A 57,671-nucleotide genomic window follows, 5' to 3' on the forward strand; every position below is an offset into this window, starting at 1 on the left:
CCAACCAGTGTACCGATCATTCCCATCGCAGGCGCAACATCACCAAAAGCCGTAAACACAGCTCTTCCTTGTTCATGGCGCTCATCGGTGAGCGAAATGTCTTTTTGAAGGGTCGCCCGGACAACATCTGCATCATGCCCATCAACGAGTAAATCGATGCCTTTTTGCATAAAGGAGCTGGTAATTTCCATTTCTTCTAACGCAAGAAAACCACCTTTACGAGCTGCATCCGCCATTTCAACAACCTTAGCGATCAAATCTTCAGGTTCGTCCGCTTTAAACATGAAGGCTTTACCTGCAATTTTGGCCGCGCCAAAAAACTGCCCCATGGTAAATTTCATTAATACAACGAAGGTTGAGCCACCGACTACGATCAAGATAGAAGTGGTATCGATAAAAATACCGATGCCTCCCCCCAACACCATCGCCATGATGACGAATGCAAAACCGCCAATTAATCCAATTAACGTTGCTAAATCCACAAAGCACCCCTCATGCTAAAAATTCTACTGTGCGCTTAACACCAACTATCGGCAGAATCTGAGTATTATTTAGGACTTTTCCCGATACCAAGCGCAAATTTTCCTTTAACTTTAACAGAGTATAACCGAGTTACCTACGCTCGCTGTCCATTCACATTGTAGGCAATCTCTCGTTTTGTGTTGTGATCACGTCTGAATTGGGCAAAAAAGAATCTCCATCATAATTTGAGACTATTTGTTAATAACGAATAGAGGATAAAAACTGATATACTGCACTTTTGTTAAATTTTCTCTTGCGTGAGTTTGACCAGCAGCAGTCGCTGGGGTAACTTGCGTGCAACGTTTTAATAGCAGAAACCGTATGGCAAGCAAAAAACCAGAAAACATGACTTTTGAAGAGTCTCTAACAGAATTGGATTCTATTGTTGAGCAATTAGAAAGCGGCGATCTCGCATTAGAAGACGCTTTGAAAAAATTTGAACGTGGAATCCTCCTTGCTCGATCAGGTCAAGGTAAATTATCTGAAGCTGAACAACGTGTTGCCATTCTGACTCAAGATGACGATCAGGCTGAACTTTCGCCATTTGAATCAAATTCTGAAGATTAATTTATGTCCGCTTCTTTAACGCCTTATCAAAACCGCAGTAACACGCAGTTGAATGCATGGCTTGATACCCTTCCTTATCAAGAGTTACCTCTAATTCAGGCTATGCGCCACGGATTAACTCTGGGTGGCAAGCGTGCGCGCCCTTATCTCGTTTACATTACCGGTGAAATGCTGGGATGTACGCTAGAAGATTTGGATACACCAGCCTGCGCAGTCGAGTGCATTCATGCCTATTCTTTGATTCATGATGACTTACCCGCAATGGACGATGACGAGCTTCGTCGCGGTGAGCCAACTTGTCATATCAAATTTGATGAAGCTACCGCCATATTGACGGGGGATGCACTACAGACTTTGGCATTTACTATTCTTGCTGAAGGTAATTTGAGTTCCGACGGTGAGCTTAACCGTATAAAAATGGTTCAAGGTCTTGCTAATGCCTCTGGCGTAAGCGGGATGTGTATGGGGCAAGCGCTCGATCTCGCCGCGGAAAACCGCAGCGTGTCACTCGAAGAACTTGAAACCATCCACCTGAATAAAACAGCAGCACTGATAAAAAGTGCCATTAAGATGGGTGCGATGGCTGCTGGAGAGAAAGGGCTGACTGTCCTTCCTCAATTGGAAAGATATGCAGACCTAGTCGGTCTGGCTTTCCAAGTACAAGACGATATTTTAGATATCATCAGCGATACTGAGACATTGGGGAAACCTCAAGGTTCAGATCAAGAATTAAACAAGAGTACTTACCCTTCCCTATTAGGTTTGGAAGGTGCTCAGAAGAAAGCTCAAGAGCTGCTCACTGAGGCGTTAGGCACATTAGAAGCCATCCCTTACAATACGCAGTTACTTGAAGAGTTCGCCCGTTATGTGGTCGAGCGCAAAAACTAAACTATAAGCGCTGAATTTTATGACTCTCGATATTTCAAAATATCCCACTTTAGCACTGGCAGATACACCTGATGAGTTGCGCCTCCTTCCAAAGGAGAGCCTACCGACACTATGTGATGAATTGAGAACGTACCTTCTTAATTCCGTCAGCCAATCAAGTGGGCACTTGGCATCCGGTTTAGGAACAGTGGAACTAACGGTTGCTTTGCATTATGTCTATAACACTCCATTTGATCAGTTGATCTGGGATGTTGGTCATCAAGCATACCCACATAAGATCCTGACAGGTCGCCGTGAGAAACTTCCAACCATTCGCCAAAAAGGTGGACTTCATCCTTTCCCTTGGCGAGGCGAAAGTGAATACGATGTCCTGTCTGTCGGTCACTCCTCAACGTCTATCAGTGCAGCACTGGGAATGTCTATCGCCGCAGAAAAAGAAGGCAAAGACAGACGAGTGGTGAGCGTTATTGGCGATGGTGCGATTACTGCAGGCATGGCTTTTGAAGCAATGAATCATGCTGGTGATGTACATACTGATATGCTGGTCATTCTGAACGACAACGAAATGTCCATTTCAGAGAACGTCGGCGCACTGAACAATCATTTAGCTCAGCTTCTATCGGGTAACCTTTATACCTCTATTCGCGAAGGCGGTAAAAAAGTACTGTCTGGCTTGCCTCCAATTAAAGAATTGGTTCGCAGAACAGAGGAACACCTCAAAGGAATGGTTGTTCCAGGGACCTTGTTTGAGGAGCTTGGCTTTAACTACATTGGTCCTGTCGATGGTCACGATGTGAACGAACTGGTTAAAACGCTGAAAAACATGCGTAGCCTGAAAGGGCCTCAGTTCCTACACATTATGACCAAAAAAGGTAAAGGACACGCACCTGCCGAGAAAGATCCGATTGGATACCACGCGGTACAGAAACAATTCCTAAACCCAGACAACAAGCCAAAGACCAAAGCTTCAAAGCCAACATTTTCCAATATTTTTGGCGACTTCCTTTGTGACATGGCAGCTCAAGATCCAAAACTAATGGCAATCACACCAGCAATGCGTGAAGGCTCTGGTATGGTTCGGTTCTCGAAAGAATATCCTAAACAATATTTTGATGTCGCGATTGCTGAACAACACGCAGTAACGCTCGCAAGTGGCATGGCCATCGCAGGTCAGAACCCAATCGTAGCGATTTACTCAACGTTTTTGCAACGTGGTTACGACCAATTGATTCATGACGTCGCTATCATGGATTTACCGGTATTGTTCGCTATCGACCGAGCTGGACTCGTCGGTGCCGATGGTCAAACTCACCAAGGTGCGTTTGACCTCAGCTTTATGCGCTGTATCCCTAACATGGTTATTATGGCGCCTAGTGACGAAAATGAATGTCGCCAGATGTTGTACACCGGACACAAACACACAGGTCCATCTGCTGTTCGTTATCCTCGTGGTAGTAGGTGTGGCACAGCTATTCAACAAGAGATGACTGCACTTGAGATTGGTAAAGGCCGCATTGTCCGCCAGCGCCAAACTGACGATCAAGCGAGTCAGCCAAAAGTTGCCATATTAAGCTTCGGTACGTTCTTGCCTAGTGCTCTTTCTGCAGCAGAAGCGTTAAACGCTACAGTGGCTGATATGCGATTCGTGAAACCGCTAGACGAAGCTTTGATTTCGGAATTAGCATCCACGCACGACGTGCTGGTTACGCTAGAAGAAAACGTTATCGCAGGCGGTGCTGGTGCTGGTGTTGTTGAATACCTAATGAGCAGTAAACAAATTGTGCCAGTATTAAACCTTGGTTTACCTGACCAATTTGTCGCGCAAGGCACGCAAGAAGAAATGCACGCCGAACTTGGCTTAGATGCTGCGGGTGTTGAGTTAGCGATAAAAGATTACTTAAGTAAATAACCGCTATTACCCTAAAGTAACCATCAAAAAAGCCGAACTGAGTTCGGCTTTTTTATACTTATAAACTTATCGTTATTTCAATTTAGGTGCATCGTATCCGTTTGGTTCATCACTATATATACATACATTATATTTCTCTACCAAGCCACTCTCAGCCATACAGTGTGTTTCAAAAAATTCTTGTATTTCAAAACGCTGGCAATGTGCTTCAAACGCTTCATTACTTTCCCAGACTTCGTTAAATGCAATGGGATAAGATTCACCTTCTGCGAATGGGCTAGGGATATGGCGCGTTACGATATACTGTAAGCATCCATCCTCTCTTAATGTATTAGACTCCAATGATGACAGAACATCGAACAATTCATCCAGCTTACCTTCCTTCGGTAAAAATTGAGCAATGCAATACACCTTTTTAGACATGTTAAGTATCCTTTTTTAACGACTCCATTATATAAGCCAGCCAGCATACCTGCCAACAAGCCATAATGAAATAGCCGCCATGATACCTGCGACAATATCGTCCAGCATAATACCTAACCCACCGTGGACTCGCTTATCAAGCCATCCGATTGGCCATGGTTTTACCATGTCAAAAAAGCGAAAAAGGACGAACCCAGTAAGAATCCACTTCCAATCGAAAACGGGCACCTTCAATAGTGGGACAATAGCCATAGTGATCCAAAAGCCGGCAAATTCATCCCACACAATGGAGCCATGGTCGTGCACCCCCATATCATCAGAAGTCACTTGGCAAATCTTGATGCCGATAATACACGAGGCAATGACAGCAATAATGTATAGAGGCAAAGGTAACTGCACCAATAGAAGATAAAAAGGAACCGCGGCGAGTGTCCCCATGGTGCCTGGGATAATGGGAGCTAATCCACTGCCAAAACCTGTCGCAAGCAAGTGCCAAGGGTTTTTAAGCGAAATCAGGGATAGAGGAGACGGCATTACGAGTTAACCTTAAAATGATCGTAGCCAGACAACTGCCAATCCAGTTTCTGACCTTCTTTTTCCAGTACCAATTCGCCACCACTGCGAATTTGCCCAATACACGTAGCGGTTGTACCCGAATACGCAAGCAAGGTATCCATTTGACCTTTATGTTCTTCTGGGACACAAAAACAAAGCTCATACTCTTCACCGCTGATTAGCGCCATCTTCAGAGCCTCATCTGTATCATCGCAATACGCTAGTAATTCATCAGACAGGGGAATGGCATCCACGTTAATAACCGCCCCGACGTTAGAAGCGTCCATAATGTGTTTTAAGTCCGAGATTAACCCATCAGAGACATCTAAACAGGAAGACGCTACATTTCGCAAAGCCTGCCCAACGACCAAGCGTGGAGTTGCGAGATAGTGCCTTCTTTCGAGTTCTTCTGCGAAAGGTTTACTTCGTTTTGATTCATCAAGAACAACTTCGAGCCCAGCCGCACTATCACCTAACGTGCCCGTCACGTAAATCCAATCACCCACTTTTGCACCATCGCGTCGCATCGCTTTACCCTCGGGGACAAAACCTTGAACGGTCAGGGTAATACTCAAAGGGCCTTTAGTGGTATCGCCACCAATGAGCTGGATATTGAAATAGTTAGCTAACTCAAAAAATGACTCGCTAAATGGGGCCAGCCACATTTCATCGGGCTCTGGTAAAGTGAGCGCAAGGGATACCCACGCTGGCGAAGCACCCATAGCAGCTAAATCACTCAAATTTGAAGCCAATGCTTTGTGAGCGACCCACGCTGGGTTAGCGTGCTCTAGAAAATGCGTACCCGCCACGAGCGTGTCAGTACTGATTGCTATTTGAACATTTTCAGGAGAGGTAACCAAGGCGCTGTCATCGCCGAGGGAAAGCTGAACATCTTTGCGCTGGGTTTGTCGGTTTACGAAATAGGTGGTAATTAGGTTAAATTCACCTGCCATAGCTGACTCTTGCATGTTGTTATTTATGTTAATTATACCCAAGTTTGCATGACTTGCTCGAAGCAGTTTAAGACCTAGAGCACGAAAAGAAAAAGGTCAGCTAATTAGCTGACCTTTTTGTATTTATTCACGATTACTTTTTGCGAACATGCGGTGCGGCTTTATCAAGCACACCATTCACAAACTTGTGGCTATCTTCTGCTGCAAACACTTTTGCCAGCTCAATAGCTTCGTTAATCACTACTTTGTAAGGAACATCTTCGCGACGCGTCATTTCATACATCGCAAGACGAAGCAAAGCCAGCTCCATCATGTCCAAGTCTTGCATAGGGCGAGACAAGTAAGGACGCAGTTTGCTGTCTAACTCTGTGTGACTAAGCACAACGCCAGTTAGCAGGTCACGGAAGTAAGCGACGTCAGTTTCTGGTGCAGACAGAGAAGGCTCATTTGCATGATGCTCTTCTTCATCATATTTGCCTCCAGACAGGAATTGCTCTTCAACAGTAGCAACATTCTCTTTGGTAATCTGCCACGAATATATGGCTTGTAATGCAAATTGACGTGCGTTACGACGTGCGGCTGGTTTCACACTGGCCCCCATTAGGAATCAATTTCTGAAAGAACGTTGATCATTTCTAGCGCGCTTAGTGCAGCCTCTGCACCTTTATTACCAGCCTTGGTTCCTGCGCGCTCGATAGCTTGATCGATGGTGTCAACAGTAAGTACGCCAAACGCAACTGGAAGACTGTATTCCAGAGACACTTGAGCCAACCCTTTGTTGCATTCACTACAAACATAGTCAAAGTGAGGAGTACCGCCACGAATTACTGAACCTAAAGACACGATAGCGTCGAATTTTCCAGTTTTCGCAACACGTTGAGCCACTAGAGGCAGTTCAACTGCTCCAGGGCAACGTACGACAGTGATGTTGTCTTCGCTGACTTGTCCATAACGCTTTAAAGTATCGATTGCACCAGATAACAGGCTTTCGTTAATAAAACTGTTAAAACGAGAAATAACGATAGCAATTTTTGCATTTGGAGCAGGGAGAACGCCCTCGATCACTTTCATAAAGCTTTCCTTTAACTATGTTCATCAAGTGAGAATCGCCGGATTCTAGCACAAAAGTGTGAGAGATATCTAATGGAAATTAAGCGATATCACCTTAGAACAGACGCTAATTTACTGAGATAATTTCCCTCGTGATTCCTTAAAAGCGGAATTCAGGACAGAGCTTTTGTATCCCATTCGCTTTATCGTTCGTTGAATTTGAAACAACCGATAATGTTGAATACAAAAAGAGCAGGCACTTAAGCACCTGCTCTTTCTAAGACAAAAAACATGTCATTACGATATGAGAGAATCACCGCTGAAAAAGTGACCTCGGAAGAACGATGGATCTCTAAAGTCTGATGACCTTAATCACAAACGTATTCAACAACGTTCAAACCAAATCCGGACAAAGAGTGGTAACGCTTAGAGCTCGAAGAAAGCAAACGCATATCACTGATGCCCAAATCAGCAAGAATCTGAGAACCCACACCTACACGGCGCGAAGTGCCTTGCTTTTTCGCCATGGTTGGCGCGTCACCTTTGTCTTGCTGCTCAAAGGTTTTTACTTTGTGAACGATATAATCTGATGTTTCTTCATTCCCCAAAATCACCAGAACACCGCCTTCATCACCTACGCGCTTCATCGCCTTGTCTAACGTCCAGCTTCGCTCGGCACTGCGGTCACTTCGAAGAACATCGGTGAATGTGTCTTGCAAGTGAACACGTACCAACGGCGCTTTACCGTTACTTGATCCTGCGCCGTCTAAGTCGCCTTTTTTCAACGCATAGTGTATTTGGTTGTCGATAGTGTCGCGGTAAGTCACCAATTCGAAATCACCAAACTCCGTTGGCAAGTGGCATTGAGCCACGCGTTCAATCGTCGTTTCGGTATTGTTTCTAAACTCGATTAAATCTGAAATAGTGCCAAGCTTGATGTCGTGCTTTTCCGCGAACACTTCCAAATCGGGGCGACGCGCCATTGTGCCGTCGTCATTCAGAATCTCGACAATAACACCAGCTGGCTCTAACCCTGCCAAACGCGCCAAATCACAACCTGCTTCGGTGTGCCCAGCTCTTGTTAGGACCCCACCATCTTGGGCAGTCAAAGGGAATATATGACCCGGTTGAACGAGATCTGCCGCTTTGGCATCTTTCGCTACAGCCGCTTGCACAGTCAGCGCTCTATCGGCTGCAGAGATACCCGTTGTCACGCCTTCTGCGGCTTCGATTGAGACGGTAAACGCGGTGGAATACTGCGCATTATTGTCTTGAACCATTGGCGGCAAGCCAAGATGCTCACAACGCTCTTTGGTCATGGTTAAACAAATAAGACCACGACCGTACGTTGCCATAAAATTAATAGCTTCAGGCGTTACGTGCTCGGCTGCCATAATGACATCGCCTTCGTTTTCACGATCCTCGTCATCCATTAGGATAACCATTTTACCCAAACGAATATCTTCAATGATTTCTTGAGGCGTACTAATAGACATAATGCTGTTCCCGTTAGTTAGGCAAAACCGTTTTGTTGTAAAAATTCCATTGTCATGCTGGATTCAGGCGTTTCATTTGAAGAACCGCTGTGGGCAGAACCTTGAAGTAAGCGTTCCATGTACCTGGCTAATACATCAACTTCCAAGTTTACTTTTCGGCCAACTTGAAAATCGTTAATCGTTGTTTCAGAAGATGTGTGCGGCACAATCGTCAGTTTGAAAGCATTTTTGCGGAGCGCGTTAACAGTGAGGCTAATGCCATCAACGGTAACCGATCCTTTTTCCGCAACATACTTACCTATCTCTTGAGGCATCTGAACCCAGAATTCAACCGATCTTCCGACCTGATTGCGCTCAACAATCTCACCAACACCATCCACATGCCCAGACACAATGTGCCCACCAAAACGCGTGGTTGGTAACATGGCTTTTTCCAAATTCACTTTGTCACCCACTTGATATTGAGTGAATCCCGTTTTGTTCAACGTTTCCAATGAAAGGTCGGCTGTATAGCTGTGATCGTTAAATTCAATAACCGTCAAACATACACCATTGGTGGCAATGCTGTCCCCTAAGTGAACGTCAGACATATCTAACTTGCTAGCATCAACCGTAACGCTAACATCTTCACCTTTGGGCGTAATCGCGGTTAGGGTTCCCACCGCTTCTATAATTCCTGTGAACATAATTTCTTCTACGTATTTTTTAGAATTTTGGCCGTGATACGAATATCTGGTCCCACCATGCGTACATCTTTTATATCGAGTTCTATTGCTTCTGCCATGGTGTTCAGACCCAAAATATGCACCAAGCCTCGACCATCACTCCCCATCAATTTAGGGGCTAGATATACAATTAGCTCGTCGACTAATTCTAGCTGAATCAAACTGGCGGCCAATGTCGCCCCTGCTTCAACCCATACTTTTTGCACTTGATGGATAGCAGACAGCTGTTTCAGTACAGCCGATAGATCAATGTTGTTTTTCTTGTCCAGCGCAAAAAGTTCAGATTCTGACGAAACGATTTCGACTTTACCGCCAGTTTTGAACAACGCAAGGTCAGAATGGAGCTTCTTCTGACGATCAAGAATGACACGCAAGGGTTGTCGAAGCTCACTTTCTGGGTAAACAGACTGAATGGATGAGGGAAGCTCAGACCAACGAACGTTTAGTGATGCATTATCATCAATAACGGTTTTACTGGTCGATAGCACCGCACACGCTTGTGCACGATAAAATTGCACGTCTTTCCTTGCTTTAGTGGAGGTTATCCACTTACTTTCGCCATTACTCAGCGCAGTTTGCCCGTCCAAACTTGCAGCTAACTTCAACTGCACATAAGGTTTGCCTTTTTGCATACGCTGATTGAAATCGGTATTTAAGGCGTTGGCTTCGGACTCTAATACACCGACATCGACTTCGATGCCAGCATCTCTTAGTTTTTGGATGCCTCGTCCTGAGACCAATGGATTTGGATCTTGCGTCGCACAGATAACGCGAGCAATACCCACGTTAATCAAAGCATCGGCACATGGCGGTGTTTTACCTTGATGCGAGCAAGGCTCAAGAGTCACATAAGCTGTCGCGCCAATGGCATCTTTTCCAGCGTCTTTTAGCGCAATGATTTCAGCATGGGCTTCACCTGCTTTTTGGTGGTAGCCTTGCCCCACGATTTGATCGTTTTTGACAATCACACAGCCCACATTTGGATTAGGTGATGTTGTAAAACGCCCTTTCTTGGCCAAAGCGATTGCCAATGCCATATAGTGGGCGTCTTGAAGGGGTAATGGCATTAATCTTCTAGCTTAGCGATTTCTTCGCCAAACTCTCTAATGTCTTCAAAACTGCGATAAACCGATGCAAAACGAATGTAAGCGACTTTGTCGAGGTCTTTAAGCTGATCCATAACAAGGTTACCAATCATTTCACTGGGTACCTCACGCTCACCCGTTGCACGAAGTTGAGACTTAATTGTACTTATCGCGAGCTCAATGGCATCGGCTGCCACAGGGCGTTTCTCAAGCGCTCTTTGAAATCCACCGACCATTTTATCTTCATTAAACGGTTCACGATTTCCGTTGGATTTAATGACTTTCGGCATGACAAGCTCTGCGCTTTCAAATGTCGTGAATCGCTCACTGCACGCCAAGCATTGACGGCGACGACGAACTTGATGCCCATCTGCAACCAGACGAGAATCAATGACTTTGGTGTCATTTTCTGAACAAAATGGACAATGCATATCACCTCCAAAAATTTGTCTTAGTCTACCGGAATATAAGGGGTTGAGAAAAGAAAAAAGGGCTCACAAGGAGCCCTTATCAACACTTTAGCAGCATTTTTTTGTTAACTGCCCAGCAATTTGTTAACTACGCGGTAAATAATTGGCTTTACCCACCCATTTGTAACTGGTTAATTCTTCTAACCCCATAGGGCCTCGAGCATGGAGTTTTTGGGTCGAAACCGCCACTTCCGCGCCTAAACCAAATTCGGCACCATCGGTGAATCGTGTCGATGCGTTAACGTATACCGCAGCGGAATCAACTGAGTTAATAAAGCGCTCGGTATTCACCAAGTCATTTGACATGATGGCATCGGAATGACTCGCGTTGTGTACACGCATGTGATGTACGGCTTCGTCCAGATCACTGACCACTTTCACACCGAGAGTGAAACTCAGCCATTCGGTATCAAAGTCACCCTCTTTCGCATCTCTTAGGTTTTCCGCATCGGACAGAAATACTTTGGCTTTCGGTTCAGCAACAAATGCGACTTTTTCCGCCATTTTCCCTACCAATTTAGGTAAGAACTCCGCAGCAACCGCTTCATGCACAAGCAAAGTGTCCAGAGCATTACATGCTGAGGGGCGCTGAATTTTTGCATTTTCAACGACGTTCAGCGAGCGATCCAAATCAGCACTTTCATCCACGAATATATGGCTGATACCAAATCCCCCAATAATCACTGGAATATTGCTGTTTTCCTTACACATTTTATGTAACCCAGCACCACCACGAGGAATGATCATATCGACATATTGGTCGAGTTTGAGCAACTGAGACACTAATTCACGATCGGGCTTTTCAATGTATTGGACCGATGCTGCCGGTAACTTCGCTTTTTCTAACGCAGATTGAATAACCTTAACTAACTCCATATTGGAGAAAAAAGTCTCTTTGCCACCGCGTAAAATACTGGCATTACCCGTTTTCACACATAGCGCTGCGATATCAATCGTGACATTCGGACGCGCTTCATAGATCACTCCGACAACGCCAAGTGGCACACGGCGTTTAGTCAGAAACATGCCATTTTCAAGCATTTTGCTGTCTAGTTCGCTTCCGACTGGATCAGTCAAGCCAATGACGTTTCGTACATCGCCAGCAATACTTGCCAACCTTTCTTTCGTCAGCAAGAGACGATCAAGCAACGCTTCGGTTAAACCCGCTTCACGACCTAGCTCTATATCTTTGGCATTCGCTTCAAGAATGACTTTTTCATTCGCTTCAAGCTCATCTGCAATAATGGCTAACGCTTGATTCTTCTGAGCGGTTGATGCTGTTGCAAGGTAAAAAGCTGCGTCTTTTGCCGCTTTTCCCATGTTAGTTAAATCCATGACTTTTCTCCTCAATTCTACTCTTGAATCACAACAAGATCGTCACGGTGTATGACTTCTGCACCGTACTCATAACCAAGAATCGCGCTGATATCTTTGCTGTGTTTTCCTATAATTTTTTCTAAGTCACCACTTGAGTAACTGGTAATGCCTTTCGCAATGAGCTGACCTTTGGAAGTGGTAATACGTGCAACTTCTCCGCGGGCAAACGATCCGCTCACCTGCACGACACCTTTAGCCAATAAGCTACTTCCTCTAGCAATCACTGCGTTTACTGCACCTTCATCGATAACAATATCGCCAGATGCCGCTGGTCCAGCTAGGATCCACCGCTTGCGATTTTCGAGTGACTCTTCCAATGGTAAGAAACGAGTGCCTTGCGGATTGTCGCTTAAAGCGTCGAAAATGACATTCTGCCCGCTCCCCGCTGCAATAATCACTTCTATACCTGCTCTTCTCGCAATATCGGCAGCTTGCAGTTTGGTTGCCATACCGCCAGTACCTAACGTGGTTCCGCTACCACCCGCAATTTTTCGCAGAGTGTCATCGATGGTTTTCACTTCTTTTATTAATTCAGCATTCGGGTCTTTACGAGGGTCTGCGGTAAATAACCCCGGCTGATCGGTTAAAAGCAGTAATTTATCGGCGCTGCATAAAATACCAACAAGTGCTGATAGGTTGTCATTATCACCCACTTTTATCTCTGACGTCGCCACTGCATCATTTTCATTCACAATGGGTATTATGTCGTTTGCGACCAGTGCATTCACGGTATCTCTCGCGTTAAGAAAACGCTCTCTGTCTTCAAGGTCAGCGCGAGTAAGGAGCATTTGGCCTATTTTCAAACCAAATAGGTCGAACAACGATTCCCAGATTTGGATTAATCTGCTTTGCCCAACCGCCGCGAGCAGTTGTTTGCTCGACATGTTGTTGGGCAAGGTCGGGTAGCCTAAATGTTGTCTGCCTGCTGCAATAGCACCAGAAGAAACTAAAACAACAGCATGACCTTGCTTTTTAAGCTCTGCACACTGCCTTACAAGCTCAACCATGTGGGGTCGGTTGATCTCCAAAGTGCCGCCTGTGAGCACACTGGTTCCTAACTTTACAACGATGGTTTGAGTTTGGGAGGCTATCCCGTTTTTTTGATTCATTGTCATTGTCAATATGGTTAAAAACAAACTAAGAACAGATGTTGTAACAATGAAGTGAGGTTTTAACAAGAAGAAAAGGCGCAAAAATGCGCCTTTTTATGCACTTATACCTGAGTCACGGTAAGGTGCGGTGTTGAAACACGAGAATTAAGTGACTTCTACTGACTCTTTATGCAACTCGTAATCAATTTCAAATCGCTCTGAAAGTGCTTTTTTTAGTTTTTTATCAAAGTCTTCCATTGTTCTGGCAACTTCATCTTGAGCTTTCTTAGGAATTGCCTTTGATTCCCAGTTCCCTTCAACATTGTAGAGCCCTAAACTGTAGTTAGCGACATAACCTTCATCTTGCTTATCGAACTCTAACCACCACCCCCAAAACTCCCTTTCTTCCGGTGACTTTTTGTCACTAACGCAAACAGATAAGCAATCAAACAAGTAATGACCTTCCTGTGACTCCTTCTCTCGCAAGTAAGGACCAACGGCTTTTAATGCCGACAACAAACGAAAGTGTGTGGGATTCGCAGTATTTTCAGTCATATTGAATCTCCATTTCAATTATTAGATTTATAAGAACTTAGATTTATAAGATACGTGCCTTAAGATATTCAGTTTCGGCACTTATACCCGACAGCCCTAAAGCGCAGGATTACGTCTGTCGAATCTAATAATCATTGACTAAAATCGACCAAAAGTCATTATTTTAGTTCATATTTTAGCCATTGAAGTGCTAATGAGAGAGATTCCTCATATCCTTTCGAAATTGACTTAGATGACACTTTCTTCGCTTGACCGCCATGGCTAAATATTGAGACCAATTTGTTGTCTGAATAGGGAGAAATGGGATCCCCTTCCAGCCCAAGAGCAAGGATAGGCACTTGAGTTCTTCGATTCGTTAAAAAGCCTTGCGTTTTAAGCGACCAAGCGCGCATTTGACCAGCCAAGCTGTGTACATCGACAACTTCTTTACCCAATCGAGATGAGAGCATATCCAAGTACATCTTCGGCATTTGTAGCAGCTTATCTGTAGAAGACAGAACATCGTGAATAGGCGCGCCCAGCGCAACGCATGCTTTTATTCTATCTTGTTCTAAAAAGCTCAAACGAATCGCCGCATTTCCACCAAAGCGGAAACCAAGCATCCCCACTTTAAAGTGATCAACCCAAGGAATCCGAGGGAGCTCATCGAGAATCGCTTTGTGAAGGCAGCTTGAATCTTCTGTGAGATCCCAATGGCTGCTATGGCCGATAGAAGGCATGTCTAAGGTGAGCATGGCAATATCATTGGGCGCCAAATAGTCTTTGAACAATCGCCACATGTCCGATTGCAAACTATCAAGCCCGGCACTAACAATCACAACAGGTAATTGTCTTTCGGTGTGCGGAAGGTGTAGATTTGCTTTTATCTTTTTCTTGCCAAAAGGCACTTCGATCTTCTTAGTAATAAGCGAGCTGTGTTCCATCGCCAAATCATAGGCTTTGTGCACCAACACCTGAGCCTGAATGGAAAGGCTATCTCCCTTTATGTGCGGGTAGCCCGCAATGCTAAAACACAGGCTGGCTCTAAAGTAAGCGTCACTCGCTTCATCACCCTTCAGTTCCGATGCTTTCTTCTGATTCAACATCCCTTGATGAATCCATTCGTACGTCCAATTACCGGAGTGATACCCCATGACCGTATCTAACCATTCATCATGGGTACGGGAATGAGTGGAAGAAGCAATTCTTGAAAGCACTTCTTCCATCTCTAACGGCTCAATCCCCTGCCATATCCACTGCATACGCCTTAGCGTTCGATACCAAGATTCGCCTTGCTCTTCTCGCTGCTTATCCAAGTAGCTCTCGTTACTTGGCATATAGCGAACAAGTGCAGACGTTTCTCTCGCTTGGCGATGATTTTGAAACAGTTCTTCTGAAAGGTTTTTGCTGATTTGCTCTTCAGGCATGGACATAAGGCAAGGATCTTATTCAGTGTTGTATAAGGGGTTTCTGCCCCTAATAGTAATAAAAAAAATAACCCTATACAGGGTCATTTTGAAAATTTGAGTGTTTACCTAAGTATTTACTCTAGATAAAGCCTTTATTTGTTGATTGGATCAACGAATGTCAACGCCATATCCCATGGTTGCTCGATCCAAGTATCTTGTGGAATATCAACAACATAATCATCAACCAAATCGATACCAGCTGGTTTAGCACAAACAGTAATCAACTTCGCCTTTGGATACATTTCGCGGATCTGACGAGCTGTGTCACCACTGTCTGCCAAATCGTCAACAATCAGGAAGCCTTCACCATCACCTTCTGGTGCTTTTAAAACCGACATATCGCGCTGGTGATCATGGTCATAACTAGAAATACAAACCGTGTCTACATAGCGAATACCCAGTTCACGAGCCAGAATAGCGGCAGGAACTAAACCACCACGACTCACGCCAATGATGCCTTTCCATTGCTCTGCTGGCATTTGACGCTCAGCAAGCTGACGGCAGTACATCTGCATGTTGTCCCAGGTGATGATAAATTTATTACTCATAGTTGTTATAACCTGTATCGGCTTTGTCTTAGCCTGCGCTAAGAACGAATTTAATGGTGAAAATGGCTGCCATAACCCAAACACTTAGGGACACATCTTGCGCTTTACCGCTCAACGCTTTGATAGCTGCATAGGCAATAAAACCTAAAGCAATACCATCCGCGATAGAAAATGTTAGCGGCATCAGAAGACACGTCACAACAACAGGAGCCGCTTCGGTTAGATCGCGCCAGTCAATACTAACCAAACCAGAGAGCATCAGGATTGCAACATAAAATAGTGCGCCTGCTGTCGCGTAAGCGGGGATCATTCCAGCTAGTGGCGAGAAGAATAAAGCAAGTAGGAATAAAATGCCAACCACAACCGCTGTGAGACCAGTTCGACCGCCAGCAGCAACGCCAGAAACACTTTCAATGTAAGACGTAGTGTTCGATGTACCTAGAACAGCACCAACAGATGTTGCTGTTGAATCCGCGAGAAGCGCTCGGTTCAAACGAGGAATCTTGCCATCTTTTTGAATAAGGTCGGCTTTTTGCGCGACCCCGACCAAGGTACCTGCAGTATCAAACAAATCGACAAATAGGAAAGCAAAGACGACGGAAATCATGCCGATTTCAAATACAGCAGAGAAATCCAATTGCATAAAGGTTGGTGCAATGCTTGGCGGCCATGAAGCCACACCACCCCAAGTTACATCACCGAATGCTAAGCCAAGACCCGTCACGGCTAGAATAGCAATCATGACTGCGCCTTTTACACCTTTATGAACCAGTGCAATGGTCAAAAAGAAACCAAGCGAAGCGAGTACAGCTGGAAGAGAAGTGATTTGACCCAAAGAGACAAACGTCGCTGGATTATCAACAACAATACCGGCATTTTTCAGTCCGATGAAAGCTAAGAACAAACCAATACCTGCCGAAATACCCGTTCGCAGTGACATAGGTATAGAGTGAATGATCCATTCGCGGATTTTAAAAATGCTCAGTAAAATAAATAGAACACCAGAAACAAAAACCGCCGCTAATGCCACTTGCCACGTATGCCCCATCCCCAATACAACGGAATAAGTAAAGAAGGCATTTAACCCCATACCTGGTGCTTGAGCGATTGGGTAGTTTGCCACTAAGCCCATAATGAAACACCCAACGGCGGCCGCTAAACATGTTGCGACAAACACAGCATCACGATCCATTCCGGTATCAGACAAAATCGCTGGGTTAACAAAAATGATATAAGCCATGGTGAGAAAAGTCGTCAACCCGGCAATGATTTCGGTGCGCACACTGGTATTGTGTTCACTCAGTTTAAATAGCCTTTCGAGCATAATCGAATCCCTAAAATTGTGTAAAATAAACGTTTGCGTAATCGATTGGCGCGAATTATAAAGATATCAAATATCAAATTCTAGTTAGAATTAAAACTCTCGATTATCCGTACAATTATCGAGGGCTAGCGACGCTACCTTTTTCATGCATATCAATCACTTAATCCTTATAAACGTTTCTATGCCATATTGGCATAGAGCTCATCATTGTAGGTTGAAAACTGAGCACATAGTTAGACAAGGAACACATTTCCCAGAAATTTGCGATTGGTAGCGTTTAAAAATAGAAGGATTATGAAATTGCAGGCTTATGTTGGGTAAAAGTCACAGAGTGAATATATTTTGAACATAAAAAAACGCCACTCAACTTGAGTGGCGGTAGAATCTTGTTATCCCGACAGCAAAAACAGGGATGGTAAATTAATTCCAATTTTAGGGGTGAACAATTTGTTCAGTCTTACACTTGGTTATGACTAGTAACCAAAGCTGGTTGGGTATGCGAAGTTACCAGTGTATATAGATGGTACATTCCAGAACATCGCAGACGGTAAACCTTTCATAGCTATCACCTTTAAATCAATTAAACACAATTTGATTCTCAGTTCCTTGGAGGCGATAAACGGACTCATCCTTTGAGCATTTTCTCTTCACTGCTGAAGTTGGTTGCTAATATACCACCAAGAAAAATAATTACAATATTTAAAATGATCCACATCACACAAACCTGCTTAAATTGCGCCTAATCAAAAAAATAATGTAATTTAATTACAAAAATATCAAATAATGACAAAAACCAAATGAAACAAATTTAATTGTTGCCATCCATAGTCTTTAAGGCTAGCAGAAGTATTACTATTCTGTTTTTTACACCGCCAACTATTTGTTACGCGATCGCTAAAGATTGAATTGAGAATTGCTACGTAAATCTGAATTGGAAATGGTATTCTAGGCGCATCGTCACAGCGTTGTTCAGGATGAAATACGGTCATTACCGTAACTGATGCGATATCTGGTTAGTTATCTTAAATCCTCAAGAAACATCATCCTGTCAGCCTAACAAAACAATAAAGGAGTTTTCCGTGTCTGAGTTCCATTCTGAAATCAGCCAGTTGTCCCCAGCGAAACTTTGGCAGTTCTTCGATAAAATTTGTTCTATTCCTCACCCTTCAAAACATGAGGAAGAGCTTGCTCAATACATTATAAATTGGGCCACAGAGCAAGGCTTGGATGTACGCCGCGATCCTACTGGTAACGTTTTTATCAAAAAGCCAGCCACACCAGGAATGGAAAATAAGAAAGGCGTAGTGCTTCAAGCGCACATCGATATGGTTCCTCAAAAAAATGAAGACACGGACCATGACTTCACAAAAGATCCTATCCAGCCTTACATTGATGGTGAATGGGTTACAGCAAAGGGCACTACTCTAGGTTCAGATAACGGTATTGGTATGGCTTCTTGCTTAGCTGTACTTGCTTCTGACGACATTAAACATGGTCCAGTTCAAGTTTTACTGACGGTCGATGAAGAAGCAGGCATGACTGGCGCATTCGGTTTGGAAGCTGGATGGCTGGAAGGGGACATTCTTCTCAATACAGATTCTGAGCAGGAAGGTGAAGTATACATGGGTTGTGCTGGCGGTATTGATGGTGCAATGACATTTGATATCCAACGCGAAGAAGTACCAGAAGGTTATGTGACTCGCGTGCTCACTCTAAAAGGCTTAAAAGGTGGGCATTCCGGTTGTGATATTCACACAGGTCGTGGCAACGCGAACAAATTATTTGCTCGCTTCCTTGCCGGTCATGCTCAAGAACTTGATCTTCGACTTATTGATTTCCGTGGTGGTAGCCTTCGTAACGCCATTCCAAGAGAAGCGTTTGCTACCGTTGCCGTCCCTGCTGAAAACCAAGAAAAACTAGCAGAACTTTTCAATACTTACACAAACCTGCTCTCTGCTGAATTAGGCAAAATTGAAACCAGTATCGTCTCTTTCAATGAAGAAGCAGAGAATACTGGAAAAGTGTTTGCTCAGGCCGATCAATTCCGTTTTGTTTCCGCTTTAAACGCCGCGCCAAACGGTGTTATTCGTATGAGTGATGAAATTGAGGGTGTGGTAGAAACATCTTTGAATGTTGGTGTTATCACAACAGAAGATGACAAGGTCACTGTACTGTGTTTGATTCGCTCTTTGATTGACTCGGGTCGAGAGCAAGTTGAAAGCACGCTTCGCTCTATTGCAGAGTTGGCTGGGGCAGAATTATCTTTCTCTGGCGCTTACCCTGGTTGGAAGCCAGACGCAGATTCAGAAATCATGGCTATCTTCCGTGAAATGTATGAAGGCATCTACGGACATAAACCTAATATCATGGTGATTCACGCTGGATTAGAATGTGGGTTGTTCAAAGAACCTTACCCAGAAATGGATATGGTTTCTTTCGGGCCAACAATCAAATTCCCTCACTCTCCAGATGAGAAGGTGAAAATTGATACCGTTGCTTTGTACTGGGAACAAATGGTTGCACTACTGGAAGCCATTCCAGAAAAGAAATAACCTCTAGAAAAAGTAAAGGCTGGCGATGTGCCAGCCTTTTTTATTCATAATCGAAAAGTAAATTACTCTTCGTCAGCGATACTTTTCTTTTCTTCCGCTGCTTTTTTCGCTTTTTCTGCGGCCACTTTTTCAGCCAAAGCCAATGCAGCAGCTTCGCGCTCGCTTCGCTTTTCAGCTTTACGATCATTGCGCTTAGCTTGATTTTCTACAAACTCAGCCAGCGTTTTTTCTGCCCACTCGTTTGCTAAAACTTCAGACTCAAAACCAGTTTCGCGTTTCGACACAACAGTACGACGCGATGTAACTTGGCGAGTGATTTCTGCTGTCCAGCCATTGCGCTTCTCAGTCACACGGATAGCAAATTTTCTGTTTTTCGACATTTCTATATTCCTAAGGGATTTGTAAAGGGATATAGCCATCCCTTGGCAAGCGCGGTATTAGAGCACAAAGTCACACAAATTGCTCTAGTTTTTCAGCAACAACACTTCGAAAAAAACCGCCAGAGCTTTCACTCTGGCGGTTTCGGTAAACTGAGAATCAGTTGCTAGCGAAAACTCAATTAACCGACATTCTTACGTGCATTTTGGAACATACGCATCCAAGCACCATTCTCACCCCAACCCTCTGGAGACCAAGAGTTTGCTACCGTGCGGAATACACGCTCTGGGTGAGGCATCATGATCGTTACACGACCATCCGATGTTGTTAGACCCGTAATCGCGTTTGGCGAACCATTCGGGTTGTTCGGGTATTGCTGCGTTTGGTTTCCGTTGTTATCAACGTAACGCAACGCGACCGTACCTGAATTTTCAATGGCATTTAGGTGTTCACCGCCGCGAACTTCAACACGACCTTCGCCATGAGAAACCGCGATTGGCATACGAGAGCCTTCCATGCCATCGAAGAACACAGAATCGGATTTCTGCACTTCAACTAGGCTAAAGCGCGCTTCAAAACGCTCAGATTCGTTACGAACAAAGCGAGGCCATAAATCCGCACCTGGAATCAGTTCCTTCAAGTTTGAAAGCATCTGACAACCGTTACAAACACCTAAAGAGAACGTATCTTCGCGCTTAAAGAAGCTTTCGAATTGGCTGCGAGCATCTTCATTGAACAAGATTGATTTAGCCCAGCCTTCACCAGCACCCAATACGTCACCGTAAGAGAAACCGCCACAAGCGACTAAACCGTTGTACTCTTCCAGTACGGCTTGCCCTGTTAAGATATCACTCATGTGGATATCGGTGGCTTCAAAACCAGCACGATCGAACGCGGCAGCCATTTCAACGTGAGAGTTCACGCCCTGCTCACGTAGAATTGCCATTTTAGGCTTAGCGCCTTTCGCAATGTATGGCGCAGCAATATCTTCATTCACATCGTAGCTTAATTTGACGTTCAGGCCTGGGTCTGAATTGTCTTTCTTCGCTTCGAATTCTTGGTCGGCACACGCTGGGTTATCACGTAAACCTTGCATCTTGTGCGTTGTCTCTGCCCAGGTGGTACGTAGCTCTGTACGTGAACGCTCAAGCACAATCGCATCGCCAGAAGTGATAACGAAGTTGTCTGAATCTTCAACGCTACCGATAACGTGGGAACATGTTTCCAAGCCATTTGCAGCCAGAGTAGAAAGTACCGCATCCAAATCGTCGTTCTTAACCTGAACCACAGCACCCAATTCTTCGTTGAATAACGTCGCGAGCGCGTCTTCACCCAGCTCTGCGATATTCGAGCGAACACCACAGTGACCTGCGAATGCCATTTCCGCTAGGGTTACAAACAAACCACCATCGCCTTTATCGTGGTAGGCCAACAGTTTGTCTTCACGAACCAATGTTTGCATGGCATCGAAGAAGCCTTTTAGCTGATCTGCGTTATCTACATCAGCTGGCTTGTCGCCTAACTGCTTGTATACCTGCGCTAGCGCTGTCGCACCTAAACGGTTCTTGCCGTTACCTAGGTCTACCAGTACCAGTGAGGATTCGCCTTTGTCAGTAAGTAACTGAGGGGTTACGGTTTTGCGAACGTCTTCCACACGACCAAATGCCGTGATAACCAATGACAATGGAGAAGTGACTTCTTTGTCTTCACCATTTTCGTTCCACTTGGTTTTCATAGACATGGAGTCTTTACCAACAGGAATGGTTAGGCCCAGTGCCGGACAAAGTTCCTCGCCCACCGCCTTAACGGCTTCGTACAAACCTGCATCTTCACCTGGGTGACCCGCTGGAGACATCCAGTTTGCCGATAGCTTAATGTGTTTAATGTCGCCGATATCTGTCGCAGCGATGTTCGTCAAAGACTCACCTACTGCTAAGCGAGCCGATGCACCGAAGTCTAACAATGCAACTGGTGTACGCTCACCCATCGACATAGCTTCGCCGTGGTAAGAATCGTAGCTAGCCGCCGTTACTGCACAGTTCGCCACAGGAACCTGCCAAGGTCCTACCATTTGGTCACGAGCAACCAAACCAGTTACTGAGCGGTCACCAATGGTAATAAGGAATGTTTTCTCTGCAACGGTTGGTAAACGAAGAACGCGATCCGCCGCTTCATTTAGCTCGATACCTTCACGGCTAATCGCGGAACTTTCCACTTTCAGCGTTTTTGCATCGCGGTGCATCTTTGGTGTTTTGCCAAGTAGAATATCCATTGGCATATCGATTGGTGTGTTATCGAAGTGCGAATCTTCAAGTGTTAAATGGCGCTCTTCTGTTGCCACACCCACGACAGCGTATGGCGCACGTTCACGCTTACAAATTGCTTCGAATGTTGCCATGTTTTCTGGCGCAACGGCCATAACATAACGCTCTTGAGATTCGTTACACCAGATCTCAAGTGGGCTCATGCTCAACTCATCATTTGGTACGTCACGTAGCTGGAATTTACCACCACGCTCACCATCATCACAAAGTTCAGGAAGCGCGTTTGAAATACCACCGGCACCAACATCGTGAATGAATGCGATTGGGTTGTCGTCACCTAGCTGCCAACAACGGTCGATCACTTCCTGACAACGACGTTCCATTTCAGGGTTTTCACGCTGAACAGAAGCAAAATCAAGATCTTCAGCCGATTGACCAGAAGCCATTGAAGAGGCTGCACCACCACCAAGACCGATGTTCATAGCTGGACCGCCAAGAACAATCAGGCTAGCACCAACAGGAATTTCTTTTTTCTGAACATGCTCGTCACGAATGTTACCCATACCACCAGCAATCATGATTGGCTTATGGTAACCACGAACTTCTTCACCCGCGTGAGACGTTACTTTTTCTTCGTAAGTACGGAAGTAACCCAACAGGTTTGGACGACCAAATTCGTTGTTAAACGCCGCGCCACCAAGTGGACCTTCTAGCATAATATCTAGTGCGTTAACGATGCGACCTGGTTTACCAAAATCAGTTTCCCAAGGTTGCTCGTAACCAGGGATACGAAGGTTAGATGTTGTAAAACCAACCAAACCCGCTTTTGGCTTGCCGCCAATACCGGTTGCGCCTTCGTCACGGATTTCACCACCAGAACCGGTAGAAGCACCAGGCCAAGGTGAAATTGCCGTAGGGTGGTTATGCGTTTCAACCTTCATCAAGATGTGCGCATCTTCGTGGTGGTAGTTGTACTGGCGAGATTCTGGATCAGGGAAGAAACGACCAACTTTAGAACCCGTCATTACTGCTGCGTTATCTTTGTATGCAGACAAAACGTGGTCAGGCGTCGTTTCAAACGTATTTTTGATCATTTTGAACAGAGACTTATCTTGGTCAACGCCATCGATAGTCCAGTCTGCATTAAAGATCTTGTGACGACAGTGCTCAGAGTTCGCTTGAGCAAACATCATCAGTTCGATGTCGTTCGGGTTACGACCAAGCTTGGTGAAGTTTTCTACTAAGTAGTCAATTTCGTCTTCAGCAAGTGCAAGACCCAGTGAAACGTTTGCCTCTTCAAGCGCAGCACGACCACCCGTTAAGATATCAACGTCGGCTACTGGTGCCGGCTCTGCCACTGTAAACAATGCAGATGCAGCATCCAAATCCGTGAACACTGATTCCATCATACGATCGTGGATCAGTGCTTTAACGGCTTGAGTTTGCTCTTCAGATAGAGTTTCTGATGATTCAATGTAGTAAGCCGTGCCGCGCTCCAGACGTTTTACTTTGTCTAGACCACAGTTAACAGCGATATCGGTGGATTTAGAAGACCACGGAGAAATAGTACCCGGACGTGGAGTCGCGAGAAGTAGAAGACCTTCAGGCTCGTGCTCTTCGATCGTTGGACCATAAGTCAGCAGTTTTTCTAGTTTGCCTAATTCAGACGCATCTAGATCTGCTGTTAGGTCAGCAAAGTGCATAAACTCAGCGTAAATACCTGTTACTGGCAGGCTTTGCTCACGACAAAGTTCAAGTAATTTGTTAACACGAAACTCAGAAAGAGCTGGGGAGCCACGCAAAATTCTCATGTGCTTAGGTCTCTTATGCAGTTAGTTAAGGTGATATTGCAATAAATTCAAAGAGTTACTATCCACCCTGAAACCTATACCAATTTCACCTCGCATTTGCGGGCGTATTATAGAGGAAAAAATCTGTGACGTAACCACAAATAGCAACCGTTTGCGCCTTTTTTTAACACTTCAATTAATTGCGCCGCTATCAAAGGAAGCTACGTGCTAGAAACAGAGTGTCTTGAGACCAATTAAAGACAAGACCTGTTGCATTTCTCCGTCTGCCATCTCGCGCTTTTTTATTCTTTTTTTTATTGCTGCTTTGCCCTAGTGACCTGCTTTGATATAAAGAGAGCTGAATTTCAGTGTGAGTAAACTGTTTTGAGTATTATTTCCCCACTAGCCTGGCTAAGAAGGTTCGCTTTTATCTCTATGATAAGCGTCGTTTTATCTGGCTGTCAGATAGAATCCAACCCAAAAAGTGAACTCGAAAAGATTAAGGAAAGAGGCACGCTAAGAGTCGGAACACTGAATAATCAGCTTTCTTACTATATTGGCCCGGATGGTCCTACTGGCTTAGATTTTGAGCTCGCCAAGCGATTTGCTGACGAGCTTGGAGTCAATTTGGAAATGAAACCAGCCTACCGCTTATCGGAATTGTTCCCAGCGCTTGATCGTGGCGAAATTGATATGATTGCGGCTGGGTTAAGTCAGACCCCTGATCGCCTTAAGCATTTTCGCGCCGGACCAGCTTACTATTATGTATCCCAGCAGGTGGTGTATAAAAAAGGATCATGGCGACCAAGAAACGTCGATCAGCTGGTTAAAAAGCAAATCCCTATCATCGTTGTAAAAGATTCACACTTTGAACGCACACTAAAAACACTCCAACAAGAAAAACCGGGGCTCATCTATCGTGATGAAGAGGACGCTGACGTCAACGATCTATTACAGAAAGTATCCAAGGGTGAATTGGCGCTCACCATGGCCGATTCGGTTGAGCTTTCTTTATCTCAGCGTTTGTACCCTTCATTGGCGTTAGCATTTGAGCTAACAGAAGACCAGCCTATCTCTTGGTATATGCGTCGCAGCGACGATGAAAGCCTTTACGCACTGCTCATCGAATTCTTTGGGCTTCTTAAACAATCTGGCGATTTGGCTCGATTGGAAGAAAAATACTTTGGTCACGTGGAAAGCTTCGATTACGTGGATACAAGAGCATTCATTCGCGCATTAGACAGCAAACTGCCTAAATGGGAAGCGCTATTCAAGAAGCACTCTAACGAATTCGACTGGCGCTTAATTGCAGCACTGGGCTATCAAGAATCACATTGGAATCCACTCGCCAAATCGCCAACTGGGGTAAGAGGCATGATGATGCTTACCTTGCCAACGGCAAAAAGCGTTGGCGTAAAGAATCGTCTCGATCCTGAACAATCCGTGCGTGGTGGTGTGGAATACTTGAGGCGTATCGTCGATCGTGTCCCTGATTCTATTTCCGAACACGAAAAAATCTGGTTTGCTCTAGCCTCTTATAATGTGGGTTACGGTCACATGATGGACGCGAGAAGACTCACAAAACGTCAAGGCGGCGATCCAGATTCTTGGGCAGATGTGAAAGACAGATTGCCACTACTGCGGAAAAAAGAGTTTTATAGCAAAACTCGCTATGGCTACGCTCGCGGAGATGAAGCGAGAAACTACGTTGAGAATATTCGCCGTTACTACCAATCGATTATTGGTCATATCGATAAACAGCGTATCGCAAACGAAGAAATCAACATTGACGATCTTCAGGTCATTGATGTTCCACTGTCTGCTGCTCTGCCTACGACTTCGGGAGCTGAGGCAACATCAAGTAAGGATACTAAGCAACAAGATAAATCTGCTGAAGGCGAAAAAGAGAGCGAAAAGCCCAAAGAAGACAAGAATTAATGTCTTTAAAGCAATTCGATTTATTGGATACCCAGTGGGGCTCAATTAACGGTTGAGCCCCGCTCTATTTCAAACCTTCTCACTCAATTCAAAAGTTCTTTAAGATGAAAATGCATTCCTAAGAGCAATATGTCTTTTCTAAACGATTAGGATGCTAAGCCCTTTTTTCACTTGGCTTTCTGGTTTAGTGTCACACTACTTGAAAAACCTACCAAACGCCCTTACATTAAACAGTGATGACAATCTTTGCTGTCACGTCATCAACTCGTAACAATCGAAGCTTATAACTTGTTTTTGAAGTACAAAGAAACTCTAGTTTTACTGTACAAAGAAACCTTAGTTTCGCTGTAAAAGAAAACTCACTGTTCACCAAAGATGTCGCTTTTAACAAAGATAATAGAAGCATGACTAGTTAAAAGAAAAACTAGTACCGGTGAAGGGAGTGTTGGGCGGTGCCAGAAAAAAATAACAGCACCGTTATTGTTAGCTTGGTAGAGGAGAGAAGATATGTTCTCCAAAAGAAAGTCGTCTAAGCGACTGCTACAAAAGGCTGTTTCGTCCAATCGTCGTAAGCGTATGCTTGCCAATAACAAGAAAAAAGTTATTTGGCGTAGTAAAGCTTTTGCTCTTTGCTTAGAGCCTTGATACGGAAGAAACAGTTGTTTCTAAACGGCAAACATCAATTCTGATGTTTGCCATCAGACTTCCCTTCTTTTAACGCTTTTTTTTTCTTTCCGTCGACGTTTAAAAAAGCTTTGTAATTGCTCTCTGCACTCTTGCTCAAGTAACCCTGATTCTATTGTCGCGTAGTGATACGACGCTTGGCTTTCAAACAGATTCAATACTGTACCTGCCGCCCCTGCTTTTAAATCTGGCGCACCATAAACCACTCTCTTTACTCGGCTATGAAGCAGCGCACCTGCGCACATGGGGCATGGCTCTAACGTGACGTATAGGGTGGTATCAAGCAATCGGTAGTTTTCCAGCTCACTGCCCGCTTTGCGCAACGCTTGTACTTCAGCGTGTGCCGTTGCGTCATGTTGCCCTATTGACCGGTTCCAGCCTTCGGCAATCACATTACCCTCTTTTACCAATACTGCACCGACGGGCACTTCACCTTCTAATTCAGCTTGATGAGCAAGCTCGATAGCTCGTCGCATGAAATGTTCATCTTGTTCACTAAATGACACGTTTTCTCTCTAGGCTCGTTTTAATTGCAATGATTCTTCGAATGGAATGCGCGGATTATATACTCAAGCTTGGATGTTCGCATGCGAGTTTAATAAATAGACATACGGTCAGCCAGAAAATCAATCAGTAATCTAACTTTAGAGGATAAATACCGATTGTTAGGATACAGCGCCCATATGCCTTCTTTGGTATCACGAAAATCGGTAAGTAATTCGACCAATTCTCCGGTTGCCATATAGGGGTGAACGTAATAATCGGGCAATTGAACGATGCCAATACCTTTGAGCGCGGAATCAATCAACACGCGTCCGCTGTCGCATTTCATCCGCCCTTCAACGGAAAGCTGCCTTTTATGACCATTTTCAATGAATCGCCAATAGGGATGATTTCCTATCAAACATTGATGCTGGGAGAGCTCCAATAAAGATCGAGGTTCACCAAATTGCTCTAAGTAGGCTGGGCTCGCACACACATGCATTTGACGAGCACCTAACCGCTTGGCGATGTAGGTGGAATCGCCTAAGTGTCCAAGGCGAATAGCCAAATCAAAACCATGCTCTAGCATGTCCAGCTTCTGGTTAGAAAGGTGGAAGTCTAATTCGACTTCAGGGTACTCGACTAAAAATTCATTCAGCAAAGGGGCAAGCATTTGTTCTCCGTATGTTACCGGTGCCGTTAGCTTTATCTTCCCCTTAAGAGTCGTTTGAAGCTCTGTTACCGCCTCTTCGGCAAACTCAAGGCCATCCACTAAATGCCGGCAATGCTGATAATACACTTTGCCAGCATCAGTCAACGTCACCCTACGTGTGGTTCTTAGGAACAGTTTTACCGACAAACGTTGTTCTAAACGTGCAATTTTGCGGCTCACTTGTGCGACTGAGGTTGATAATTTTTGAGCTGAAAGTGTAAAACTCTCTTGTTCCGCCACAGCGACAAACTCTGTGACCCCTTCCCATTGGTCCATTTTTTGTGCCTCAATACAAATCTTATTATTACAAATATGTAATAGTAAATTTCATTTTACCCAGATTATCAATTCAAATAAATTAATTAAAATCTCCCCCATACCTCGCCAACTCACTCTATACGTTAGGATGTTCTCTTAGTTGGGATATTCTCGAGTCAACCTGTTGGCGACCATCGTGATTACTTAAGGGTACAAACATGTCTGAACAATTCATTAAATCTCGCGCAGCAGTCGCGTGGGGACCAAATCAACCACTCTCTATTGAAGAAGTTGATGTCATGCTTCCGAAAGCAGGTGAAGTTCTGGTTAAGATTGTTGCTTCTGGTGTTTGCCACACCGATGCATTTACTTTGTCGGGCGACGATCCTGAAGGTATCTTCCCCTCTATTTTGGGTCACGAAGGTGGCGGTATTGTTGAAATGGTTGGGGAAGGCGTCACCAGCGTTGAGGTCGGTGACCATGTAATCCCTCTTTACACAGCAGAGTGCGGTGAGTGTAAATTCTGTACTTCAGGAAAAACGAACTTATGCCAAGCGGTTCGAGAAACTCAGGGCAAAGGTTTGATGCCTGATGGCACCACTCGTTTTTATAAAGACGGTCAGCCTATATATCATTACATGGGGTGTTCGACATTTTCAGAATACACAGTATTGCCTGAAATCTCGCTAGCGAAAGTAAACGCTGATGCCCCATTAGAAGAAGTGTGCTTACTCGGATGTGGTGTAACCACTGGTATGGGAGCGGTACTCAACACCGCTAAAGTACAAAAAGGTGATACCGTTGCGATCTTTGGGCTAGGCGGAATCGGTTTATCTGCGATCATTGGTGCCACAATGGCCGGAGCAAGCCGCATCATTGGTGTCGATATCAATGAAAGTAAATTTGACCTCGCCAAGCAGCTTGGCGCGACAGATTGCATTAACCCACAACATTATGACAAACCCATTCAAGAAGTCATTGTGGACATGACTGACGGTGGCGTCGATTTCTCATTCGAATGTATCGGGAACGTCAACGTTATGCGCTCTGCACTTGAATGTTGTCATAAAGGTTGGGGAGAATCTGTCATTATTGGTGTGGCAGGCGCAGGGCAAGAGATATCAACTCGCCCATTCCAATTAGTAACGGGTCGAGTTTGGCGTGGTAGTGCATTTGGTGGCGTGAAAGGTCGCTCCGAATTGCCGGGCATTGTAGAGCGATACATGGATGGTGAGTTTGGCCTACAAGAGTTCATTACTCACACTATGGGGCTAGATGGCATCAACGACGCTTTTGATCTCATGCATAAAGGCGAAAGCATACGCTCTGTTATTCATTTCGATAAATAGGGTCTGTCGACCTTCAACTTAACAGAGCGGTTTTCCGCTCTGTTTCCTATTGGGAAGCTCCTATACATGGCTATTACTGAAATTAGTGCCGCAAAAGTCCATGGCGGCTGGCACAAACAATTTACTCATCAGTCAAACACTGTGCAGTGTGAAATGCGATTCGCCATTTTTTTACCCTCGCAAGCCGAATCTGAGCCAGTACCTGTAATCTACTGGTTATCTGGGCTGACATGCACTGACGAAAATTTCATGCAAAAAGCCGCGGCATTTCGTAAAGCCGCCGAACTTGGTGTTGCTATTGTCGCACCAGATACCAGCCCGAGAGGTGAAAGCGTACCTGACGACTCAGAAGGGGCATACGATTTTGGTTTAGGCGCAGGTTTTTACCTTAATGCAACACAAGAACCTTGGAGCACTCACTACCACATGTACGATTATGTGGTGAAAGAACTTCCAGCGCTTATTGAAGCCAATTTCCCAGTCAACACCAAAAAGTCCATTTCAGGTCACAGCATGGGTGGACACGGTGCTCTCAGCATTGGATTAAAGCACCCAGACCTATACCGTTCTGTTTCTGCATTCAGCCCAATTACCAACCCCATGAATTGTCCTTGGGGTATTAAAGCATTCAGCCTGTATTTAGGAGAAGATAAAGCCAACTGGTCGCGCTACGACAGCTGTGAATTACTTAAAGCAGCAGATAGCGTGCCGCCAATATTGGTTGATCAAGGGAGCGCTGATTCTTTCCTTGAAGAACAGCTAAAACCAGACACGTTTCAAAGCATCGCTAAACAGCACGACAATATTGTATTTAGAATGCAAGATGGCTACGACCACAGTTATTTCTTCATACAAAGCTTCATCGAGGATCACTTAGCGTTTCATGCACGCTACCTCAAATAGTGTTCATAAACAAAAGAAACCCAGCACAATTGCTGGGTTTCTTTTGTTTAAAGCGTTGTACCAAATGACAAAGTGTCGCTTCTAAATTTACATCGTATAGGTGTAAGGCGCTTGAATACCTAGAGGGATTCCTAATGCCCAATACGCCAGTAAGAAGATGGTCCAACCGATCAGCATCGCGATGGAAAACGGCATCATTAGAGAAGCCAAAGTACCAATGCCCGTTGATTTCACGTAACGTTGGCAGTAAACCACAACAAGTGGGAAGAACACCATAAGCGGTGAAATGATGTTGGATACGGAATCACCGACACGATACGCCGCCTGAGATAGCTCAGGAGAAATTCCGACCGCCATTAGCATAGGCACTAGAATTGGACCAATTAACGCCCATTTCGCAGATGCAGACCCAACCAGCAAGTTTACAAATGCCGTTAGGAGAATCATACCTACGATGGTTGCTTGCCCTGGTAGCTCAAGAGCTTTAAGCCCTTCTGCACCATAAAGTGCAAGCATAGTACCAATGTTTGATTGACCAAACGCCGACAGGAATTGCGCACAAAAGAATGACATAACAATGTAAGCACCCATCGTCGCCATAGTATCGGACATGGCTTTAATCACGTCGTTACTGCTTTTGAACGTACCAGCCACACGGCCATAAACAATGCCTGGAATAATAAATAAGATGAAAATCAGCGGTACGATAGATTTCATTACTGGTGCGGAGAACGCCGTTAACTCTCCATCAGGTGAGCGCAGTGCTGAGTCTTCCGGAATAAGTGCGACAACCAGCAAAGCAATACCTGCCAACATCGCCCAACCAGCATAACGAAACGCTTTGGATTCAATAGCCGAAAACGATCCCAAATCGGGAGCTTCTTCCGCATCTTCATCAACAGGAGTATTGGCTAGACGAGGTTCAATGATTTTCTCGGTCACATACCAGCCAATCGCAACAATGATGACAGAGGAGATCCCCGTAAAGAAGATATTCGCCAGCGGGTTCACAACATAACTTTCGTCCAATACCTGTGCTGCCGTTTGGGTGAAGCCAGCTAATAGAGGATCGATGCCAGATGGAATAAAGTTAGCCGAGAAGCCACCAGAAACACCCGCAAATGCCGCCGCAATACCGGCAAGAGGGTGACGACCAGCAGCATGGAAGATAATCCCCCCCAACGGAATCACGAGTACGTAACCCGCATCAGCCGCGGTATGTGACACAATCGCCACCAAAATAAGCATTGGCGTTAAAAGTTTCGCTGGCGTGAAGTTCAGCATTTTCTTCAAGCCAGTGGTAATGAAACCAGAAGAGTCAGCGACACCTACCCCTAGCATTGCCACTAACACAATCCCCAAAGGTGCAAAGCTAGTAAAAGTTGTCACCATATTTGCTAGGAAACTTGCGAGCGCTTCACCGGTAAGTAGGTTGTTTATTTCCAGTGCTTCACCAGTACGCGGGTTCATCAGATCAAAGGAAACATTAGAAAGTAATGCTGATGATACCCAAACAATTACTAGCGCCCAAAAAAACAAGATTGCTGGATCAGGGATCTTGTTACCAGCGCGTTCGATAAAATTTAAAAATCGGTCCATTCCCGACGGTTGGGATGGTGGAGCCTGCTTAACAGCTTGGTTACTCATAGGTAACTCCATATGTCAGATGTTGTTTTCAACGAGCTATTCATTTAGTTATATATCGCTCATTTCTCGACTGACTATTCTATTGGAACACTAATATAAAAGCACAAAAAACCAGACCATTTCATAATCTCAGACAATTATTTTTAATTTATTTACAAATAAACAACAAACCACAATCAATCTTGCAACTAGCACAAAATAAAAGCGCTACAGGAAAGTTAATTCTCCTGTAGCACCGTTATGTTTAAGAGTGGATTATTTATATGATGAATTTTTGTACTGCGGTCTAAAAGCTCTAATCAAACTCGTTATAGCTGGACACCATGGTTTTGATCGACACTTTTTGATTCGCATTGAGCCGATTTTTCCACTCACCTTCAACTGTGATGATTTTCACCGCAGACGAAATGGAACCGGTAGGCTGAGATACCGTCCATGTCAGTGTGTAGCCGCCGCTTTTTACTTCCGTACCCGACTGGATGCTATCAAAAGTTATGGTGCCATTAGCGCCGCTCACTGATCGCTGGCGAAAATACTCCAACTTTGATTCGGCTAAATACAACGCTTCTAAGCTGCGTATCGCATGTTCAGATTTGTGCTCCATAAAGGTTTGTAACTTGACAAGCCCAAGTACGCCAACACCAAATATTAGAAAAGCGATCATCACTTCAATCAAGCTAAAACCCTGGTGTTTTTTAGAAATCATTCCAAGATCCTTTTGCCCACTTTGGTGGGGAGTTTTTGCTTCGAGAATAATCAATAACGTCTTTGTTAAAGCTTAGGCTGACGGCATTGTTAAAAATTGCTGAGTGACCACTAGAATCTAAATACTGCCCTCCCGAAAAAGTAAACGAGCCACTTTGGTAATAGGATGCATTTGCTCGAACTGCCGAAGGTATATCTGAAGCGCCAACTGGGTTGAGAAATGGATTGGCGCCAGGTAGAGAGTTCCAATCGCTTAAATCAGGGGAATAACTTGAATTTATATGGAAAAGTACCCCTTTAAATTCTCCAGAAGTAGTGTCCGATATCAAAGAAATAGGTCCATTATTGACCACTAACGTTACCCCGTTAGGTGTCGCGGCTGACTTGGCTACCAAACTAGGGTATTCATCTTTTGATATTTCACACCCTCCTTCAACCCATATAAATTCATTCCCTGCATGGATAGCATTTTTTATTTTGGTGCCACAATTGCTAAGAACCTTAGTTCCTGAGGTGATTGCTGACCCGGTTAAAATATGGAAATTTCCGTTATCTCTTACTTTTTCCGCTTCGTTTACAGGAATACCGTAAAAATTCTCAAAAGGAGCGACTGACGAATCTTTGACAAAATCGCCTGTTGATAAACTCGTCGTTCCATCACCATTAGTCGTCGTCTTATTCGCCGCTTTGCAGTCTTTACCTTGCCCGTCAAACCCAGCCCAAGGAGGATCACCGTGAACGACGCCTTTGTTCTGTATTGTCCCAAGTACTTTGAAAGTACTTTTGTATCGAGCTGCTACACATTTCCAACCATCACTCGTTAATGTACCTGGGTCAGGGGTATCAAAAGCATTGGCACCGCGAAGAAACAAGTCTGCACTCGACTGCAAAGCACCTGAGCCCAACGAACCACCATATTGGATCTCTTTTTCAAGGATGGTGCTATCAACCTGTGCGGTTGCCATTTTTCCATTAGATGATGTCACCAAAGACATAGTCAATTCTGGTTGATTCGAGCATGCATTCACGTTACCAGAAGACACTTTGTCTACGTGGGCTCGAGCATAAATACACTCTAGTCCCCCCTCTGCGGTCCAATGGTCTTGGCGACTTTTCACTTCGTTCTGCGCACGTTTAATTTGAAAGAAAACCTGTTTATATGACCCCATAACTAAAATCAGCGCAGCTAACAAGATAAAGCTTGTTATCGTTAGCGTAATATAGCCTTCAGAACGTCGGATCATTTCCAGTTCCTTTGTTTAAACGATGTATTAAGAGTGACTGAGTCCGTCGAGCTCTTAAGGGATCCAGTCATTGAGAGTGTTATAAATGCTGAACTTACCGCTGAACCGAGCGGTGTCGATGTCACCGTAAAATCGGTAATTTTTACTTGGTTTTCATCCAGCATTTTGAAATACCGATTACAAGATGCTTGAGTGCTAATCGCAGCAGATTGCTTTGTGCATATTTTAATGTTGTTATCATCATGCTTGAAGAATACATGCTCGTACTTATCGTTTTTGTTCAAATACACATATCCCAAGGAAGTTGGTGAGGTTACATATACATCTCCCGCCCCAGATACGATAGCCGCGGCATTTTCACTGCCATTGTATCCAGCCCTAAGCGCATCTTCTTTTATGTACTTAAGGGTATCCGACATGCTTTGCAGAACCAGAAGATCAAGAGAACGTTGAGTGGCCGACTTTTGTGCCGTCAGATATACAGACCCAATTGAAATGATCGCGAGCATACTTAGCCCTGAAGCGATCATTAACTCAACCAATGACGCGCCTAACTGACGCGATGAGCTAACACTCTTTGAAGCCATGAGTATTCCCTCTACTGCCACACACTTTGACTCGACCATTGGTAAAGTGAGTAATCACCGAACCACTATCGGACATATTTTCTTTGTAACTGAATTGAAAAGTGCCACCTTGAATTCGACCGTTCACGCCTTCCACTTTAAACGGAGAGCCATGGTTACTGTTGAAGTGGATACTTTTGAAAGGTGAGCCAGATACAGATTGAACTAAAGCACCTGAAGCCGTATTCGTTTCACGTAGCTCAACGGACCAGTCTCCATTTTTGGAAGCCCCAGAAATAGTGACGTGGACCCAAAGGTCTTTGTTTTTCATCACCGCTTCCGATCGCGCTTCAACCAAAAACGCCCGAAGCTCATTGGATAAACGAGTTATTCGGTTGTCATCGGTCACTGATTTATAGCTTGGAGCAAACGCACCAAGCAGAATGGACAGCAAAGCCAGAGTGATCAAAAGCTCAATGAGTGTAAAGCCGCGAGCCATATTCCAAATTCCTCTGAAACTTCATTTATGCACCTAATTTCGCTTGCGGAGATGCTAGCACCAACGAAGAATAGCGCTGCGAAAATGAAGGAAGATATGGAAATGATTCGAAAAAATAGATGCAAGAAGCGCAACAGCCACCCCAAAGGAATGACCTTGCTCGAAGTTCTGGTTGCGGTTTCTATCATTGCCATTTTCGCGGCGGTTGTTTACCCCTCCTTGAACGACTACGTATACAAAGGGCACCGTAAACAAGCCATGGCGGATATGATCCGTATTCAACTAACAATGGAGCAGGCATATAACAATGGCTACTCATGGAGCAACATCTTATCTGGCTCCACTTGCATCATATGTGATACCTCAGACGACAGGTACGCCTTTGCGGTAACATCCGCGGGTGGTTACACAATCACCGCCACCCCAAAATCAGATAAAGGTCAAAATAGTGATTCTTGCGGCACACTCACGGTCAAAGCCGATGGTACCAATATGCCTAAAGTTTGTTGGTAGTTAAAACTCGCTGACAGTTAAATTCGCTGGTAGCTCAAGTTTGCTGACAATAAATTCTGACGGCAGCGAACGCTTTTTAAGAAATAAGAAGCCCGCCTGAAATAGGCGGGCTTCTTGTATAAGGCTTATCGCTTTAGCCCCAGTTCAGCTTTAAATCTCGTTTAATTAAAGCTGTAGCAGTGGCGGTATTAGCAGCAGCGAATTACTTCGCAACCATCACCATAGCAGGGCGAATGACTCGGCCATTCAACTCGTAACCTTTCTGCATGACTAACATCACCATGTTAGATTCGTGATCTGGGCTTTCCTGAATCGACATAGCTTGATGGAATTCAGGGTTGAACGCCTCACCTTCAGGGTTGATCTCTTTAAGACCAAACTTAGACACAACATCTACAAACGTTTTGTGCGTTAGTTCAACACCTTCAAGGAATGGTTTAATCACTTCATTTTCTGCATCTGCCGCTTGGATAGCGCGCTCCAAGTTATCGATAACTGGAAGCAGTTCTTCAGAAAATTTATTCAGCGCATACTTACGGGCTTTATCGATTTCCTGTTCACTGCGACGACGCATGTTTTCAACGTCTGCCTTTGCACGAAGTACCGATTCTTGCTGCTCTTTCACTTTAGCTTCACTTGAAAGCAATGCTGCTTCAAGTTGAGCGATTTTTGCATCAGTTTCATCTTGAACCGATTCTTCGTTCCAATCGATATCGGCATCAGAGCCTACTGCATCTACTTCTTCTGCAGTTTCCTGTTGCTTTAGCTCTTCTTCATTAATCTTGTTTTCTTCGTTGCTCATGATATCTCCAGAATTCAGAATTCAACTACTTATGCGATAATATGCTCAAAAAATTGAGATAAAAAACCTCGCATAGTTCTTCAACTTGCCTTTATTATGGGGATGAAGATTTGCGTTTCAAGCACAATAACCTCAGACAACGGATTTTCTCTATGCCAAAGCCTTTTGAAGTGATCGCAATTATAGGCAAACCCCGTGACAGTAAAGCCATTCAAACTCATAAAGAGTTGTACCACTGGCTCATTAAAGAAGGCTACTCCGTCGTCATTGACGACCGATTACAAGAAATCCTAACAGACATAGACCGCTCTTGTTTCACCAGTCTAGTGAACATTGGAAAACAAGCGGATCTTGCCATTGTTGTGGGTGGCGATGGCAATATGCTTGGCGCGGCCAGAGTGCTGTCTCGATTTGATATCTCGGTGATCGGTGTCAACCGTGGAAACCTTGGTTTTCTAACCGATCTCGATCCTGAAGACTTTGAAAAAGCGCTATCAAAAGTCCTGATTGGTGAATACTTAGAGGAAGACCGCTTTCTACTGGAAGCTGAAGTGCATAGGCACGGGCAAGTAAAAAGCCACAATGCGGCACTTAATGAAGCGGTACTCCACCCTGGGCAAATTGCTCATATGATCGAGTTTGAAGTGTACATCGATGATCGATTCGCTTTCTCGCAACGCTCCGACGGATTGATAATTTCCACTCCGACTGGCTCTACTGCGTATTCACTTTCTGGCGGCGGTCCTATTTTATCGCCAAGCCTGAACGCTATTTCCCTTGTACCAATGTTCCCCCACACTCTCTCTAGCCGCCCGTTAGTTGTGGATGGCGACCGACGTATTAAATTGCTTGTTTCCCCAGATAATCGCGGCACGCAGGAGATAAGCTGTGATGGGCAAATTTCACTCCCCGTCTCCCCTGGGGATGAGATCCACATTTATCAAAGCCCAAATGTACTCAAACTCATTCACCCTGAAGACTACAGTTACTATCACGTGCTAAGGAATAAATTGGGTTGGTCTAGCAAGCTTTTCTGACCAAGATTTCGCTCACAAAAAATCGACAAAACGAAAAAAATCACCTGTACAACTTTACTGTATAAAGAAACAGTATATACTGCATTTATATACAGTATTGTTCAGTTATACAGGTAAATAAAATGCTGGCTCATCTAAGTGTTAATAATTTTGCAATTGTGAAGTCTTTACAGCTAGAACTTGCCAAAGGCATGACAACCATTACCGGCGAGACAGGCGCAGGTAAATCCATCGCTATTGATGCTTTAGGCTTATGTTTAGGCGATCGCGCCGAAGCAAGCTCTGTTCGTCAAGGTGAAGAAAAAACCGACATCTCAGCCTCGTTCTTACTGGACAACAATATCAATGCAACGCGTTGGCTAGAAGATAACGATCTGATGGATGGCTGTGAATGCATTCTAAGACGAGTTATCACTAAAGAAGGCCGTTCAAGAGCCTTTATTAACGGCAGCCCAGTACCTGCTTCACAGCTTAAGGTTCTCGGGCAGCTCCTCATTAATATTCACGGACAGCACGCCCACCATCAACTGATGAAGAGTGACTACCAACTTTCTATGCTGGATCAGTACGCTGGTCACGTGAACTTACTTAACAAGACCAAAAACTACTACCAAACTTGGCGTCAGTCAGATAACCACCTAAAGCAACTTACGCAAAACAGCCAAGAAAACCTCGCTCAAAAGCAGCTTCTTGAATACCAAATCAAAGAACTCAACGATCTTGCCATTGGCGAGGAAGAGTTTTCGGAGCTAGAACAAGAACATAAACGCTTGGCTAACAGCGGGGAATTAGCATCCACCTGCCAACAAGCAATAGAGTTGATTTATGAAGGTGAGGACGTTAATGCTCTAGGTATTCTTCAAACAGCCAATCACTCGTTGATTCAGCTTTCTGAATTAGACTCAAAGCTTTCAGGCTTACCCGATATGATTTCTGAAGCCATTATTCAATTGGAAGAGGCAAACAGTGAGTTACGTCATTACCTAGATGGTATCGATGTCGATCCTGCTCGCATGGTTTATGTTGAAGAACGTTTCTCTAAAGTGATGTCTACGGCACGTAAGCATCATGTCATGCCAAATGAGTTGTATCAACATCACCAAGAGTTGCTCAAACAAGTTGAAGCCTTAGATTGTTCAGACGAAAAAATGGACGCATTAGCAGCGGAAGTTGAAGAGAAGCGTCTGAAGTTCTTAGCCACCGCTGAAAAGCTAAACAAATCTCGACAGCGCTATGCAAAAGAACTCAATAAACTTATTTCCCAAAGTATGCATGAACTCAGTATGGAAAAAGCCAAGTTCTGTATTGATGTCGTACGTGATGAAAATAATGCGTCGCCACTTGGTATCGACCAAGCAACGTTCTTAGTGTCAACCAACCCAGGTCAACCAATGCAGCCAATAGCAAAAGTTGCCTCTGGTGGTGAACTTTCACGTATTTCCTTGGCCATTCAAGTTATCACCGCTCAAAAAGTGGATACCCCTAGCCTGATTTTCGATGAAGTCGATGTGGGCATCAGCGGACCGACTGCGGCAGTCGTCGGCAAAATGCTTCGTAAGCTTGGTGAATCCACGCAAGTGCTTTGTGTAACTCACCTACCACAAGTCGCCGGATGTGGGCACCAACAGTTATTTGTCGCCAAAAACACCAAAGGCGGCAAAACGGAAACACAAATGAACTGTTTAGATCAAAACCAGCGAGTTGCTGAATTAGCGCGTTTATTAGGCGGTAGCCAGATAACCGATAGTACGCTGGCAAATGCGAAAGAGCTTTTATTTGCGGCCTGATAGAACCTTCAATTCCACAACGAAGATCCAGTCACAAAATGTTATTCACCTCACAGCGCAGCTCACCCCTGCGCTGTTTGTCTTTGTAACAATGCAACTTATCGCTATAACTATGGTCATATGATTTCACCATCGCTATTTAATGGTGTTAGAAACTCGAGAATGCCAGTGGATGGCATGAGAAACTTTTTACTTCTCGACCCAGAGTGATTATCATCTCGCCCGAGAACTTGAACTTAGTAATAAAGAACAGAAAGCATATGCAATTTAAGAAGTGGATTGTTGCAGTACCATTAGCGCTCGTCATGTTAACGGGTTGCTCGGTTGCAGAAAAACTGGTTTATCGTATCGACATCAATCAGGGAAATTACATTGAGCAGAACTCGGTAGACCGACTAAAATTTGGTATGTCTAAAGAACAGGTTCGCTTTGTTTTAGGTTCGCCAATGCTTGTCGAAAACGGCTACCCAAATACGTGGTATTACATTTACCACCACACAAAAGGGCACAGCGACTCCATACAGAAAAATCTCTTTGTTCGTTTCGATGACAACGAAAGATTGGTCAAAGTGGAAGGTGACTTCCCAGCCAGTGAAAACTTTTTCGAGGGTGTTTACTAACCCCATTTGAGTTCACCAGATATTGAAAAGGCTCGCCAATTGCGAGCCTTTTCTATTTTTGCAATATATCTATTTTCGGTAATAAGCCAACCTTATGCCGTTCCCATCTTATGATTTATTTGGACTTTTCAGCTTCCGCTTGTTTCTTCGCTTGCTCTGCCCTTTTCCGACGTATCTCTTTGGGATCGGCTAATAGCGGTCGGTATATTTCAATGCGATCTCTGTCTAACACCGTGGAATTTAGCTTTATGTTACGACTAAAAATACCTACTTTGTTTTTTGCGAGATCGATTTCAGGGTAAATCTCCAACACGCCAGATTGCTCAATGATTTCTTGAACCGTCATCTCCGCCTCTACGGCTAAGGTTATCACTCGCTGCTCTTGCGGCAACGCATAAACCACTTCGACGTGAATCATGTTTGGTAAGCTGCTCATTACACATATACCTGCTTTGCACGCTGTGTAAACGCGTTCACCATATTACTAGTCAGCTCGTTGAAAATCTTACCAAATGCCATTTCAACCAGTTTGCTAGTAAACTCAAACTCTAGTTTCAACTCAACCTTGCATGCTGTTTCATCCAACGGAGTAAATTCCCAACCACCATGAAGCTGCTTAAATGGACCATCCACCAGCTGCATCAAAATTTTTCGTCCAGCTTCTAACTGATTCGATGTTGTAAACGTTTTACTGATGCCTGCTTTCGACACATCCACGGATGCCACCATGCTCGATTCAGAGTTTTCAATAATTCGAGAACCAGAACAACCTGGCAAAAAGCTTGGGTAACTGGCTACATCATTTACAAGGCTATACATCTGCTCAGCGCTAAATGGTACTAGGGCGCTGCGGGTTACTTGCGGCATATCGGATTCACTTAAACAAACATTGAAACGGGGAAAACGTCCTCTTATGTTACTTCACGTAATCCTCCTATGAAAGTTTTCTGGATCTAGCCCTAAAAAACTCGCTGGCTTCTCGGCAAATAAAAGACAAAAACAAACGCGTTTGAATGCCTTATCCGTTTCATTTTATTCATGAAGTATTCGTTTAAAAAGAAACACACAATGACGTATGCACCTAGCATCTTTAGGGAACTTGGGTATATAATGCCGTTCTTATGGCAAAGAAAAATTCAAAACCAAAAGCAGGTAGCAATACCATTGCTCAAAACAAACGAGCTCGCCACGAATATTTCATCGACGACGAAATCGAAGCTGGCCTAGAACTTCAGGGATGGGAAGTCAAATCTCTGCGTCAAGGCAAAGCCAATATCGCCGAAAGCTATGTATATATCCGCGATGGTGAGGCATTTATTAGTGGAGTGACAATCACCCCGCTACAACAAGCATGTACTCATACCGTTGCAAACCCTACCCGCGTGCGTAAACTGCTGATGTCGCGTCGTGAAATCGACAACCTATTTGGCAGAGTAAACCGCGAAGGTATGACCTTGGTTGCCACCGCTATGTATTGGTCCCGCTCTTGGGTCAAAATGAAAGTGGGTGTCGCGAAGGGTAAAAAACTGCACGATAAACGTACTGATATGAAAGAAAAAGATTGGGCTCGCGATAAAGCTCGCGTTATGAAGAGCAATTTGCGCTAATCTTGACCACTTGAGTTGCGCAGTGCTAGACAGCCTAAGGTTTTCTGGTACTATGCAACTTACACTTTGGGGCTGATTCAGGATTCGACGGGAATACTGCAGTCTGAGGTGCATGCCGTGGGGCGGTTGGCCACGTAAAAAGCCGCAAAAAAATAGTCGCAAACGACGAAAACTACGCACTAGCAGCTTAATAACCTGCTCAGAGCCTCTTTGCCCTAGCTTCCGCTTGTAAGACGGGGAATTACAAAGAGTCAAACCCAAACTAGCTAGCGTGGCTTCTCCCACCTGAGAGGAAAAGCGCGAATTCTAATTCAGGATAGTCATTTACTAGCGTGTCGGTTCGCAGGTGGATGGTGAATTTAAAGATCGACTAAGCATGTAGTACCAATGATGAATGATTTTCGGACGCGGGTTCAACTCCCGCCAGCTCCACCAAACGTTTGGAAAGCCCGCTAGCTCTTAGAGTTAACGGGCTTTTTGTTGAGCGTTTTACTTTTTTCGCCTCTCATCAAGCGCTTGCTTGAAAGTCACATCCAGCACAATGTCAGATTGCTCTTGTTCCGGCTCTTTCTTTTTCCTAATACTTTTTAGCTGTAAACCACGAGTTTTACACTCCCACAATACTTGGGGTAACCCTTTAAAAATTTAAGACCCGCCACCGCGTATACAAGTGAGTTATTGAAGAACTCGACAATAATTTCTAAAGAGCCCTCACGCACTTCTTTCATGACAACCAAAAGTGAACGGGAATTTGACGAATATTCATTGAAGGTCTCTTTTAAGAGAGCCTCAATATAGGTAGCGCCCATTAAAACAGAATCTAACGTCGATGAAGACCGGATACCTAAAGTGACCAAACCGTTCATGCTATTGAACACACTCAGCGATGCTAAGTTACCTTCATAAGGCAGTTCTAAACGAAGTATGAGTTCACCTAAACACACCGCTACTAGCGCGCCGCCAGCTTGTCTCAAATGCTGATAACCTAGAAATAGTCCAAGGGGATGCTACCTTTTTATAGGGAATCAGCCACTGTTTTTAGGGCATCTCTCATCCACTTGTGTAAAGCATCTTGCTTATGAATTGAATGCCAAAACTGATCAACTTGAAAGTCATACATATCAAAAGGTAGGCTAGTCTGGTGAAAATCGTAGTGGGGTGAAAGCTTACCGAGTAGCCTTGTGGGCAAGGTGATGATCAGATCGGTATTGGCGACAATGTCGGGCGCTAAAGAAAAGTGTGGAATCGCACTAACCACCCTTCGGCTGCGCCCCAGCCGAGTCAACTTTCTGTCTATTGACGTTTCTGCAATACCATTCGTTGAAATGACCACATGTTGGGCATGGCTGTAACTTTCAAGTGTCAGAGGCGCTTGGCTAAGCGGGTGATTTTTGCACATGATCACCGCGTAGTTATCACTAAATAGCCTCTGCTTGTAGACATAGTCTACGCAATTGTTGGTGGAGTACAGCAGTAAGTCGGCATGCTTTTCTAAGTATTCATGAATGGGGATGTTGGCGTTGTAATGAATCGACTCCACTCGGAGTTTCGGGGCTTCTTTCCGGACTTTCTCTAGTAACGCTGGAATCAGCATCATGATTTCAAAATCCAAAGCCCCAATAGTAAATACCCCTTCTGCACTTTCTGGCTCAAAGGGCACTTGATTGAGCAACCCTCGGATTTGTCGGTTTACTGGAATCAATGCCACTTCCAGCGCTTTCGCTTTAGCGGTAAGTTCGTACCCCGCCCCTACTCTTACCAACAATGGATCGTGAAACAGCTCTCGTAGTCGGTTAAGCGTCCGACTAACGGCTGGTTGGCTCATTCCGAGTACTTTGGCTGCTTCACTCACGTGTTTGAGCTCAAGCAGTTTTTCCAAAATAGGCAGCAAGTTAAGATCTATTTTTCTTAGGTTTAAATGTTGCTCGACCATAAAGTTCTTCTTTTGTTTTATTCAGTAAACGCATAACAGTTATACCAACCGTGCATTGGAGCATTATTTTGAGTTTTTTTAGCATGGCTTTCGAAATAAGGAGAAACCTATGCAACTAAAACCATTAAGATCACTTGCTCCACTTTATCTTGCTCTTGTTAGCACCGGAGCAATGGCTCATCACCATAATCAAGAGATTTATTTCCCCGATGTAGGACAAGCGAAAGCGGAATATGTTTCGCCGTCTATCACTCAATCTATTCAGCCAGGGCAAAAGATAGATAATTTGTTTGAACTTCAGTTCGACAATGAAAAAGCTACGATTCAAAAGCTTGGGAACAACACTTACTGGGTGGGAGTGAATTACTACAACACCACGGTTGTGGTAGACAAAAAAGCCGGAGTCATGCTTATTGACCCATTGGGTGCCGACCGTGTTGCGACAGTATTAAAAGCGGTCAAGCAAATAACTAATAAACCGATAACCGCAATGGTTTATTCACATTACCATTTGGACCACGTTGAAGGGGCCTCGACCATTCAGGATTACGTGGACAAGAACCAGTCAGAAAAGTTAGAAATTTACGCTAGTCAGGCGGTGTACGACAAAATCATGCACCACACCACAAAAAACGACAACGGTGAAATAGAAGCCAAGATTCCATTACCAACGAAGGTGCAACAGTACAAACGTGGCAAAACCATTAAGTTTGGTGACCAACGTGTGCGTTTCATTGCGCCCAAAGGGCATGGCCATACACCAGATAACACCATGATTTGGATACAAAACGATAAGGTCATGCATTTTGCAGACATGATTAACCCAGACCAACTTCCCTTCTACAATTTTGCTGGTGCCGAAAACTTCCATGGCTATGAAGAAGACCTTAGATTCTTATTGAAGAAAGGAGAACGCGGTCACTGGAAGTACGTAAACGGTGGTCACGGTAACATCGGTTCACCGGAAGATGTACGAAAGCTTTTGGAGTATATCGAAGATCTGAGAACCGAAGTAGGTAAACAACTCGACATCGCTCCTTATCAACCCCAGCTAGCAGATGGTAACCACTTCATCTGGGTGAAACGCTGGCAAGATTCTATTTCAGCCGGTGTGCGAGAAGCATTAGAACCCAAATATGGTCACATGTATGGTTTCAATTCAGGTGCTGTTGAAACCCACGCCATCAAAGTTCTGTTCGATATGACCGACCACTAAGCATTCGTCTATTTAAACTCAGCTCTGGATTAAGAAAAACGGTACCAAATATTGAATGAAACACACTCAGTTTTACGATATTTCTAGCCTGTATTTTTTGCCGGTAGTGAGACGAGTCTATTGCAAGTAGATTCAATAAAGCTAGCGACAAAAACAGCAGCTAGAAAGGTATTCTGTTCTCCAGAGCTGAGATTATTTAATTTCGGCTTACTCTCCACCTTATCTCTTAGTAAGCCGATCTTTTGTGTTGTATTTGTAACCGCGTTTTATTCCCACACAAATTCCTATTACTACCCGTGTGCCCGAATAACCAAACTTCACAAAGCCTTTATCTGGGAACCCTATGACGCCTAAGAATTAACTAGTTCGCTTTAAGAATATTGAAGTAGAAGATATTTTTGAAAAAGAGAGCCAACATGGTGTTGGCTCTATAGCTAGAAGGTAGATAATTAAGGGCTACAAGTCAGCATAAACGTACCTATGCTGCTGTTATCTACTTCAACAGTAATTGGTGCAGTAAAGCCCGTTAAGTTACATTCCACGTTCAGTCCATATGACCCATCACCATTATCCGCAGTAGTTGCAGAGGCGAATACGGAGCTGGCTGACGAAATTGCAACCGTGTGTCCACCGTGCCCGACATCGCTGCCATCAGACTGCTTCAGCACAACCGATATTTGACCTGAACCTCCATTCGGTATGGTGACGTTAGAGGTCATTTCCACATTCCCTACATCGACTTGAGTAAAGGCAACACTCACGGTATTCGTTAGGTTATCTCCCCCTACGCTTGCAGTAATGACGTAATCAGTCGCTGTTGAGCTATTGATGGTCGCGGCGTAGGTACCGTCATTATTATCCACTGCACTATAAGTGATTCCAGAAGGTGAAGGCGTGAGTGCTAACGTACCACCACTTTGACCATAATTAGAACCATCTGCCTTTTTCAACGTAACCGTTAACTGCAAAGTATTGCCCAGTTTGGTCGCAGAGCTGTTTACTGTAATGGTCGACTGCGCCAAATCGGGTCCTGTGGAGTTAAAGGTCACGGACTGTGCAGCTGCCAAATCGGTGCTATCCAGTTTTGGCGTAATTGTTACTGTACCTGCAGTTGTCGATGTAAATGCTTCAGTATAAACCCCGCCCCCTTGATGCGTTACGCCAAGACCATTCGCTGTGCCTGTAGTAGCAAAGCTCACAGTGCCACTTACTGGTACAAAAGCTTGTCCTGCGTAATCCTTTAATGTAACCGTTGCAGTAACGGTGCTCGTGCCATCGGCATCTACACTGTTAGCGCTTAATGCAAGGGTTGTTTGGCTAACATCTAACGCTGCTGTAAAGGTAACGGTTTGAGCGGAGCTTAGGTCAGTGCTGTCCAATCGAGGTGTTATCGTGACGGAGCCAGCGCTCGTAGACGTTAAAGTCACAACATACACACCATCTCCTTGAGCGGTTACTGCGGAAGACGTTACGCTTCCATCTGTTACGAAGCTAACGGTGCCACTTGCTGGTTCAAATGCCTGCCCTTCAAAATCTTTTAGAGTTACCGTCGCAGTCACTTCATCCGTTCCATTCGCACTCACGCTAGTAGAACTTAATGTATAAACCGTTTGACTCACATCGAGAGCTTGTACGAAATCAATCGAAGCAGTATCAGAAATTGCATTACCATCAATACTTCCTGATATCACCACATTGCTGGCAACCGACGAAGATACATCCGCTGTATACGTACCGTCACCATTGGATTGAATATTTTCAATCGTCACTCCATTTGAAGGAGAAGCACTGAGAGTTAAAGTTCCGGTATTACTTCCAAGTGAATTCCTATATTGGTCTTTTTCTTGAACAGTAATGGTGACTTTTTCCGTGCCATTCGCGTTTGCGGATGTCGCGGAGCCCGACAATTCAGTCTGTGCATAATCTACGGGCTCATCCGTTGTACAGAAAGCATCGGTGCTTCTAAGCTTCATATCCACTGTCGCCGTTTGCGAGCTACTGCCAACAAACGGAGTAGATAAGCGACCATAATACCATCGGTTATTCTCTCTTAGATAAGCACTCGCATAGTAGTTAACGCCTTCAACAATCTTATCTAACGTCGTATTACCATTGTCATCGGTGCTTCCTCGCATATACTGCGAATAGCTTTCATCGTATGCCCAATAGCGGCTTAGAGGCGCGGGTTTCTGCTTGATAACCGTTTGATTGCTGTCCAAACAGACGAGTCGTGTATGCAAGGTTTGATTCACTGTCGGGCAAAGTGATAGGTCATTAATTTGAAGTGAGGTCAGTGAATCAGACGCTGTAAACTCTAATCTGCCTCGAGTATTATTGCCGTAGTAGTACAACTTATATTGTGCGTTTTCAGTTAAATTCTGTAAATCTAACTCGCCATTCGTTACCTGTCCGCGCTGAATATATGAGTAGCCTTCATACAAATAATAACGCCCACTGTTTGCGCTTGCTGTCTTAGTTGTGTCCGTCGGGCAAACCAGCTCCACACTTGGCTTAAGGTTTATTCTTGGGGGGTTCTTGATGTTTAAGTGCGCAGTGAATGATTTTGATGCATCGTTCGTTTTACCAAAACAGAAATCGTCGAGATTAACACCTTTTTCACCAGTTCCAACTGCGATACTTTGTCCATCCACTTCTATGGATGCCAAAAGGCTGTTTCCGCTGCTGTCCAACAAATCGAAGGTACCAGCAAAGGCAGGGACTCTCTGAATATTCAATTTATCTAAATCATTCCCCCATCCTGACGGCTTGTAGGCCCAACCGCCATCCTTACGGGCATAAGACAAACGCAACCTCTGATTGTTGGGTTGTCCATCTTTGTCTAAAACATCGACATCGAGCTTACATCGGTTTGTTCCATACCAATCAAGGTTGTAATAAGACAAGTGCGTTATCTTTTTCGCCACACTAAATGTATTGGCGTTTTCAGCTGTAATCAGCGCTTCACCTTCATAAGACCATTTAGCCGTATTTTCGTTGTAGCTCCATAATGGGATGGATCCATCTTCCAACTTTAGAGGTTGAGATGTGTTCGGGTGAACCGTACTTTTCGGCACTTCAAAGTTTAGGCTTATTCCGTCCCCACCAAACTGAGAAACTTGATTCCCTACGCTGTCTTTGATTTCGATGGCAACAAATCCTGCACTGATAAAGCTGAATTCAGAATCGTTATTTAAATCTGACGGTGTCGCCCCTTCAAGACCACTAACCTCGAGCCCACCAGGGAAAGCAAATAAAGGGTTGTTCGTGCTATTCGAAAGGTTTTTAGGATCAGCAGAAACCAGAACAGCAGATGCTTTTACTGCTCCAGTCGGTTCAAATGGATTCCCATCACTATCAAAAAACTCCGTGTTTGCGGGGATATCAATTGAAATTTGTGCATTATCAAGAATTTGCCCAGCCAAACTGGAGGTTGGTTTTATAGGCGTATTTATCACAACTTGCTGAGTAACTACATTCCCACTGAGTAACACGGTCTCTTCAGCAAACGAACCTGCGAAGTCAGAAGACGTCGATTTAGGAAGGACTTCTACTCGGTTTTGTAAGGAAGTATCTGAAGACAAAAGATCGTAAGTTGCCGCATTGGAGAAAAAACCATCACCCGAAACGACAATACTCAAAGTGGCAGATGAATTGTCTTCTTTCTTTAAATTATCGGACTTCAGTGTTAGAGGTAAAAAGCCTGAAGATGGAATTTTTATATCACCAGAAACATAACTAGCGCCATCCTTATAACCAGCCACAACTATCCCGTCAGAGTCGATGATTGAAATGTCTACATTGGTATCTTGCCCTTCCATTTGGAATTGTGCACTGACATCTAGCCCACCTACAGAATCTTGATTCGCACCATTGCTTACAACCAGTTGAATGGGCAAACCACTGACGATCGGCAAGCTGGTCTGAACCGGAACGGATACATTCGACTCGCCACCAGCTGTAGAGCTTGCGTCATCATCAAAAATACACCCAGTAAGCAATACCGAGCTTCCCAAACACGCCAAAGCCAATCGAGAATGCTTAAACCTTGCAACTTTATGCAACGTACTTTTTTTGTTGTCCATAACTAACCTTATTTATTTTTTGAAACATAGGTAACTTAATCTTTGAAGGTTAGTTCAGCGATAGCTAATACAGAAGTTAGAATTGTGTTTTTTTGATATTTATCAGTAATATATGAAAAAGAAATCTACAGAATTATCATTAACCCCCCTAAACTTGTCTGGTCTATCTTTATATCGAAATTTATATCATTGATGGTTAGCATTAACGAAAAAGCTCTAAATTCGGCTAGAAACCCGAATAGAGAAAGTCTGACTAATTTGTATGGTTTACCTACCCTATGGCATCCGCTTAGAATGAGATTGGTCGCCCCCGAAAGTGAATATACCTATGGTTTCCAAAAATAAACTGGTTCGTTTTAAGAGTATTGAAGTAGAAGATATTTTTGAAAAAGAGAGCGTGTTACTAAAACAAGTTCAATCTGGAGAGCTTTCTCAGGTATTGATGCTTTGGCAAGCCAAAACGGCCACATTGGTCTTGCCTTCTGGTAAGAAGTGGAAAGTATCTGAGGAATTAACGTCGGGGTTGGATAACTTAGGGTGGCTTCTCATATCACGGAAAACAGGTGGCGCTCCTGTTCCACAAGTTCCAGGAATTATTAACCTTTCACACATCTATCATTGGGAAGAAGGCGTTCCCTATGACATTCAAAAGTCGTATCAAGATTTGTGCTTTGTCCTCACCCAGTTTTTTAAAGCTCTGGGTGTTAGAACCAATATACACGCCACTCCCCAATCCTATTGTGATGGTGACTACAACCTAAACATTAACGGAAAGAAGATCGTCGGCACTGCGCAGCGAGTATTGCTCAAAAAAGATGGCGGAAGAGTTGTACTCTCTCAGGCATGTATTCTCGTTGATGCCATTATGGAAAGCATCGTCGCCCCCGTTAACCTTTGCAACACACTGTGTGGGCACAGCAATCACATCGAAGCAAGTGTACACACATCACTGTTTGAGCATATAAAAGAGCGACCAAGCATAGACGCTCTCTACCAACAGTTAACGGAAGCTTTCTTAACACACGCCTAAAGCTCCTATGTTTAACAAAAGTCTAAATTTGTAGAATAGCTCGATTTATTTATGGCTATGAATTTTCATATTGAAACAATATGATACGGTTAGTATCTAATCTTGGATTTGTGTAACACATACATCTTCGGTGTTGCATACAACGTTTAGATGGTAATTCCATAATAAATAAGGAATATCTACATGGCTTGGACACTCAACGACTTAGTGCCGGTACTTTCTAACCACGAAGGCTGGACAGTCGAAAACAACACTTCCTCTCAATCTCTTCTTATTCGAAATGAAGATGGTGTAGAGGCCTACCTCGCTGTTGCTGGCGAACAAATCATTGCTGAAGTTCTGCTTTTTGCAAAATCGTCAGTGCATGATGTAAACGCCTTGAATGATGAAATCTTAAGAACCCACAAAATGTTCCCGCTTTCTACTATCGGCATTAACAACATTGCCGGTGACGACTACTATGTGGCGTTCGGTTCTCTTTCTTCTCAATCAAAGGAAGAGAGCGTACTGATTGAGATAGCGACACTGTACCGTAATGTGGAAGCGTTCATCGACTTGTATGAAGAATTCTTAGGAGAAGCATAATGGGTGTATGGAAAAAGCTATTTACTGCGATTAAAGGTGGCGTAAACGAAGCCGCAGAAGAGGTTGCAGATAGCCAAGCACTTCGTATCTTGGATCAAGAGATCCGTGAAGCGAAAGAAGAGCTCAGAAAATCAGACGAAGCGTTGGTTTCTCTAGTAGCGAAAAGAAAACTTGCTGACAACAAAGTAGTCGGTTTAGACGGCAGTATTGCAGAATACGAAGAACACGCTCGTAACGCCATGACAAAGGGTGAGCAAGACTTAGCTCTTGAGTGTGCAGGACGTGTAGCGGAGCTAACCAATCAACGTACTACCGAGCAAAACTACGCCGAGCAGTTCAAAGCGTCTGAGCAAAAGTTACGTGAGAACATTGCCCAAGCGAAAGACAAATTGCGTCAGCTAGAGCAGCAAGTGGATGTGATAAAAGCCAATGAAGCCGTGCAAAAAGCACAAGCTTCAGTCTCATCGACCAACGTTGGTGCGAACAGTAAAATGACCACCGCCGTGGAGTCTCTTGAGCGCATTAAAAATCGCCAAGCAGAGAAACAAGCTCAGTTAGAAGCAGCTGAAGAATTGCACGAAGCGCAATCGGGCAGCAGCTTAGACAAAAAACTGGCTAATGCAGGTATTACCGCGGGGGGTAAATCTTCCGCAGAAGACGAGCTCGCTCGTATCTTAGGCAAATAAAGGTACATTCCTCACATGACTGTGTGGTTTACATTAAGAAGGTGGGTGTATGCCCACCTGTTTTCATTAAGAACCAAAAGCTTACTCGGTTTAGCCGCTGGCTATGTGGTCATTTCATGGGCGTTACTCGCATTTGCGGGCGAATCTAACCTTACATCGAATGTCACCGACTTTTTGTACTACATTGTTGTGACCTCATCTACCGTTGGTTACGGTGATATGTCACCAACCACACCTATGGGTCGCTGGATTGTGGCATTGTTTGTCATCCCGTTTGGGTTGGGTTTATTCGCAATATCAGTGAGTCAGATCGGGGTTTTGGTCGTCACAATGTGGCGTGCAGGCGTATTAGGAAAACGGAGAGTAAACGTGGAAAATCATATTCTGTTGCTGGGTTGGAATGAGCAACGGACGTTGCACTTAATTCGTATGTTACAACATGAAGAAACGGGCAGAAGACGCATCGTACTTTGTGTAAAAGCCGACATAGAAAACCCGCTTCCATCTGAAATCGACTTCGTTAAAGTCAGTGCCTTCACAGACTGTAACGATATGGTGAAAACCAACTTACCTGCCGCGAGTTGTGTCATCATCGATAACCCAGAAGACGACGTCACCTTATCAGCAGCCCTCTACTGCGCAAATGAAAACCCGAAAGCGCACTTACTGGCTTATTTCAAAGACGAAGCATTAAGTCGATTGCTTAAGCAGCACTGCCCGAATGCCGAGTGCATTCCATCGGTAGCCACCGAAATGTTGGCCAAAGCCGCTGTCGACCCTGGCTCGAGCGCCCTTCATCAAGAGCTGCTGAATTCAACACAAGGCATGACTCAATATTCAGTGGCATTTCCTGCCAATGCTTCTGAAACCCAAATCAGCGAGTTATTCGATTCTTTTAAAAAGGACTATCAAGCAACCCTGATTGGTATTGATAAAGGAACAGGTATTGAGCTGAACCCCAGCTTAGATTGTGTGGTATCTGCTGGTAACACGCTTTTCTATATTGCCGATGAGCGAATTGATAACTTCAGTTGGAAATAACCATGTTTGACTGGTTTAAGAAAAAAACAGAAAAAACCGAAGAAAAGCCCAGTGCTCCTGAAGTTTTAGGGCTTAGACTTGGCGGTGCTTTCGAGTTGGACGACTTAAAGTTTCGCATGCTCGAACCTGAACTCACCATTGACGGTGCATCTCGTACCCAGTTGATTCAAGCCGTCGGGGAAGTGAAGCTCGATAGTCAAACAACACTGCTTCGATACTACACCGACGACGATGGGTACATACAAGTATTGCTGAATGGCGAAGGCGACAGTGGAGTATTAGAAGTGAAGCTCTTTTACTTCTATGAGACCAAGTCTATCGACCTAGAAACCACTTGGAACCGCTGGATAGAGACAGATTTGGTTCAGCCATCTCAGCAACTTGATGGTCATGAGTTCAATAAGGTATGGGATAACGACCGCCCAGTAGCGATGACGGAAAAAACCTACCACAGCAACGGAAAGGTATCGGAAACCGACCAATTCATTATGATTTATGAACGCGACGCAACCCCCGATTTGGCAGAATCGCTTGTGATCTCATGCGAAGAAAATTTCGAAAACGGTTCAGCTGAGCGCTGCGTTACCTATATTACAGGCGTCGACCTGTCACCCACTGACTTTACTGTCATTGGATAACACATTTACAAGGAATTTCATTCATGGAATTAGTGGCTCAATCCCTAGCGGGTTTAGTGGATTTCGTAACATACTTTGCGATTTGTATCGCCTTCTTGATCCTGTTTAAGCTGGTTTATATCCGCTTTACGCCTTATGACGAATGGAAACTGGTCAAAGAAAATAACATCGCTGCCGCAGTAGCACTTTCGGGCTCGTTTGTGGGTTACAGCATTTCGATCGCGGGAGCAGCATCTAACTCAGTTAACTTAGTCGATTTTGTTATCTGGGGATTAGTAGCATTTATCGCTCAGTTACTTGCTTTTATGCTCGTTCGATTTATGTTCTTGCCTAAAATTTCCCAGCGTATTGAAGACAACGAAATCTCTGCCGGTATTGTGTTGGCAAGTGTTTCAATCGCAGTAGGTATGCTTAACGCTGCGTGTATGACTTACTAAGGAGCACCGGATGAAACGGAGTAGAAAAGTCATATTGCCATCCATGAAAAAGGATTGGCGACAAGCTGATGTAAGACCTCTCGTAGCATTCATGGGATTAGCCACCGTTACAGGTTGTTCCGATGATTCAACGGAAGCAGAAATCTTTAGAACCGTTGAAGAGTGTAGCGATGCCCACCCTGGGTATACCCAGCAATGCCAGGCCGCGTACCAAGATGCGGCAGAGCTCGCGTTGTTGTCTTCACCTAGGTTTAACTCTCAGGACGACTGTGAATTCGACTTTACACGTGGGTGTTTTCAGCCAGAGTATCAAAATTGGTTTATCCCAGCTTTAAGTGGGTTTATGTTCGCTCGCCTTACCGACTCACACTACTATTCTCGCCCCATGTACATCTACCGCAGTGGCTGGTACAGCGACGATGGCATTTGGTACGGTTCAAGCAGCAGTAGTTACAAAAAACACAAAAAAATCAAAGTCAAAACAAACGACTTCAAAAAGCCGCCAGCCGTATCTAAAACGATGTCGCGGGGCGGTTTTGGTTCTACCGTAGAAGCCAAATCCAGCTGGAGCAAATCCTCTGGCTCTAAATCTTCTTCTCGCTCAAGTGGCAAGAAGTCAGGATGGGGCGGATAACTTCATACCATCCAAATAGGGGGCAAACCGTCCCCTACTTCTTTTTTGCTTTTATTCATCATTAAGGTCGATAGACCTTCCATCAAAAATCTGGCGCGATACCCTGATGCTAAGAATCGATACCAAAGAGCGCGCAAACTGGCGCGCACTTGCAAAGAAATACGGCTTTGGCTTTCACAGTATGTACGACGACCCGTATTGGGATGAGCGAGCGTATTACCAGTTTACACTCGAGCAGATCGAACGAGACATCGAAGAACCGACCGAAGAAATTCACCAAATGTGTTTGCAAATCGTCGACAAAGTGGTGAACGACGAAGAACTGCTCGCGAAATTTCAGATCCCAAGCGAGATGTGGGAAAACGTTCGAACCTCGTGGCGAGCCAATGAGCCTTCCTTATATTCGAGGCTCGACTTTGCTTATTCAGGGAAGGGGCACGCAAAGCTTCTGGAAAACAACGCCGATACACCAACCAGCTTATACGAGACAGGGTTTTGGCAATGGGTTTGGTTAGAAGAAAAAGTTAACGCAGGCGAATTGGACAGGCGCTCCGACCAATTTAATATTCTGCAAGATTACCTGATAGACCGATTCCATCAGCTCGCCAAATCTCAGCCAGGTCAAACGCTGCATTTCTCGTGCTGTAAAAACACCGAAGAGGACAGAGGAACGGTTCAATACTTAGAGGATTGCGCCAAAGAAGCAGGTCTCTCGACGTCGTTTGTGTTTATAGAAGACATTGGCTTGAACCAACACCACGAGTTCACGGATCTGAAAAATAGCCCTATCCGTTGGATGTTCAAACTCTACCCATGGGAATTCATGTTCAATGAGGAGTATGCCCAACACCTTGCGGAAGCGAAAGTAAACTGGTTGGAACCTATGTGGAAATCTGTGTTGTCTAACAAAGCATTACTTCCCATGTTATGGAAAATGTTCCCGAAGCACCCTAACCTACTGCCCTCGTACTTCTCGGATGATCCTCAAGCCAATACATTGAAAGACTACGTTGTAAAACCAATCTTCTCACGCGAAGGGGCGAATATTTCCATTTTCAAAGACGGGAAAGAAGTAGCGACAGCAGATGGACCGTATGGCGAAGAAGGGGCAATCATTCAGGCATACCACCCGCTCCCCGTATTCAATAACTGTCACACCCTTGTCGGCAGTTGGCTCGTCAACGACCGAGCCGCAGGCATGTCGATCCGAGAAGATGATTCACTCATCACCCAAGACTACGCTCGATATGTTCCACATATTATTTTGTGATTAGAAAACGAGAAGAAAGCAGTGAGTGGCTCCGAAGAGCGAATTTTTCTATTTTACTAACATTCGAGTACTCTAACACTGGTTATAATACCTATCTATCTCCTATGTCTTCGGTAACACTTAAATGGAAAACTCTGCTGGCTCGGATCAAAAAAGCCCACTCCCTCTAACTTCATCTTCTGCGCAACTTTCGTCTCCCAAAAAGATATGGATAACGCTATTGGTTGTTGCTATCACGGTACTTGGGTTTGTGCGTGTTACAGACGAGAAAGCTCATGAGATGGTGAATGAAAGCATGCTGGTGGCAGGGGCCAGTTTTGCGACAGCCCGTACTTTAGATGCGGCAATTTCTCTTGTTAAAAGTGCAGAAGTGTCCGTTGGTGTGGCTTCCGTTACGTTGGGTCAAGTTCTGAACCCTGTGAGTGACTTAATCGACAAATTTGCTTGGGTGATGACGCTCGCAGTCGGTTCTTTGGCTTTACAAAAAGTCTTGTTGATCATGATGTCTTCCCAGCTTGCCAATGTACTTTTGGCATTTTGTGCTTTGGGGTTATTGTTGTCCATTTGGTCCCCCATTATGCAGGGCTACAAGAAGCAATGGTTCTCGGTGTTTAAGTTTATGGTGTTGATCCGGTTTGCTGTAGTGATTTCCCTTGGCTTGAACATCATGGTAGATACGCTGTTTTTGGATCAACAAATCGAGTCCCGAGCCACTTATATCGAAGAAGTCACCACACTTGTTCAACAAGCTTCTGACCCTTCTGCATTAGAAAAGCCAGCGGAAGATTCCAGCTTCCTCGGTTCAGTCAAACAAGAGTGGGAAAGCTTAACTGGTAAGCTACGCTCTCAAACCGAACGGCTCGACTTAATACAAAACAGCGTGGAAGATTCAATTATCAGCTTAATGGAACTTATCGCTCTGTTCTTGTTAAAAACGGTTTTACTGCCGTTAGGTTTTTTAATCGCGTTTAAAAGCATCATTCTGAACAAATCTATTAAGCTCCTCTAAAAATAAGAATAAATAACAATAAGTTACTGATGGCTGTTGTCTCTAATGATAATTTAAGTCTTTTAATCACTTTCATTTTGAACACTGTTTTATTAGTATTAAAAAATCAACAAATGGATAGTTGGACGACAAAATGGCTTTTAGGATTCTCTCTAGTGATGTGTATCTCCCCCAATACCCTTGGAATGGAGATGATTTTGACCTTTACCTTGGATTAGAAAAAGGAACCTGTAGAAGCAAATACGCTGTCGGTAAACGTTACATAGCCTCAGGTGAAGAAAGCGCTCTTTTTATGGCAACTAAAGCCGTTAAAGGCTGCTTAGAAAAGGCAGACATTTCGCTTAACGATATTGACCTTCTTATTTATGCCAGCGGTACCCACCACCAATCACTTCCTTACGATGCCGCAGCCGTACTGTCGCAATTACAAGCACCTTCCTCCTTAGCCAGTTTCGATGTAAACAGCACGTGTTTATCGTTTTTATCTGCACTTGATCTGGCAAATTGCTTATTTAAAGCCAATCGCCACCAGCGAGTTTTGATTGTTTCAAGTGAACTGGGTTCTGGTATTACTTTGAATAAATTCAAAAAACCAAGACCAGAGGTAGCAACTTTGTTTTCCGATGGCGCGGCGGCTTATTTGTTAGAAGCCAAGCCTGACGCCTATGGTTTTCACGGAGCGCTGTTTGAAACTCATCATGAGGGTTATCAATGCTGTCAAATTAAAGGCGGCGGCAGTAATGTGAACCCACATAAAACCCCTTACGAGGATTACCTAGCTGCTTGCCAGTTTGAAATGGATGGTAAATCTCTATTTCGCCATATTGTGAATGTCATGCCTAAATTTCTACAACGCGGCTTGGCTCGGGCAGAGTTAACCAAAAACGATATTGCCTTCTTCCTACCACATCAAGCCAGCTACCATGGGATGGTAAAACTGCCCAAATTAACGGGATTCGACGCAGAAAAAATCGTTAATAATTTCCATGAGCTAGGAAACCAAGTGGCCGCGTCACTTCCTATTAACCTCCACCTACTGCGAAACAAATACGCGGGTAGCGATAAGAAGGTACTCATGGCTGGATCGGCGGCTGGTTTGTCTCTTGGAATGGGGGTCATCACACTATGAAGATTTTAGTCACGGGTGGGACGGGTATGCTTGGTAACGCCATTATCCGCTTGTACCACAAAAAACACGCCCTACGATTTTTAGGAAGAAACCCGAAGATTGCCGCTTCACTCGAAGAGAACTACAACACGTCGGCTTACCTCGGCGATTTGTCGGATAAAGAAATGTTGCGCCAAGCCTGTCATGGTGTCGATGCCATCATTCATTGTGCCGCGCTTTCAAGCCCATGGGGCAGCTATGATGATTTTTACCAAGCCAACGTTTTGGGCACTCAAAACCTGCTCGATGCGGCTTTAAAAGAAAAGGTCAAAACCTTCATTCATATTTCCACCACCAGCGTGTATTTTGATGAAAGCGATCGCTGGGCAATAAAAGAATCAGACCCTGTCGCCAATCCGTTTTGCAACGACTACGCCAAAACAAAATATCAAGCCGAACAATTAGTACAATCAGCGCCTACCGACCTTAAAAGTATCATCTTAAGACCACGTGGAATTTTTGGCCCCAATGATCGAGCTATTGTGCCTAGAATCATGAAGGCAATTCGAGGAAATACGCTGCTTATGCCTTCTAGTCGGAACCCTATTCTGGATCTTACTTATGTGGATAACGTCGCTGATGCCGCCATTCTGGCTTGCAAGAATGCCAAGAATGTTG

At 44.4% G+C, this 57,671-nt stretch carries 55 protein-coding genes and 1 other RNA gene (2 of these 56 cut by a window edge); 25 read left to right on the plus strand and 31 right to left on the minus strand.

The window, feature by feature from the left end:
• Positions 1-482, minus strand: partial view of a flagellar motor protein PomA gene (pomA, locus tag CW749_RS03490; protein ID WP_101110665.1) — the 5' portion only. 283 nt of this gene lie to the left of the window's left edge; the window shows 482 of its 765 coding nt (coding positions 1-482); it begins with the start codon at positions 480-482; its stop codon lies off the left edge, out of view.
• 361 nt (positions 483-843) lie between these two features.
• On the opposite strand from pomA, the gene xseB reads away from it, so the two are divergent.
• Genes xseB through dxs form a run of 3 tightly spaced genes read left to right on the plus strand, consistent with a single transcriptional unit; the run spans position 844 to position 3,886 of the window.
• Positions 844-1,089, plus strand: a complete 246-nt coding sequence (gene xseB, locus CW749_RS03495; RefSeq protein WP_101110666.1) for an exodeoxyribonuclease VII small subunit — start codon at positions 844-846, stop codon at positions 1,087-1,089.
• Between the two features lie 3 nt (positions 1,090-1,092).
• Positions 1,093-1,977 (plus strand): (2E,6E)-farnesyl diphosphate synthase, encoded by an 885-nt coding sequence (gene ispA, locus CW749_RS03500; RefSeq protein WP_101110667.1) that lies wholly within the window; start codon positions 1,093-1,095, stop codon positions 1,975-1,977.
• 19 nt (positions 1,978-1,996) lie between these two features.
• Positions 1,997-3,886, plus strand: coding sequence for a 1-deoxy-D-xylulose-5-phosphate synthase (gene dxs, locus CW749_RS03505; RefSeq protein ID WP_101110668.1), 1,890 nt, complete (start codon positions 1,997-1,999; stop codon positions 3,884-3,886).
• 72 nt (positions 3,887-3,958) lie between these two features.
• Here the strand turns inward: dxs and CW749_RS03510 are convergent, their stop codons facing one another.
• From CW749_RS03510 to CW749_RS03580, 15 genes are all read right to left on the minus strand, one after another.
• Positions 3,959-4,309 carry an antibiotic biosynthesis monooxygenase gene (locus tag CW749_RS03510; RefSeq protein WP_101110669.1) on the minus strand — a complete coding sequence of 117 codons (351 nt, stop codon included), beginning with the start codon at positions 4,307-4,309 and terminating at the stop codon, positions 3,959-3,961.
• 27 nt (positions 4,310-4,336) lie between these two features.
• Positions 4,337-4,843, minus strand: coding sequence for a phosphatidylglycerophosphatase A (gene pgpA, locus CW749_RS03515; RefSeq protein WP_101110670.1), 507 nt, complete (start codon positions 4,841-4,843; stop codon positions 4,337-4,339).
• Complete coding sequence (gene thiL / locus CW749_RS03520; protein ID WP_101110671.1) at positions 4,843-5,817, minus strand: thiamine-phosphate kinase; 975 nt, start codon at positions 5,815-5,817, stop codon at positions 4,843-4,845. Before thiL ends, pgpA begins: the two co-directional genes overlap by 1 nt.
• A 133-nt stretch (positions 5,818-5,950) precedes the next feature.
• Positions 5,951-6,418 (minus strand): transcription antitermination factor NusB, encoded by a 468-nt coding sequence (gene nusB, locus CW749_RS03525; protein ID WP_101110672.1) that lies wholly within the window; start codon positions 6,416-6,418, stop codon positions 5,951-5,953.
• Positions 6,418-6,888, minus strand: coding sequence for a 6,7-dimethyl-8-ribityllumazine synthase (gene ribE / locus CW749_RS03530; RefSeq protein ID WP_101110673.1), 471 nt, complete (start codon positions 6,886-6,888; stop codon positions 6,418-6,420). Before ribE ends, nusB begins: the two co-directional genes overlap by 1 nt.
• A gap of 347 nt (positions 6,889-7,235) precedes the next feature.
• On the minus strand, positions 7,236-8,363 hold the full coding sequence (ribBA, locus tag CW749_RS03535) for a bifunctional 3,4-dihydroxy-2-butanone-4-phosphate synthase/GTP cyclohydrolase II (protein ID WP_101110674.1): 1,128 nt from the start codon (positions 8,361-8,363) through the stop codon (positions 7,236-7,238).
• A gap of 17 nt (positions 8,364-8,380) precedes the next feature.
• Complete coding sequence (locus CW749_RS03540; RefSeq protein WP_101110675.1) at positions 8,381-9,049, minus strand: riboflavin synthase; 669 nt, start codon at positions 9,047-9,049, stop codon at positions 8,381-8,383.
• Between the two features lie 8 nt (positions 9,050-9,057).
• A complete protein-coding gene (gene ribD, locus CW749_RS03545) occupies positions 9,058-10,155 on the minus strand; it encodes a bifunctional diaminohydroxyphosphoribosylaminopyrimidine deaminase/5-amino-6-(5-phosphoribosylamino)uracil reductase RibD (RefSeq protein WP_101110676.1) in 1,098 nt (365 codons plus the stop codon).
• Positions 10,155-10,604 carry a transcriptional regulator NrdR gene (nrdR, locus tag CW749_RS03550; RefSeq protein WP_101110677.1) on the minus strand — a complete coding sequence of 150 codons (450 nt, stop codon included), beginning with the start codon at positions 10,602-10,604 and terminating at the stop codon, positions 10,155-10,157. The genes ribD and nrdR overlap by 1 nt, the downstream gene beginning before the upstream one ends.
• A 123-nt stretch (positions 10,605-10,727) precedes the next feature.
• The gene (locus CW749_RS03555) at positions 10,728-11,978 is read right to left on the minus strand and encodes a glutamate-5-semialdehyde dehydrogenase (protein WP_101110678.1); all 1,251 of its coding nucleotides are present in this window, start codon (positions 11,976-11,978) and stop codon (positions 10,728-10,730) included.
• 17 nt (positions 11,979-11,995) lie between these two features.
• Complete coding sequence (gene proB, locus CW749_RS03560) at positions 11,996-13,135, minus strand: glutamate 5-kinase (protein ID WP_101110871.1); 1,140 nt, start codon at positions 13,133-13,135, stop codon at positions 11,996-11,998.
• Positions 13,136-13,276: 141 nt separating this feature from the next.
• Entirely contained in the window at positions 13,277-13,666 is a 390-nt protein-coding gene (crl, locus tag CW749_RS03565; RefSeq protein ID WP_101110679.1) for a sigma factor-binding protein Crl, read from the minus strand.
• Positions 13,667-13,824: 158 nt separating this feature from the next.
• Positions 13,825-15,072: an esterase FrsA gene (gene frsA, locus CW749_RS03570; RefSeq protein ID WP_180958322.1), complete on the minus strand. Its 1,248-nt coding sequence runs from the start codon at positions 15,070-15,072 to the stop codon at positions 13,825-13,827.
• Between the two features lie 134 nt (positions 15,073-15,206).
• A complete protein-coding gene (gene gpt / locus CW749_RS03575) occupies positions 15,207-15,662 on the minus strand; it encodes a xanthine phosphoribosyltransferase (protein WP_101110681.1) in 456 nt (151 codons plus the stop codon).
• 28 nt (positions 15,663-15,690) lie between these two features.
• A complete protein-coding gene (locus tag CW749_RS03580) occupies positions 15,691-16,986 on the minus strand; it encodes an NCS2 family permease (RefSeq protein ID WP_101110682.1) in 1,296 nt (431 codons plus the stop codon).
• Positions 16,987-18,065: 1,079 nt separating this feature from the next.
• Between CW749_RS03580 and CW749_RS03585 the strand changes: the two genes are divergently transcribed.
• Positions 18,066-19,538: an aminoacyl-histidine dipeptidase gene (locus tag CW749_RS03585; RefSeq protein ID WP_101110683.1), complete on the plus strand. Its 1,473-nt coding sequence runs from the start codon at positions 18,066-18,068 to the stop codon at positions 19,536-19,538.
• A 62-nt stretch (positions 19,539-19,600) separates the two neighbouring features.
• Here CW749_RS03585 and CW749_RS03590 read toward each other — a convergent pair whose 3' ends face one another.
• On the minus strand, positions 19,601-19,918 hold the full coding sequence (locus tag CW749_RS03590; protein WP_101110684.1) for a DUF3622 domain-containing protein: 318 nt from the start codon (positions 19,916-19,918) through the stop codon (positions 19,601-19,603).
• A gap of 179 nt (positions 19,919-20,097) precedes the next feature.
• On the minus strand, positions 20,098-23,991 hold the full coding sequence (purL, locus tag CW749_RS03595) for a phosphoribosylformylglycinamidine synthase (protein ID WP_101110685.1): 3,894 nt from the start codon (positions 23,989-23,991) through the stop codon (positions 20,098-20,100).
• A 414-nt stretch (positions 23,992-24,405) separates the two neighbouring features.
• Here purL and mltF point away from each other — a divergent pair, with 414 nt between their 5' ends.
• On the plus strand, positions 24,406-25,908 hold the full coding sequence (gene mltF / locus CW749_RS03600; protein WP_101110686.1) for a membrane-bound lytic murein transglycosylase MltF: 1,503 nt from the start codon (positions 24,406-24,408) through the stop codon (positions 25,906-25,908).
• A 698-nt stretch (positions 25,909-26,606) separates the two neighbouring features.
• Here mltF and tadA read toward each other — a convergent pair.
• Positions 26,607-27,068 (minus strand): tRNA adenosine(34) deaminase TadA, encoded by a 462-nt coding sequence (tadA, locus tag CW749_RS03605; RefSeq protein ID WP_101110872.1) that lies wholly within the window; start codon positions 27,066-27,068, stop codon positions 26,607-26,609.
• Between the two features lie 119 nt (positions 27,069-27,187).
• On the minus strand, positions 27,188-28,063 hold the full coding sequence (locus CW749_RS03610; RefSeq protein ID WP_101110687.1) for a LysR substrate-binding domain-containing protein: 876 nt from the start codon (positions 28,061-28,063) through the stop codon (positions 27,188-27,190).
• Positions 28,064-28,263: 200 nt separating this feature from the next.
• On the opposite strand from CW749_RS03610, the gene CW749_RS03615 reads away from it, so the two are divergent.
• Both CW749_RS03615 and fghA read left to right on the plus strand, forming a co-directional pair.
• Positions 28,264-29,394: an S-(hydroxymethyl)glutathione dehydrogenase/class III alcohol dehydrogenase gene (locus CW749_RS03615; RefSeq protein ID WP_101110688.1), complete on the plus strand. Its 1,131-nt coding sequence runs from the start codon at positions 28,264-28,266 to the stop codon at positions 29,392-29,394.
• 66 nt (positions 29,395-29,460) lie between these two features.
• Positions 29,461-30,297, plus strand: a complete 837-nt coding sequence (gene fghA / locus CW749_RS03620; protein ID WP_101110689.1) for an S-formylglutathione hydrolase — start codon at positions 29,461-29,463, stop codon at positions 30,295-30,297.
• Positions 30,298-30,384: 87 nt separating this feature from the next.
• Here fghA and CW749_RS03625 read toward each other — a convergent pair whose 3' ends face one another.
• The 5 genes from CW749_RS03625 to CW749_RS03645 form a co-directional block, all read right to left on the minus strand.
• Positions 30,385-31,944, minus strand: coding sequence for an AbgT family transporter (locus CW749_RS03625; RefSeq protein WP_101110690.1), 1,560 nt, complete (start codon positions 31,942-31,944; stop codon positions 30,385-30,387).
• A gap of 295 nt (positions 31,945-32,239) precedes the next feature.
• A complete protein-coding gene (locus CW749_RS03630) occupies positions 32,240-32,650 on the minus strand; it encodes a prepilin-type N-terminal cleavage/methylation domain-containing protein (protein ID WP_101110691.1) in 411 nt (136 codons plus the stop codon).
• On the minus strand, positions 32,640-33,893 hold the full coding sequence (locus CW749_RS03635) for a hypothetical protein (RefSeq protein ID WP_101110692.1): 1,254 nt from the start codon (positions 33,891-33,893) through the stop codon (positions 32,640-32,642). Before CW749_RS03635 ends, CW749_RS03630 begins: the two co-directional genes overlap by 11 nt.
• On the minus strand, positions 33,890-34,480 hold the full coding sequence (locus CW749_RS03640) for a hypothetical protein (RefSeq protein ID WP_101110693.1): 591 nt from the start codon (positions 34,478-34,480) through the stop codon (positions 33,890-33,892). Before CW749_RS03640 ends, CW749_RS03635 begins: the two co-directional genes overlap by 4 nt.
• Entirely contained in the window at positions 34,461-34,958 is a 498-nt protein-coding gene (locus CW749_RS03645) for a GspH/FimT family pseudopilin (RefSeq protein ID WP_101110694.1), read from the minus strand. The genes CW749_RS03640 and CW749_RS03645 overlap by 20 nt, the downstream gene beginning before the upstream one ends.
• Before the next feature lie 102 nt (positions 34,959-35,060).
• Here CW749_RS03645 and CW749_RS03650 point away from each other — a divergent pair, with 102 nt between their 5' ends.
• Complete coding sequence (locus tag CW749_RS03650) at positions 35,061-35,471, plus strand: type IV pilin protein (RefSeq protein ID WP_101110873.1); 411 nt, start codon at positions 35,061-35,063, stop codon at positions 35,469-35,471.
• Positions 35,472-35,673: 202 nt separating this feature from the next.
• Here CW749_RS03650 and grpE read toward each other — a convergent pair whose 3' ends face one another.
• Entirely contained in the window at positions 35,674-36,273 is a 600-nt protein-coding gene (gene grpE, locus CW749_RS03655; RefSeq protein ID WP_101110695.1) for a nucleotide exchange factor GrpE, read from the minus strand.
• A gap of 152 nt (positions 36,274-36,425) precedes the next feature.
• Here grpE and nadK point away from each other — a divergent pair, with 152 nt between their 5' ends.
• The 3 genes from nadK to bamE all read left to right on the plus strand — a co-directional run bounded on the left by nadK (position 36,426) and on the right by bamE (position 39,717).
• Complete coding sequence (nadK, locus tag CW749_RS03660; protein WP_101110696.1) at positions 36,426-37,310, plus strand: NAD(+) kinase; 885 nt, start codon at positions 36,426-36,428, stop codon at positions 37,308-37,310.
• Positions 37,311-37,432: 122 nt separating this feature from the next.
• A complete protein-coding gene (gene recN / locus CW749_RS03665; protein WP_101110697.1) occupies positions 37,433-39,097 on the plus strand; it encodes a DNA repair protein RecN in 1,665 nt (554 codons plus the stop codon).
• A gap of 260 nt (positions 39,098-39,357) precedes the next feature.
• Entirely contained in the window at positions 39,358-39,717 is a 360-nt protein-coding gene (gene bamE, locus CW749_RS03670) for an outer membrane protein assembly factor BamE (protein ID WP_101110698.1), read from the plus strand.
• Between the two features lie 115 nt (positions 39,718-39,832).
• Here bamE and CW749_RS03675 read toward each other — a convergent pair whose 3' ends face one another.
• Together CW749_RS03675 and CW749_RS03680 are read right to left on the minus strand one after the other, a co-directional pair.
• On the minus strand, positions 39,833-40,153 hold the full coding sequence (locus CW749_RS03675; RefSeq protein WP_101110699.1) for an RnfH family protein: 321 nt from the start codon (positions 40,151-40,153) through the stop codon (positions 39,833-39,835).
• Complete coding sequence (locus CW749_RS03680; RefSeq protein ID WP_101110700.1) at positions 40,153-40,584, minus strand: SRPBCC family protein; 432 nt, start codon at positions 40,582-40,584, stop codon at positions 40,153-40,155. Before CW749_RS03680 ends, CW749_RS03675 begins: the two co-directional genes overlap by 1 nt.
• Positions 40,585-40,838: 254 nt before the next feature.
• On the opposite strand from CW749_RS03680, the gene smpB reads away from it, so the two are divergent.
• Both smpB and ssrA read left to right on the plus strand, forming a co-directional pair.
• A complete protein-coding gene (smpB, locus tag CW749_RS03685; protein WP_101110701.1) occupies positions 40,839-41,324 on the plus strand; it encodes an SsrA-binding protein SmpB in 486 nt (161 codons plus the stop codon).
• Positions 41,325-41,392: 68 nt separating this feature from the next.
• Positions 41,393-41,759: a transfer-messenger RNA gene (ssrA, locus tag CW749_RS03690) on the plus strand.
• A gap of 152 nt (positions 41,760-41,911) precedes the next feature.
• Here the strand turns inward: ssrA and CW749_RS03695 are convergent.
• Together CW749_RS03695 and CW749_RS03700 are read right to left on the minus strand one after the other, a co-directional pair.
• On the minus strand, positions 41,912-42,298 hold the full coding sequence (locus CW749_RS03695; protein ID WP_101110702.1) for a hypothetical protein: 387 nt from the start codon (positions 42,296-42,298) through the stop codon (positions 41,912-41,914).
• 41 nt (positions 42,299-42,339) lie between these two features.
• Positions 42,340-43,257 (minus strand): LysR family transcriptional regulator, encoded by a 918-nt coding sequence (locus CW749_RS03700; protein WP_101110703.1) that lies wholly within the window; start codon positions 43,255-43,257, stop codon positions 42,340-42,342.
• Between the two features lie 109 nt (positions 43,258-43,366).
• Here CW749_RS03700 and CW749_RS03705 point away from each other — a divergent pair, with 109 nt between their 5' ends.
• Positions 43,367-44,473: an MBL fold metallo-hydrolase gene (locus CW749_RS03705; protein ID WP_101110704.1), complete on the plus strand. Its 1,107-nt coding sequence runs from the start codon at positions 43,367-43,369 to the stop codon at positions 44,471-44,473.
• A gap of 449 nt (positions 44,474-44,922) precedes the next feature.
• On the opposite strand, the gene CW749_RS03710 is transcribed toward CW749_RS03705, so the two are convergent.
• Entirely contained in the window at positions 44,923-48,555 is a 3,633-nt protein-coding gene (locus tag CW749_RS03710; RefSeq protein WP_101110705.1) for an Ig-like domain-containing protein, read from the minus strand.
• A 328-nt stretch (positions 48,556-48,883) separates the two neighbouring features.
• On the opposite strand from CW749_RS03710, the gene CW749_RS03715 reads away from it, so the two are divergent.
• The 11 genes from CW749_RS03715 to CW749_RS03765 all read left to right on the plus strand — a co-directional run.
• The gene (locus CW749_RS03715; protein ID WP_101110706.1) at positions 48,884-49,585 is read left to right on the plus strand and encodes a lipoate--protein ligase; all 702 of its coding nucleotides are present in this window, start codon (positions 48,884-48,886) and stop codon (positions 49,583-49,585) included.
• A gap of 183 nt (positions 49,586-49,768) precedes the next feature.
• Positions 49,769-50,170, plus strand: coding sequence for a DUF2170 family protein (locus tag CW749_RS03720; protein WP_101110707.1), 402 nt, complete (start codon positions 49,769-49,771; stop codon positions 50,168-50,170).
• On the plus strand, positions 50,170-50,856 hold the full coding sequence (locus CW749_RS03725; protein ID WP_101110708.1) for a PspA/IM30 family protein: 687 nt from the start codon (positions 50,170-50,172) through the stop codon (positions 50,854-50,856). The genes CW749_RS03720 and CW749_RS03725 overlap by 1 nt, the downstream gene beginning before the upstream one ends.
• A 15-nt stretch (positions 50,857-50,871) precedes the next feature.
• Positions 50,872-51,897: a potassium channel family protein gene (locus CW749_RS03730; RefSeq protein ID WP_101110709.1), complete on the plus strand. Its 1,026-nt coding sequence runs from the start codon at positions 50,872-50,874 to the stop codon at positions 51,895-51,897.
• Between the two features lie 2 nt (positions 51,898-51,899).
• Complete coding sequence (locus tag CW749_RS03735) at positions 51,900-52,535, plus strand: YjfK family protein (RefSeq protein ID WP_101110710.1); 636 nt, start codon at positions 51,900-51,902, stop codon at positions 52,533-52,535.
• Positions 52,536-52,558: 23 nt separating this feature from the next.
• Positions 52,559-52,972, plus strand: a complete 414-nt coding sequence (locus tag CW749_RS03740) for a DUF350 domain-containing protein (protein ID WP_101110711.1) — start codon at positions 52,559-52,561, stop codon at positions 52,970-52,972.
• 10 nt (positions 52,973-52,982) lie between these two features.
• On the plus strand, positions 52,983-53,606 hold the full coding sequence (locus CW749_RS03745) for a DUF1190 domain-containing protein (RefSeq protein WP_101110712.1): 624 nt from the start codon (positions 52,983-52,985) through the stop codon (positions 53,604-53,606).
• A 106-nt stretch (positions 53,607-53,712) separates the two neighbouring features.
• Positions 53,713-54,876 carry a glutathionylspermidine synthase family protein gene (locus CW749_RS03750; protein ID WP_101110713.1) on the plus strand — a complete coding sequence of 388 codons (1,164 nt, stop codon included), beginning with the start codon at positions 53,713-53,715 and terminating at the stop codon, positions 54,874-54,876.
• Between the two features lie 124 nt (positions 54,877-55,000).
• Complete coding sequence (locus CW749_RS03755; protein ID WP_180958317.1) at positions 55,001-55,885, plus strand: hypothetical protein; 885 nt, start codon at positions 55,001-55,003, stop codon at positions 55,883-55,885.
• A 133-nt stretch (positions 55,886-56,018) separates the two neighbouring features.
• A complete protein-coding gene (locus tag CW749_RS03760; protein WP_101110714.1) occupies positions 56,019-57,014 on the plus strand; it encodes a ketoacyl-ACP synthase III in 996 nt (331 codons plus the stop codon).
• Positions 57,011-57,671, plus strand: partial view of an NAD(P)-dependent oxidoreductase gene (locus CW749_RS03765; protein WP_101110715.1) — the 5' portion only. It continues 350 nt past the right edge of the window; 661 of the gene's 1,011 nt are visible here — the first part of the coding sequence; it begins with the start codon at positions 57,011-57,013; the stop codon falls past the right edge of the window. The genes CW749_RS03760 and CW749_RS03765 overlap by 4 nt, the downstream gene beginning before the upstream one ends.

The organism is Vibrio sp. vnigr-6D03 (genome assembly GCF_002835515.1).
GTDB classification, from domain to species: Bacteria; Pseudomonadota; Gammaproteobacteria; order Enterobacterales; family Vibrionaceae; genus Vibrio; species Vibrio penaeicida.

What these genes read in the sequence shown, in the direction of transcription:
- CW749_RS03720 (WP_101110707.1), top strand. Translation starts at nt 49,769, where the DNA reads ATGGCTTGGACACTCAACGACTTAGTGCCGGTACTTTCTAACCACGAA.
- CW749_RS03680 (WP_101110700.1), bottom strand. Translation starts at nt 40,584, where the DNA reads ATGCCGCAAGTAACCCGCAGCGCCCTAGTACCATTTAGCGCTGAGCAG.
- CW749_RS03540 (WP_101110675.1), bottom strand. Translation starts at nt 9,049, where the DNA reads ATGTTCACAGGAATTATAGAAGCGGTGGGAACCCTAACCGCGATTACG.
- pgpA (WP_101110670.1), bottom strand. Translation starts at nt 4,843, where the DNA reads ATGCCGTCTCCTCTATCCCTGATTTCGCTTAAAAACCCTTGGCACTTG.
- tadA (WP_101110872.1), bottom strand. Translation starts at nt 27,068, where the DNA reads ATGCGACGAGCTATCGAGCTTGCTCATCAAGCTGAATTAGAAGGTGAA.
- CW749_RS03755 (WP_180958317.1), top strand. Translation starts at nt 55,001, where the DNA reads ATGGAAAACTCTGCTGGCTCGGATCAAAAAAGCCCACTCCCTCTAACT.
- CW749_RS03730 (WP_101110709.1), top strand. Translation starts at nt 50,872, where the DNA reads ATGACTGTGTGGTTTACATTAAGAAGGTGGGTGTATGCCCACCTGTTT.
- frsA (WP_180958322.1), bottom strand. Translation starts at nt 15,072, where the DNA reads ATGCCTGAAGAGCAAATCAGCAAAAACCTTTCAGAAGAACTGTTTCAA.
- gpt (WP_101110681.1), bottom strand. Translation starts at nt 15,662, where the DNA reads ATGAGTAATAAATTTATCATCACCTGGGACAACATGCAGATGTACTGC.
- recN (WP_101110697.1), top strand. Translation starts at nt 37,433, where the DNA reads ATGCTGGCTCATCTAAGTGTTAATAATTTTGCAATTGTGAAGTCTTTA.
- ribD (WP_101110676.1), bottom strand. Translation starts at nt 10,155, where the DNA reads ATGCCATTACCCCTTCAAGACGCCCACTATATGGCATTGGCAATCGCT.
- purL (WP_101110685.1), bottom strand. Translation starts at nt 23,991, where the DNA reads ATGAGAATTTTGCGTGGCTCCCCAGCTCTTTCTGAGTTTCGTGTTAAC.
- CW749_RS03630 (WP_101110691.1), bottom strand. Translation starts at nt 32,650, where the DNA reads ATGATTTCTAAAAAACACCAGGGTTTTAGCTTGATTGAAGTGATGATC.
- mltF (WP_101110686.1), top strand. Translation starts at nt 24,406, where the DNA reads ATGATAAGCGTCGTTTTATCTGGCTGTCAGATAGAATCCAACCCAAAA.
- CW749_RS03675 (WP_101110699.1), bottom strand. Translation starts at nt 40,153, where the DNA reads ATGAGCAGCTTACCAAACATGATTCACGTCGAAGTGGTTTATGCGTTG.
- grpE (WP_101110695.1), bottom strand. Translation starts at nt 36,273, where the DNA reads ATGAGCAACGAAGAAAACAAGATTAATGAAGAAGAGCTAAAGCAACAG.
- CW749_RS03705 (WP_101110704.1), top strand. Translation starts at nt 43,367, where the DNA reads ATGCAACTAAAACCATTAAGATCACTTGCTCCACTTTATCTTGCTCTT.
- thiL (WP_101110671.1), bottom strand. Translation starts at nt 5,817, where the DNA reads ATGGCAGGTGAATTTAACCTAATTACCACCTATTTCGTAAACCGACAA.
- CW749_RS03700 (WP_101110703.1), bottom strand. Translation starts at nt 43,257, where the DNA reads ATGGTCGAGCAACATTTAAACCTAAGAAAAATAGATCTTAACTTGCTG.
- CW749_RS03510 (WP_101110669.1), bottom strand. Translation starts at nt 4,309, where the DNA reads ATGTCTAAAAAGGTGTATTGCATTGCTCAATTTTTACCGAAGGAAGGT.
- CW749_RS03580 (WP_101110682.1), bottom strand. Translation starts at nt 16,986, where the DNA reads ATGCTCGAAAGGCTATTTAAACTGAGTGAACACAATACCAGTGTGCGC.
- CW749_RS03590 (WP_101110684.1), bottom strand. Translation starts at nt 19,918, where the DNA reads ATGTCGAAAAACAGAAAATTTGCTATCCGTGTGACTGAGAAGCGCAAT.
- proB (WP_101110871.1), bottom strand. Translation starts at nt 13,135, where the DNA reads ATGACAATGAATCAAAAAAACGGGATAGCCTCCCAAACTCAAACCATC.
- bamE (WP_101110698.1), top strand. Translation starts at nt 39,358, where the DNA reads ATGCAATTTAAGAAGTGGATTGTTGCAGTACCATTAGCGCTCGTCATG.
- ribBA (WP_101110674.1), bottom strand. Translation starts at nt 8,363, where the DNA reads ATGTCTATTAGTACGCCTCAAGAAATCATTGAAGATATTCGTTTGGGT.
- CW749_RS03645 (WP_101110694.1), bottom strand. Translation starts at nt 34,958, where the DNA reads ATGGCTCGCGGCTTTACACTCATTGAGCTTTTGATCACTCTGGCTTTG.
- CW749_RS03745 (WP_101110712.1), top strand. Translation starts at nt 52,983, where the DNA reads ATGAAACGGAGTAGAAAAGTCATATTGCCATCCATGAAAAAGGATTGG.
- CW749_RS03740 (WP_101110711.1), top strand. Translation starts at nt 52,559, where the DNA reads ATGGAATTAGTGGCTCAATCCCTAGCGGGTTTAGTGGATTTCGTAACA.
- nrdR (WP_101110677.1), bottom strand. Translation starts at nt 10,604, where the DNA reads ATGCATTGTCCATTTTGTTCAGAAAATGACACCAAAGTCATTGATTCT.
- CW749_RS03760 (WP_101110714.1), top strand. Translation starts at nt 56,019, where the DNA reads ATGGCTTTTAGGATTCTCTCTAGTGATGTGTATCTCCCCCAATACCCT.
- crl (WP_101110679.1), bottom strand. Translation starts at nt 13,666, where the DNA reads ATGACTGAAAATACTGCGAATCCCACACACTTTCGTTTGTTGTCGGCA.
- ispA (WP_101110667.1), top strand. Translation starts at nt 1,093, where the DNA reads ATGTCCGCTTCTTTAACGCCTTATCAAAACCGCAGTAACACGCAGTTG.
- nusB (WP_101110672.1), bottom strand. Translation starts at nt 6,418, where the DNA reads ATGGGGGCCAGTGTGAAACCAGCCGCACGTCGTAACGCACGTCAATTT.
- CW749_RS03735 (WP_101110710.1), top strand. Translation starts at nt 51,900, where the DNA reads ATGTTTGACTGGTTTAAGAAAAAAACAGAAAAAACCGAAGAAAAGCCC.
- CW749_RS03555 (WP_101110678.1), bottom strand. Translation starts at nt 11,978, where the DNA reads ATGGATTTAACTAACATGGGAAAAGCGGCAAAAGACGCAGCTTTTTAC.
- ribE (WP_101110673.1), bottom strand. Translation starts at nt 6,888, where the DNA reads ATGAAAGTGATCGAGGGCGTTCTCCCTGCTCCAAATGCAAAAATTGCT.
- CW749_RS03610 (WP_101110687.1), bottom strand. Translation starts at nt 28,063, where the DNA reads ATGGACCAATGGGAAGGGGTCACAGAGTTTGTCGCTGTGGCGGAACAA.
- CW749_RS03750 (WP_101110713.1), top strand. Translation starts at nt 53,713, where the DNA reads ATGCTAAGAATCGATACCAAAGAGCGCGCAAACTGGCGCGCACTTGCA.
- CW749_RS03650 (WP_101110873.1), top strand. Translation starts at nt 35,061, where the DNA reads ATGATTCGAAAAAATAGATGCAAGAAGCGCAACAGCCACCCCAAAGGA.
- dxs (WP_101110668.1), top strand. Translation starts at nt 1,997, where the DNA reads ATGACTCTCGATATTTCAAAATATCCCACTTTAGCACTGGCAGATACA.
- CW749_RS03710 (WP_101110705.1), bottom strand. Translation starts at nt 48,555, where the DNA reads ATGGACAACAAAAAAAGTACGTTGCATAAAGTTGCAAGGTTTAAGCAT.
- xseB (WP_101110666.1), top strand. Translation starts at nt 844, where the DNA reads ATGGCAAGCAAAAAACCAGAAAACATGACTTTTGAAGAGTCTCTAACA.
- CW749_RS03635 (WP_101110692.1), bottom strand. Translation starts at nt 33,893, where the DNA reads ATGATCCGACGTTCTGAAGGCTATATTACGCTAACGATAACAAGCTTT.
- CW749_RS03615 (WP_101110688.1), top strand. Translation starts at nt 28,264, where the DNA reads ATGTCTGAACAATTCATTAAATCTCGCGCAGCAGTCGCGTGGGGACCA.
- CW749_RS03625 (WP_101110690.1), bottom strand. Translation starts at nt 31,944, where the DNA reads ATGAGTAACCAAGCTGTTAAGCAGGCTCCACCATCCCAACCGTCGGGA.
- nadK (WP_101110696.1), top strand. Translation starts at nt 36,426, where the DNA reads ATGCCAAAGCCTTTTGAAGTGATCGCAATTATAGGCAAACCCCGTGAC.
- fghA (WP_101110689.1), top strand. Translation starts at nt 29,461, where the DNA reads ATGGCTATTACTGAAATTAGTGCCGCAAAAGTCCATGGCGGCTGGCAC.
- CW749_RS03640 (WP_101110693.1), bottom strand. Translation starts at nt 34,480, where the DNA reads ATGGCTTCAAAGAGTGTTAGCTCATCGCGTCAGTTAGGCGCGTCATTG.
- smpB (WP_101110701.1), top strand. Translation starts at nt 40,839, where the DNA reads ATGGCAAAGAAAAATTCAAAACCAAAAGCAGGTAGCAATACCATTGCT.
- CW749_RS03725 (WP_101110708.1), top strand. Translation starts at nt 50,170, where the DNA reads ATGGGTGTATGGAAAAAGCTATTTACTGCGATTAAAGGTGGCGTAAAC.
- CW749_RS03715 (WP_101110706.1), top strand. Translation starts at nt 48,884, where the DNA reads ATGGTTTCCAAAAATAAACTGGTTCGTTTTAAGAGTATTGAAGTAGAA.